Raw genomic sequence first — 57671 nt, forward strand, 5'->3', positions numbered from 1 at the left:
AAGCTGCAAGCTGCAAGCTGCAAGCTGCAAGCTGCAAGCTGCAAGCTGCAAGCTGCAAGCTGCAAGCTGCAAGCTGCAAGCTGCTTAGCATGGGGCGGGTTAACGGCGGGCAACAAGCCTGAAGCGCGTTACGCCTGCTCCAATTGCGCCCACAAAGGCGCCGCGCCCGAGGCTTTCTCCAACACGGCCAGCCGCGCGGCATGGGCAGCCAGTTCGGCTTCATTGGCCTTCAGCACCAAACCACGAGCCCGCTCGGCAGGCAGGCGCTGGATCGGGCTGGCCTGCGGCCGGTTGCCTGTGGAAGCGTCGCTGCCCTCTCCGGCCAGGGACAGATTGGTCTGCCCGCCCGTCATCGCCAGGAAAACGTCGGCGAGAATCTCGGCATCGAGCAAGGCGCCGTGCAATTCGCGGCCCGAGTTATCAACGCCGTAGCGTTTGCACAGTGCATCGAGGTTGTTGCGCTGGCCCGGATGACGCTCACGAGCCATCAACAAGGTGTCGAGCACCGAGCAGTGTTCGGCCAGATCAGCCCGCTCCGTCTGCGCCAGCAAGGCGAATTCGTTATTGAGGAAGCCAATATCGAACGCCGCGTTGTGGATGATCAGCCGCGAGCCTTTGACGAATTCGAAGAAATCATCGGCCACATCCTTGAAGCGGGGCTTGCCGATGAGGTCTTCATTACGGATGCCGTGCACGGCGATCGCGCCTTCGTCGATGTCGCGATCTGGCTGCAGGTACACATGAAAATGGTTGCCTGTGAGGCGCCGGCCAATCAGCTCCACACAACCGATTTCAATGATTCGATGCCCATCGGTAACCGGCATGCCGGTGGTTTCGGTATCAAGTACAACGCTGCGCATGCTTTTTCTGTCAACTCCGGTGTTGTTGTTTGGCCAGGATCACGCCACGGTTGGCCAGCTCATCGGCTCGCTCATTGCCTGGATGCCCGGTATGGCCACGCACCCATTGCCAGGTCACCTGGTGTCGGTTGACCTGCTCATCGAGTTGCTGCCACAAATCTGCATTCTTGACAGGCTGCTTGGCCGCAGTTTTCCAGCCCCGCTTTTTCCAGTTCGGCATCCAGTCCTGAATGCCCTGCATGACGTATTGCGAGTCAGTTACCAGGCGCACCGCACAGGAGCGCTTGAGTTCGGCCAGCGCACGAATCGCCGCGGTCAATTCCATGCGATTGTTGGTGGTATCCATCTCGCCGCCAAACAACTCACGTTCTACACCTTTGTAGATCAGCAACGCGCCCCAGCCACCGGGTCCAGGATTGCCTTTGCAGGCACCGTCGGTGTAGATCTCGACTTGTTCACTCATGTATTTTTCAAATGCTCGGAATTACGCCGACTGATCTTGATCACAGGCATTGGAATCAACTTGCCCATCGGCTCGCGGCGCGCTTGTCGCAAGGGCCGGACACCGACAGCCAGCTTGCGCGCCACCAATAAATAGAAACCGGCGCCAGGCGTTTGCCAACGACTGCCCCAGTGCTCCAGGCCCGCCAAGCGTGCTCGCCAGGCCTGCGAGACAAGCGGCGGACGATAACACCCAAAGCGGCGTTTCTCCAGCGAGAAACCCAGCAGGTTCAGCCAGTCATAAACCCGATTGGGTGCTATGCAACGCGCCTGCCGAAACCCATCACCTGCGAAATAATGCCGCATGCCCCAGCTGCTCCAGGGGTTAATGCCAATGATTAGCAAGTGACCGCCAGGCCGCACGCTTCGGGCCGCTTCACGCAACAACCCATGGGGTGAAAGACTGAAATCCAGCCCATGTTGCAAGACCACCAGGTCGGCGCCGTGCTCTCCCAAAGGCCAGGCCTGCTCTTCGCAGGCGACTTCCACACCCGAAAAAGGCGCACCAAGGCTGATACTGTGCCGAATCTGTCGTGCCTTGATGAGGTCCGGCACCGGACCGTATTGCACGAGATAACCACCGAAAAAGCGCGACAGTTCCGCCTCGATCAAGGGGCGCTCTTCAGCCAGCATCTGCTGCCCCAAAGGCCCGGCGAACCATGTCCGCGCCTCGCTAATCAATGCCAACCACCGAGGGTCGGCTTGTGCAAAGGGTTGTTCGGTCATATCCATCTCCCGCAAGATTGAGCAGATGTATTCCCCAGTCGCGCCGTTTCGCCGAGAACCGCACGCCACGGACGGCTGACGAAACGGCACAGACCCTAGGCATCCTAGGATGCCCTTACCGACCAGGACAGTTCACCATGCTCGAGATCGATGCTCTGCCCGCCTTCAATGACAACTATATCTGGCTGTTGCGCAACCCTGCCCGCAAAGAATGCGCTGTAGTGGACCCAGGTGATGCCGCCCCCGTACGGGCGTGGCTGGCGGCACACCCTGACTGGCGACTAACCGACATTCTTATCACCCATCATCATTTCGATCATGTGGGCGGCACCACGGCACTTCAGCAAGAAACAGCAGCACGCGTCTATGGCCCCGCGACGGAAAAAATCCCGGTGTGTGACCATGCACTGAACGATGCCGACACTATCAGCGTGCTCGATCATGCGTTCCAAATCCTGCATGTTCCGGGGCATACTTTGGGCCATATCGCCTATTACCACGAGGCCGCCACGCCGCTGCTGTTTTGTGGCGACACGCTGTTTGCCGCCGGCTGCGGTCGCCTATTTGAAGGCACCGCCGAGCAGATGCATGAGTCACTGACTCGGCTGGCCGCGCTACCCGATGCCACGCTGGTCTATTGCGCGCATGAATACACCCTAAGCAACCTGCGCTTCGCCCAGGCAGTGGAACCGCATAACCCTGCCATCGTTGCGCGAATTGCTGAAGTGGAAGGATGGCGGGCCACGGGCCGTATCAGCCTCCCGTCCAGTTTGCAGCTGGAACGAGCCACCAACCCCTTCCTGCGCTGCCAGGAAACATCTGTTAAACAAATGGTTGCAGCCGAAAGGAACGTCCAGGCCGAGGACACAAAGGCCGTTTTCGCTGCATTGCGCGCCTGGAAAGATCATTTCTGAATAATCAGAACAACCGAGCCGGTCACATTGGCTGCTTGACCCCCCTAGGTGGGGTTCCTAGAATCGCGACAATTTTTTAAGCGGAACGATTCCAGCCAATGTCGCTAATCGCATCGAAACTGTTTAACGCCAGCGCATTGGCTCCTTGTATCAAGACCACAGCCCTGCTCCTTTCCCTCTTTCTTGCCGGTTGCCAAAACCTGACTCAGACCGGCAGCGCTCCAGAATCAGGCGAGATCATCGCCTCGGGCTCCGCAGCGGATGCCGACTGGCTACCCCAGCCCAATGCCTTGATTACACCGCCCGAGGATATCTGGGAGCGCATGCGGGTCGGCTTCAAGATGCAGGAGTTCATCGAAGCCAACGCCCAAATCGATTATCACCGACAGCAGTTCATCGATTATCCACGCTCACTGGAAGTCGCCAGCGAACGCGCCAGCCTCTACATCCATTACATTGTCGAGCGTCTGGAGGAACGCGATCTGCCGCTGGAGCTGGCTCTGTTGCCCGTCATTGAAAGCGCCTATGATCCGCTCGCGTATTCCCGCGCCCACGCTGTGGGTCTCTGGCAGTTCATTCCCGCCACCGGCCGTCACTTCAACCTGCGCCAGACCAACTGGTATGACGGTCGCCGCGACATCACCGCCTCCACCGACGCGGCACTCAATTACCTGTCGCGCCTGAACACCATGTTCAATGGCGACTGGATGCTAGCCCTGGCGGCTTACAACGCCGGTGAAGGCACTGTAGGTCGCGCCATTGCACGCAACCGCAGCGCCGGCAAGCCCACCGACTTTTGGAGCCTGCCGCTGCCTCGCGAGACGCGCAATTACGTGCCCAAGTTTCTTGCCCTGTCGCAATTGGTCATGTCGCCTGAGGAGTTCGGCGTAGCGCTCAGCCCGATCGCCAACGAACCCTACTTCGAAGTCGTCGAAATCAAGCAGCGCATGGACCTGCGGCGTGCCGCCAAACTGGCCGAGATCGACGAACAGGAACTCTACATGCTCAATCCGGCGTTCAAGCGCCGGATCACCATGGACGGTCCCAAGCATTTGCTGGTACCGACCGGTAATGTGGAAATCCTCGCCGCCAACCTGGCCGAGATGCCGGAGCAAGAGTTGGTGGACTGGCATGAGTACAAAGTGCGCTCCGGTGACAGTCTCTACACCATCGCGCGCCGCAATAACCTCACGGTCGGCATGCTGCAAGAAATCAACCGACTGTCCGGCAGTCATTTGCGTATCGGTCAGGTGCTGAGCATTCCGTCCCACGCAGGCCAGCCCGCTCGGTCCACCGCTCCGACCAATCTGGCCAGCCACACCTCCGGTTCTTCATACAACTACCGGGTGAAGAACGGCGACTCCCTGTGGACAATTGCGCGCGCCCACCAGGTCAGCGTCAAGGACTTGCAGCGCTGGAACAAATTGTCCGGTAACAACCTGAGGATTGATCAGGTCCTGACGCTGCATGGCGGCACTGGCAAGTCCACCCAGACGCAAACTGCCACCCTCTACAAGGTACGTGAAGGCGACTCCCTGTATCGCATCGCCAAACGCTTCAACGTCAACCTGGCCAATCTGCAAAGCTGGAATCCGAGCAGCAGTTCCTCCTTGAAGCCTGGCCAGACACTGACGCTTTATCTGGCCAATTGAGCGGCGCAACGTCTTTCCACCGATTACCCGATGTGCCGTGGTGGCAGGCTTTTTCCCTTGGGAACAAGCTGATACTGTACCGCCAGCCTTTCCGCCACCATGGACCGGGTGTATTTCTTTGATGTGCCGTTTTTTACTTGTGTTGCTGTGCCTGACCACCAGCATGCCCGGCTACGCTGCGGTCACCCACAGTCACGGCTACGCACAGTTCGGCACGCTCAAATATCCCACCAGCTTTACCCATTTCGACTGGGTAAATCCGACCGCGCCCAAAGGCGGCACCCTGCGCATCATGGGCTCGGGGACCTTCGATACCCTCAACCCCTACTCCCTCAAGGGCACCAGCCCCTCGGCTACGGCCAACTTCTACCAGTACGGTGTCAGCGAGCTGAACGCGCCGCTGATGGTCGGCACAGGTGTCTACGACCCCTCCGGCGATGAACCGGCATCCAGTTATGGCTTGATCGCCGAATCCGTTGAGTACGGCGAAGATCGCAGCTGGGTCGTCTTCAACCTGCGCAAGACTGCTCGTTTTCACGATGGCAAGCCGATTACCGCCGCCGACGTGGCGTTCTCCTATCAACTCCTGCTGCGTGAAGGCCATCCGCAATATCGCACCAACCTGCAGGAAGTGGCGCGGGTGGACATCTTGAACAGCCAACGCATCCGCTTCGTGTTCAAGCGCGCCGGCAATCCGTTGCTGATTTTGCGTCTTGGCGAATTGCCGGTGCTGCCCCAGCACTATTGGAAAAAACGCGACCTAAAGGCCACCACCTTCGAACCTCCGTTGGGCAGCGGCCCCTACCGCATCACCCAGGTTGATCCCGGGCGGCGCCTGGTGTTCGAGCGCGTGAAGGGCTGGTGGGGTGAGGATCTGCCCGTTAACCGCGGCAAATACAATTTCGACCGTATCGAGGTGGAGTATTACCGCGACAACCATGTGGCCTTCGAAGCCTTCAAGGCCGGTGAGTTCGATATCTTCCTGGAGAACCAGGCAAAAAACTGGGCCAGCGGCTATAACTTTCCAGCGGTCAGCCGCGGCGAAGTGATCCGCGCAGAAATAGCCCACCAGATACCCACCCAGACCCAAGCCCTGTTCATGAACAGTCGGCGCGCACTGTTCGCCGACCGCCGTGTGCGTGAAGCCATGGGGTTGATGCTCGATTTCGAGTGGGCCAATCGCACCCTTTTCAACAATGCTTATCGGCGCAGCGAAAGCTACTTCCCGAACAGCGAGTTCGCCGCTACTGGCAAACCCGAAGGAGCTGAATGGCTTTTGCTCTCCCCCTGGCGTCAGCAACTGCCCAGCGGCCTGCTCGATCAGCCTTGGGAAATGCCCCGTACGGATGGACGCGGCATCCCCCGCAACACGGTTCGCCGTGCATTGGGCCTGCTTGCCGAGGCCGGCTGGAAATCCACCAGCCAGGGTTTGCGCAATTCCCGCAACCAGCCGCTACGCTTCGAGGTCCTGCTGGTCAATCCGCGCCTGGAGCGAATTCTTCAGCCCTACCGTGAAAACTTGGCACGCCTCGGCGTGCAGGTAAGTTTGCGTACCGTGGATCGCGCCCAATATAAGCAGCGCCTGGATCAATTCGACTTCGACATGGTACTGATGACTCTGCCGCAAACCCTCAGCCCCGGCTTGGAACAATGGCAATATTTTCATTCCTCGCAGGCTTCTATTCGCGGCAGTCGCAATTACGCCGGCGTCGCCGATCCGGTCGTCGATGCCATGCTCGACAAGCTGCTGGCTGCCACCACACGAGAAGAGCAGATCGCCGCCATCCGCGCCCTTGATCGCGTACTGCTGTGGCAGCATTACAGCATTCCCAACTGGTACCTCGACAAGCATCGCCTGGCCTACCGTAACCGGTTCGCCTTTGTCACCACGCCGCCCTACACACTGGGCCTTCGCGCCTGGTGGATGAAGCCCACGGAGAACACTGCCCGATGAGCACCCCGCTGCACGCTTTTTTCATGACTGGCTGCGCCGTACTGCTGATGGGCATGGCCTCGCTCGCCACTGCGGAGCCACGCCACGCGCTGACCTTGTATGACGAAGCGCCCAAATACTCGGCAGGTTTCCAGCATTTCGACTTCGTAAATCCTGACGCTCCCAAAGGCGGCACTTTACGCTTGGCAGGTCTGAACGGTTTTGACAGCTTCAACCCTTTCATTCCCAAGGGTAATGAAGCCAGCATGATCGGCCTGGTATACGACACGCTGACTTACCATTCCCCAGACGAACCCTTCACCGAGTACGGCTTGCTGGCCGAGAAGATCGAGAAAGCCCCGGACAACAGCTTCGTGCGTTTCTACTTGCGCCCCGAAGCCCGTTTCAATGACGGAACCCCGGTGACAGCCGAGGATGTCGTGTTTACCTTCAACACCCTGATCCAACAGGGTGATCCGATGTACCGCCACTATTACGCTGATGTTGCCGAGGTGGTCGTTGAAGACCCGCAGCGGGTGCGCTTCGACTTCACTCACACCGGCAACCGCGAGCTGCCCTTGATCCTCGGCCAGTTGCAGATTCTGCCCAAGCATTGGTGGCTGGAACGCGACACCGGCAAGCTCGCCACAGCGCCGCGTCTCGGCGACAAGGCGCACCTTGTGCCCAGCGAAGACGGTCGAACGCTGCACGTGAATATTGCCGAAGGCGGCGAGGCCGTCAGCCCCGAAGATATCCGGCAATCGTGGCGGCAATTGAAGCAATCGAGCAGTACCGATGACGCGCACCTGGCCGACATCCAGAACGTTCGCATCATCGACGGGCAGACACTTGAGTTCGACCTCGGCCAACCCGCCAGCCCCGAACTGCTACGCGAGCTAAGCGATCTGAAAGTCCTCCCGGCCAAGCGCGACTTCAGCCGCACCAGCCTCGAGCCGCCACTGGGCAGTGGCCCGTACCAGATTGCCAGCTTTGCCGCCGGGCGCTCGGTACGCTATGCACGGGTCAAGAACTGGTGGGCTGCGGACCTGCCAGTCAGCCGTGGCCAATATAATTTTGACGCGATCAATCTCGACTATTACCGCGACATGTCGGTAGCACTGGAGGCCTTCAAGGCCGGCCAGTTCGATTACAACCTTGAATACTCCGCCAAGGACTGGGCCACCGGGTACGACAGCCCAGCACTGCGGGAAGGCCGCATCGTCAAGGAGGCGATCCCCAACCACAATCCGGTGGGCATGCAGGGGTTCACCTTCAACCTGCGTCGCCCCATGTTTCAAGACCGCCGGGTGCGTGAAGCCATCTCGCTCTTGTTCGACTTTGAGTGGACCAATAAGCAACTGTTTTTTGGCGCCTACAAGCGCACCCACAGCTTCTTCGAAAACTCCGAACTTGCCTCCCGGGGCTTGCCCACACCCGGCGAATTAGCCCTTCTCGAGCCCCTGCGCGGGCAAATCCCCGCTGAAGTGTTCGACACCGCATTCCAGACACCCGTCAGCGACGGCAGCGGCATCATTCGCGACCAGCAACGACGCGCGTATCAATTGCTGCTGGACGCCGGTTACCGGGTGGAAAATGACCGTATGGTGAATGCCGAGGGTCAGCCACTGACTTTTGAGTTCCTAGTCGTACAGGCCAACCTGGAGCGGGTGATCCTACCGTTCAAGCGCAACCTCGCCGAACTGGGCATTGATCTGCAACTGCGCCGCGTCGATGTCTCGCAGTTCATCAACCGCCTGCGCTCGCGGGACTTCGACATGACCTCGAGCATTTGGCCGCAGTCCAACTCGCCGGGCAACGAACAAATGGAGTTCTGGCATTCCCGCAGTGCCGACAGCCCGGGCAGTCGCAACTTCATCGGCCTGCGCGACCCGGCCATCGACACCCTGGTGGAAGGGCTGATACGCGCCGACTCTCGGCAAAGCCTGATCGACCACGCCCGCGCCCTGGACCGTGTCCTGCTCTGGGGGCACTATGTGATTCCCAACTACTACACCGATACTTGGCGCGTCGCTCACTGGACGCACCTGGCCCGCCCGCCCCGCACGCCCGCCTATGACATCGGCCTGCTGACCTGGTGGGTCAAAGGTCAAGAAGGTGACGCAAGCCAAACCGCCGTAGCTGAGCAGGAAGCCCGCTGATGCTCGCGTATATCCTGCGGCGGCTGCTGCTCATCATTCCAACCCTGTTTGGTATTCTGCTGATCAATTTCATCATCATCCAGGCGGCGCCGGGCGGCCCGGTGGAGCAGATGATCGCCAAGCTGGAGGGCTTCGATGCCGCCGCCGGCGGCGCCACCGGGCGCATTTCGGGCGGCGGTGCTGAGGTTGCGTCGGCCGGTTCCAACTACCGCGGTGCCCAGGGCCTTGACCCTGAGCTGGTGGCCGAAATCGAGAAGATGTACGGCTTTGACAAGCCTGCCGTGGAACGCTTCTGGATCATGCTCAAGAACTACGCCCGCTTCGACTTCGGCGATAGCTTCTTCCGCGATGCCAAGGTGACCGACCTGATCATCGAAAAGATGCCGGTCTCCATTTCCTTGGGGCTGTGGAGCACTTTGCTGATGTACCTGGTGTCGATTCCCTTGGGCATTGCCAAGGCCACCCGCCACGGCAGCGCCTTCGATGTCTGGACAAGTTCGGCCATTATCGTCGGCTACGCGATTCCCGCGTTCCTGTTTGCCATCTTGCTGATCGTGGTGTTCGCCGGCGGCAGTTACCTCAATTGGTTCCCACTGCGCGGACTCACCTCCAGCAACTTCGACCAGTTGAGCCTGGGGGCACAGATCCTCGATTATTTCTGGCACCTGGCCCTGCCCGTGACTGCCTTGGTGATTGGCAACTTTGCCACCCTCACGCTGCTGACCAAAAACAGCTTCCTTGATGAGATCGGCAAGCAGTACGTAGTGACTGCGCGCGCCAAAGGCTTGAGCAATAACCGCGTGCTCTACGGCCATGTGTTTCGCAACGCCATGCTGATCATCATCGCCGGTTTCCCGGCGGCCTTTATCGGCATGTTCTTTACCGGGTCGTTGCTGATCGAGGTGATCTTCTCACTGGATGGCCTGGGGCTGCTCAGCTTCGAGTCGGCGCTCAACCGTGACTACCCGGTGGTGTTCGGCACATTGTTCTTGTTCACCTTGCTGGGGCTGATCGTGAAGCTAATCGGCGATCTCACCTACACCCTGGTCGATCCGCGCATCGACTTTGCCAGCCGGGAGGGTTGAGATGAAACTGTCCCCCCTCAATCAACGCCGTTTCGAACGCTTCAAAGCCAACAAGCGCGGCTGGTGGTCGCTGTGGCTGTTCCTCGCCCTGTTCGTTCTCAGCCTCGGTGCGGAGCTGATCGCCAACGACAAGCCGCTGCTGGTCAGTTATGAAGGCCAGTGGTACACGCCGGTTTTCAAGCGCTACCCGGAAACCGTATTCGGCGGTGAGTTTCCGCTGGAAGCGAATTACAAAAGCCCTTATGTGCAGGAACTGATCAGCGACAAACAGGGCTGGATGATCTGGCCGCTGATCCCCTTCGACTACGCCAGCATCAACTACGACCTGAATGTTCCCGCCCCTGCCCCGCCCTCGACGCAGAACTGGTTCGGCACGGATGACCAAGGGCGCGATGTGCTGGCGCGCATCATCTATGGCTTTCGCATTTCAGTGCTGTTTGCCCTGACGTTAACCATCCTCAGCTCGATCATCGGCGTAGTCGCCGGCGCCCTACAGGGTTTTTACGGCGGCTGGGTGGATCTGGTCGGCCAGCGCTTCCTGGAAATCTGGTCGGGCCTGCCGGTGCTCTATCTGCTGATCATCCTGGCCAGCTTCGTGCAGCCGAATTTCTGGTGGCTGCTGGGGCTGATGCTGTTGTTCTCGTGGATGAGCCTGGTGGATGTGGTGCGCGCCGAGTTTCTGCGCGGGCGCAATCTGGAGTACGTGCGCGCCGCACGGGCGCTGGGCATGGAGAACGGCGCGATCATGTTCCGCCATATCCTGCCCAACGCCATGGTTTCCACCATGACGTTCATGCCGTTCATTCTGACCGGCGCCATAGGCACCCTGACCGCACTCGACTTCCTCGGCTTTGGCTTGCCGGCCGGCTCCCCATCGCTGGGCGAGCTGGTCGCCCAGGCCAAGTCCAACCTGCAGGCGCCCTGGCTGGGCATCGCCGCCTTCGCCGTGTTGGCGATCATGCTGAGCCTGCTGGTATTCATCGGCGAAGCCGCCCGCGATGCCTTCGACCCGAGGAAATAAACATGGCCGAGAATCTGATTGAAGTACGTGATCTGGCCGTGGAGTTCCGTAGCGGCGAGCAGTTCCAGCGTGTGGTCGAAGGCGTCAGTTTTGACATCCGCAAGGGCGAAACCTTGGCGCTGGTGGGTGAAAGCGGCTCTGGGAAGTCGGTCACCGCCCATTCCATCCTGCGCCTGCTGCCCTACCCGCTGGCTCGCCATCCGGCCGGCACTATCCACTACGGCCAGCAGAACTTGCTTAAGCTCGGCGAGACACAGCTGCGCGGCATTCGTGGCAACCGCATCGCCATGGTGTTCCAGGAGCCCATGACCTCGCTAAACCCGCTGCATAGCGTTGAGAAACAGATCAACGAGGTGCTTAGCCTGCACAAAGGCCTGACCGGCAACGCGGCCACCGCCCGGACCCTGGAGCTACTGGAACTGGTCGGCATCCCCGAACCGCGCAAGCGCCTCAAGGCCTACCCCCATGAGTTGTCCGGTGGACAACGTCAACGGGTGATGATCGCCATGGCCCTGGCCAACGAGCCTGAGTTGTTGATTGCCGATGAGCCTACGACTGCGCTGGACGTCACCGTGCAGCTGAAAATCCTCGAATTGCTCAAGGATCTGCAGGTACGCCTGGGTATGTCGCTGCTGCTGATCAGCCACGATCTCAACCTGGTGCGCAGAATTGCCCATCGCGTATGTGTCATGCAGCACGGTCGGGTCGTCGAACAGGCATCGTGTGACGAATTGTTCCGTACTCCGCAGCATCCCTATACCCGGGAACTGCTGGGCGCCGAACCCAGCGGCGAGCCGGCGAGCAACCCCGCCGGTGCGCCGCTGCTGGAAGTGCAGGACCTGCGCGTGTGGTTCCCGATCAAGAAAGGATTCCTGCGCCGCACCGTGGATCATGTGAAGGCGGTGGACGGCATCGGTTTCAGCCTGCCCCAGGGCCAGACCCTGGGCATCGTGGGCGAAAGCGGTTCCGGTAAATCCACCCTGGGGCTGGCGATTCTGCGGCTGCTAGGTAGCCAGGGCGCCATTCGCTTCGAAGGCCAGGCACTGGACGGCATGAATCAGCAGCAGGTGCGGCCGCTGCGGCGGCAGATGCAGGTGGTCTTTCAGGACCCCTTCGGCAGTCTCAGCCCACGCATGTCGGTGGCCGAGATCGTTGGTGAAGGGTTGCGCATCCACAAGATGGGCACGGCTGCGGAGCAGGAACAAGCGATCATCGATGCGCTCGTGGAGGTAGGTTTGGATCCGGAAACCCGGCACCGCTATCCCCATGAGTTTTCTGGCGGGCAACGGCAGCGTATCGCCATTGCCCGCGCATTGGTGCTGAAACCGGCGCTGATTCTGTTGGACGAGCCCACCTCGGCGCTCGACCGTACGGTGCAGCGCCAGGTGGTGGAACTATTGCGGGCATTGCAGGCCAAGTACAACCTGACCTACCTGTTCATCAGCCATGACCTGGCGGTGGTCAGAGCGCTGAGCCACCATTTGCTGGTGATGAAGCAGGGCCAGGTGGTTGAGCAAGGCGATGCAGCAACGGTATTCGCCGCCCCGCAGCACCCTTATACCCGGCAGTTGCTGGAAGCGGCCTTTATGGCCCCAGCAACCGTCGACTAACCAAGCAAGAGGAATAGAACATGGGTTTTCTCGCCGGTAAGCGCATCCTGATCGTCGGTGTCGCCAGCAAGCTGTCGATCGCCTCGGGCATCGCCGCCGCCATGCACCGCGAAGGCGCCGAGCTCGCCTTCACTTACCAGAACGACAAGCTCAAGGGCCGCGTTGAAGAATTCGCCGCTGGCTGGGGCTCGGGTCCGGAGCTGTGCTTCCCGTGCGACGTGGCCAATGACGACGATATCGTCAACGTCTTCGCAGAGCTGGGCAAAAAGTGGGACGGCCTGGACGGTATCGTTCACTCGGTGGGCTTCGCACCTGGCGATCAACTGGATGGCGACTTCACTGAAGTCACCACCCGCGAAGGCTTCAAGATTGCCCACGATATCAGCGCCTACAGCCTGGTAGCCCTGGCCAAGGCCGGCCGCCCAATGATGAAGGGTCGCAACGGCTGCATCCTGACCCTGACCTATCTGGGTGCCGAGCGCACCATGCCCAACTACAACGTGATGGGCATGGCCAAGGCCAGCCTGGAAGCTGGCGTACGCTACCTGGCCGGCAGCCTTGGCCCGGAAGGTACTCGCGTCAACGCCGTCTCCGCAGGCCCGATCCGCACCCTCGCTGCCTCCGGCATCAAGAGCTTCCGCAAGATGCTCGCCGCCAACGAGAAGCAGACCCCGCTGCGCCGCAACGTGACCATCGAAGAAGTCGGCAACGCCGGTGCCTTCCTGTGTTCGGACATGGCCTCCGGCATCAGCGGTGAAATCCTCTACGTCGATGGTGGCTTCAATACTACCGCCATGGGCGCCATCGAAGACTGATTCGATACACGCGCACAAAAAAACCGCACCCAGTAAGGTGCGGTTTTTTTGTTCTTCGAAACGATTTCAACACTGCGACGCCGCCCTACGACAGCAGAGCTGTCGTAGGGAATATGTCTTAGAAGCGCTCGATCTTCGCGTCAGCTTCCTGTTGCGCGTGGAACGCGGCGAAGTCCTGCTGTCCCTTGCGTGAAGCGAGGAAGCGCTGATACATGGCTTTCTCTTCAGCTGACAGCGCCTCTTGCGGCTCGCTTACACCATTCAGGCGCACCAGAACATAATCGCCGCTGGGGAGTGTCACCCCGGCGTAGTTCGGCTTGTCAGCGGTTTCCGGCTTGGGCATGCGGAACAGCGTCTGCACTACCACGGGTTCGATACCGTCCTGACTGCGGGTCGCGGCCTCAGTGACCTGCCAGGTGCCGACATCTGCCATCTCGACAGGGGTCTTGCCTTCACGCAGATCGGCCAGTAGCTGCTCGCCCTTGTCCTGGACGGCCGCTGCCGCACGCTCCTGAAGCAGTTGCTCGCGGATTTCGGCGCTTACCTGCTCAAAAGGCAGACGCTCGGACTTGCGGTGCTCTTTGACACGCAGGACCACCACCGTTTCCGGGTCAAGTTCCAGAGCCGAGCTGTTAGCCCCGCCTTCAAGCACTTCATCACTGAATGCGGCCTGCACCACCTGACGGTTCGCACTCAGGCCTTCACCGCCTTCGCGGCCAAACGGCTCACTGGTCTGCACGGTCAAACCCAGTTCCTGGGCAGGTTGGCTCAGGTCGGAGGCTTCAAACGCCGCATCTTCCAACTGCTTGCTGACTTCAACGAAACGTTGCTCGACCTTCTGTGTTTTCAGGTCGCGCTCCAATTTGTCATGCAAGCTGGCAAAGCTCGGCACATCGGCTGCCTGTACATCGATCAACTTGATCAGGTGCCAACCAAACTCGCTGCGTACCGGCGCTGATACTTCGCCCTTGCCCAGCGCGTAGAGGGCCGTTTCGAAGTCGGGGTCATACACACCAGGACCGGCAAAACCCAGATCACCACCGTCGGCAGCCGAGCCGCTGTCCTCGGATAACTCTTTGGCCAGCGCAGCAAAATCCTCGCCCTGCTGCAGGCGGTGCTGAATCTCGTCAATCTTGGCCTTGGCCTCGGCATCGCTGCGCACACCGTCACTTTCGATCAGGATGTGAGCGGCCTGCCGCTGTTCAGCCAGGTTGGCGATTTCTTTCTCGTAAAGGTTCTTCAGGTCTTCTTCGCTGACCTCAACCTGAGCGAAGAATTGATCCTTCTTCAGCTCGATATAATCAATTACCACCTGCTCGGGGCTCATGAAGCGTGCGGCATTTTCATCGTAATACGCCTGCACCTCGTCCTCGGCGATGGTGATCGCCTGCGGGTCGGCCTGCAGCGTCAGCGTGGCGAAATCACGTGTCTGGCGTTCCAGACGCGCAAAAGACTCGATTTCCTGTTCAGTCACGAAGCCACTGCCCGCAATACCGGCACGCAGCTGGCCGATCAGCATTTCCTGCTCGAGCATCTGGCGGAATTGCAGACGGCTATAGCCCATCTGGCGGATGACCTGGTCGAAACGTTCGGCGCTGAATTGACCATTTTGCTGAAAGCTGGGGGTTTGCAGGATGACCTGATCCAGTGCCGCCTGGGAGAACGCGAAGTCGGCCTGTTGCGCACTTTGCAGCAGCAAGCGACGCTCGATCAGCCCGTTGAGTGCAGCGTCGCGTAACAGGCGCTCATCAATCAGCGAGGTGTCGAAATCACGACCAAACTGTTGCAGCAATTGCCGGCGTTGCAGTTCGACCGCCTGGTTCAGCTCGTTGAGGCTGATTTCTTCACCGTTTACCTCGGCAGCATTCTGCGAATTGCTGGCCGCGTTGAAGATCGCCTCGAAGCCGGTAAACGACAGCAGAACGACGATGAGGCCGATGATGGTTTTGGCAATCCAGCCCTGTGAGTTATCCCTGATGTTCTGCAGCATGCATCCCCCAGAAACGGCCGTTAAAACAGCCGCGCTACGCGGTAATGTCCAAAATGGAAAAGGCGCACCCGAACGGATGCGCCTTTTCGAATGGGCGGAATGAAGGAAAAACAACCTACATTCCCGGTCAGGAGGTCGACTATAACCGACTCACTCACCACTCGGCTGCCAGGCCAGTAGTCCGGCCAGCAGCCCAGGCCCGAAAGACGCTTAGTTGACGGCGTCTTTGAGAGCCTTGCCAGCCTTGAAACCTGGAATCTTGGCAGCTTCAATCTTGATCGGCTTGCCCGTTTGCGGGTTACGGCCAGTGCGCGCGGCACGGTCCTTTACCGCGAAGGTACCGAAGCCCACCAGGACCACGGAATCACCAGCTTTCAGAGCACCAGTGACGGATTCGATCACAGCGTCCAGCGCACGACCAGCAACAGCTTTCGGGATATCAGCAGATGCGGCGATAGCATCGATCAGTTCCGACTTGTTCACTCTAAGTCCCCTTATTTCTAACTATTTTGAATGTTCGTATGAAGTATTAAGCAGGTGCCCACCAGACTGCCGGCACCTAATTCGCCAGAGAATCAGCGACAAATAAAGTGTCCCGGAAGTCCTCGAACTAATGCGTGCTGATTCGTTCCTTGGAATCAGTCTCGCGCTTGTCATCCTTTGCAACCATCTCGGGAGCCGCGTCAGGCAAGGGCTCCGGGGCGTATTGCAACGCAATTTGCAGGACCTCGTCAATCCATTTGACCGCTTTAATCTGCAAGTCCTGTTGGATGTTTTCGGGAATCTCCTTTAAATCACGCAGGTTTTCTTCCGGGATGATCACAGTTTTGATTCCACCCCGATGCGCAGCGAGTAATTTTTCCTTCAAACCGCCAATCGCCAGCACCTGGCCACGCAGCGTAATCTCGCCAGTCATCGCCACATCGGCGCGCACCGGAATCTGAGTCAGCGCGGACACCAGCGCGGTGCACAAGCCGATACCGGCGCTCGGGCCGTCTTTAGGCGTGGCGCCTTCGGGCATGTGAATGTGCACGTCGCGCTTCTCATGAAAATCCTCGGCAATGCCCAGGCTTTTTGCGCGGCTGCGCACTACGGTCAGCGCGGCGGTCATCGACTCGGCCATGACATCGCCCAGCGAGCCGGTCTTGATCAGTTGCCCCTTGCCCGGCACCACGGCCGTCTCGATGGTCAGCAATTCACCGCCCACCTGAGTCCAGGCCAAGCCGGTCACCTGACCAACCTGATCCTGCTGCTCAGCCAGGCCATAACGGAACTTGCGCACACCCAGATAATGCTCGAGCGTCTCGGCCGTCACCTGCACCTGGAAGCGTTTTTCCTTGATGTGCTCCTTGACCACCTTGCGGCACACCTTGGCGATTTGTCGCTCCAGACTGCGCACACCGGCTTCTCGGGTGTAGAAGCGGATCAGGTCGCGAATCGCGGCCTCATCGAAGCTCAGCTCGCTTTCCTTCAGGCCATTGGCCTTGACCTGCTTGGGGATCAGGTACTTGGTCGCAATGTTGACCTTTTCGTCTTCGGTATAACCCGGCAGACGAATCACCTCCATGCGATCCAGCAGCGGCGCCGGAATATTCATGGAGTTGGCGGTGCACAGGAACATCACATCCGACAGGTCGTAATCGACCTCCAGATAGTGATCGTTGAAGTTGTGATTCTGCTCGGGGTCCAGCACTTCCAGCAATGCAGACGCCGGATCACCGCGCATGTCGCTGCCCAGCTTGTCGATTTCATCGAGCAGGAACAGCGGGTTGCGCACGCCGACCTTGGTCATTTTCTGGATCAGGCGACCCGGCATCGAACCGATGTAAGTACGCCGGTGCCCACGGATCTCAGCCTCGTCACGTACACCACCCAGGGCCATGCGCACGAACTTGCGGTTGGTCGAGCGGGCGATGGACTCGGCCAGAGACGTCTTACCCACGCCAGGCGGTCCTACCAGGCACAGCACCGGGCCCTTGAGTTTTTTAACGCGCTTCTGCACGGCGAGGTATTCAAGAATACGTTCCTTGACCTCTTCCAGGCCGTAGTGATCGGCATCGAGAATATCTTCGGCGCGGCTCAGGTCCAGGCGCACCTTGCTCTCGGCCTTCCACGGCACATTGAGCAGCCAGTCCAGGTAAGAACGCACCACGGTCGCCTCGGCGGACATCGGCGACATCTGCTTGAGCTTGTTCAGCTCGGCCTGCGCCTTGGTGTGAGCTTCCTGGGTCAGACCGGCATTATCGATGCGTTTCTTGAGTTCATCGAGCTCGTTGTGGCCTTCGTCGATGTCGCCCAGCTCTTTCTGGATGGCCTTCATCTGCTCATTCAGGTAGTACTCGCGCTGGCTACGCTCCATCTGCTTCTTGACCCGACCACGGATACGCTTTTCCACCTGCAACAGGTCGATTTCGCCATCCAGCACCGCCAGCACGTATTCCACGCGGGTGGCCAGATCGGTAATTTCCAGGATTTCCTGCTTCTGCTCGATATTCAGCGCCATATGCGCGGCCATGGTGTCTACCAGGCGGCTCGGCTCATCGATGCTATTTAGCGACGCCAGGACTTCAGAGGGCACTTTCTTGCCCAACTGCACATATTGCTCAAACTGGCTGAGCAGGCTGCGGCAGAACACTTCCGATTCACGCTCTTCAACCGCGGCATCTTCGATCAGCGATACTTCGGCGCGGCACTGGTCTTCCAGTTCGATGAAGCGCTCGATCAACCCGCGCTGCTCACCTTCGACCAGGACCTTGACCGTGCCGTCGGGCAGTTTGAGCAACTGCAGTACCGTGGCTACGGTGCCAACCCGATACAGAGCATCCTCGCCCGGATCGTCATCAGTCGGGTTTTTCTGGGCCAGCAACAGAATCTGCTTGTCGCCCTTCATGGCGGACTCGAGAGCCTCGATGGACTTTTCTCGACCCACGAACAACGGGATCACCATATGCGGATACACCACAACGTCACGCAATGGCAAAAGTGGCAATTCGATGATTGTCTTCATGATTTCGGCTCTACAGCGACCTTCTGGTCGTGATCGGTGGGATTACCCTCGCGGACAAGATGGGGCCGATGACTGCAAAAAACAAGCATCGAGCCCAGAATGACGAAGGGGCCCGCAGGCCCCTTGTCTATCACGCGTCAGGCGCAGCCTTGGCCGTTGGCTCGCTGCTTTCGTAAATGAGCAGGGGCTTGGAGGTGCCCTCAATGACGTTCTCGTCAATCACCACCTTGCTCACATCGTTTTGCGACGGGATCTCGTACATGGTGTCGAGCAAGATGCCTTCCAGAATGGAGCGCAGGCCACGCGCGCCAGTCTTACGCTCCAGCGCACGGTGCGCCACAGCCTTCAAGGCATCCGAACGGAACTCCAGATCCACGCCTTCCATTTCGAACAGCTTGGCGTACTGCTTGGTCAGGGCATTCTTCGGCTCGGTGAGAATCTGCACCAGCGCCGCCTCGTCCAGTTCATCCAACGTGGCAATGACCGGCAGACGACCGACGAACTCGGGAATCAGACCGAACTTCACCAGATCATCCGGCGCGACTTCGCGCAGCGACTGACCTACCGACTTGCCATCATCCTTGCTGCGCACTTCGGCATTGAAACCGATGCCGCCACGTGTGGAGCGGTTTTGGATCACCTTCTCCAGGCCGGCGAACGCGCCACCGCAGATGAACAGGATATTGCGCGTATCAACCTGCAGGAACTCCTGCTGAGGATGCTTGCGTCCACCCTGCGGCGGTACCGAAGCCACGGTGCCTTCGATCAGCTTGAGCAACGCCTGCTGCACGCCCTCGCCCGAAACGTCACGGGTAATCGAAGGATTGTCCGATTTGCGGGAAATCTTGTCGATTTCATCAATGTAGACGATACCCATCTGGGCTTTTTCCACATCGTAATCGCATTTCTGCAACAGTTTCTGAATGATGTTCTCGACATCTTCACCCACGTAGCCCGCTTCAGTCAGCGTGGTGGCATCAGCAATGGTGAAGGGCACGTTGAGCAGGCGCGCCAGCGTCTCGGCCAGTAATGTTTTGCCCGAACCGGTCGGACCGATCAGCAGAATGTTGCTCTTGCCCAGCTCGACTTCTTCTTTCTTGTCGCGCTGGTTGAGGCGCTTGTAGTGGTTGTAAACCGCTACAGCCAAAATCTTTTTCGCCCGTTCCTGACCAATGACGTACTGGTCCAGAATCGCGCTGATTTCCTTGGGCGATGGCAATTTATGAGCATTACTCTCGGCCTGGGCTTCTTGCACCTCCTCACGGATGATGTCGTTGCACAGGTCGACGCACTCGTCGCAGATGAAAACCGAGGGGCCGGCAATCAGTTTGCGCACTTCGTGCTGGCTTTTGCCGCAGAAGGAGCAATAAAGCAGCTTGCCGTTGTCCTCGCCGTTGCGGGTGTCAGTCATTCGATCAATCCAATACGGTAGGGCTTGAAACACAAGATGAAGGCAATTGCAGGCATTTTCAACCCCGCCACGACCGGCAATCCCAGCCATGGCGTGACAGCATGATCAGCTCGTCATTTGACGGCGGGTCAGCACCTGATCGATAAGGCCGTACTTGACCGCCTCTTCACCGCTCATGAAATTGTCACGGTCGGTGTCGCGGGCAATCACGTCCATCGGTTGATTGCAATGGTCAGCCAGAATTCGGTTCAGACGCTCACGAATGGTGAGAATCTCACGGGCGTGGATCTCGATATCCGAGGCCTGACCTTGGAAGCCGCCCAGCGGCTGATGGATCATCATCCGCGAGTGCGGCAGGCAGTAACGCTTGTTGGCGGCGCCACCGGCCAGCAACAGGGCACCCATGCTGCAGGCCTGACCGATGCAGATCGTCGACACGTCGGGCTTGATGAACTGCATGGTGTCGTAGATCGACATGCCCGCAGTGACCGAACCACCCGGCGAGTTGATGTACAGATGGATGTCCTTGTCGGGATTTTCCGCTTCAAGGAACAGCAGCTGCGCCACCACCAGGTTGGCCATGTAATCTTCAACCTGACCAACCAGGAAGATCACGCGCTCCTTCAACAGGCGCGAGTAGATATCGTAGGCACGTTCGCCACGAGCGGACTGCTCGATAACCATCGGCACCAGACCGCCGGCAGCCTGGATTTCTGGCATTTGCATAAAGGAATTGCGGGACATATCCAGCGATCGCTCCCAATGTGAACGGGTCTTCAAAGACACATAAGCCAGCACGAAGGCTGGCTTATGGTGTGCTCGAACGGGGGAAGAATCAGGCGACTTGCGGAGCTTCCGCGGGCTTGACAGCTTCTTCGTAGGAGACCGACTTGTCGGTTACGTTGGCCTTCTGCAAGACAGTATCTACAACTTGCTCTTCCAGCACAACAGAACGAACCTCATCCAGTTGTTGCTCGTTCTTGTAGTACCAGGCCACGACCTGCTCCGGCTCCTGGTAAGCGGAGGCCATTTCCTCGATCAGCTCACGGACGCGGGCATCGTCGGGCTTCAGCTCGTTCTGCTTGACCACTTCGGCGACGATCAGGCCCAGCACCACGCGGCGCTTGGCTTGCTCTTCGAACATTTCGGCCGGCAGTTGCTCAGGCTTGATATTGCCACCGAACTGCTGAACGGCTTGCACGCGCAGACGATTCACTTCGTTGGCAACGGTAGCTTTCGGCACTTCGACCGAATTGGCGGCCAGCAGGCCATCCATCACCTGGTTCTTGACCTTGGTCTTGATTGCCTGGCGCAGTTCACGCTGCATGTTCTTGCCAACTTCGTCGCGGAACGCTTCCAGACCACCTTCCTTCACACCGAACAGAGCAAAGAATTCGTCGTTCAGCTCCGGCAGCAGCGGTGCGGCAACGCTGTTCACGGTCACGGTGAACTCAGCGGCTTTACCAGCCAGGTCGAGGTTCTGGTAATCCTCGGGGAAAACCGGGTTGATCACGCGTTCTTCACCAGCCTTGACACCAACCAGCGCTTCTTCGAAGCCGGGGATCATGCGACCGGAACCCAGCACCAGCGGAGTGCCCTTGGCGGAGCCACCAGCAAAGGCTTCGCCGTCGATCTTGCCGACGAAATCGATGTTCAACTGATCGCCATTCTCGGCGGCACGCTCAACATTCTCGAAACGGGTGTTCTGCTTGCGCAGCACGTCGAGCATGGTGTCGATATCGGCATCGATCACTTCAGCCTGCAGACGCTCGACGGCAATGCTCTCAAAGCCGGCCAGCTGGATCTCCGGGAACACTTCGAAGGTCGCAACGTATTCCAGGTCTTTGCCCTTCTCGAACACTTTCGGCTCGACGGCAGGAGTGCCTGCGGGGTTCAGCTTCTGCTCAACCACGGCTTCGTAGAAGGTTTCCTGAATCAGGTCGCCCAGGGCTTCCTGACGAGCGGCTGCTTCGTAGCGCTGACGGATCACGCTCATCGGCACCTTGCCGGGACGAAAACCGGGGATCTTGGCACGACGGGCAGTCTGCTGCAGACGTTTGTTGACTTCGTTCTCGATGCGCTCGGCCGGTACGCCGATGGTCATGCGGCGCTCCAGAGCGGAGGTGCTTTCAACAGAAACTTGCATGTATTTTCCTCGTTGCACAGACATAAGCCGGCATTCCGGCCCCAGAATGGGCACGCATTCTAGTAGCTCAACTGCCATAAGAGAAGTGTTCGCGCGAGTAGTAGGCGCGTCGATCATAGTTACCCCCTCTAGAACGCCCTATAATCGCCCGTTTCCTTTCGCCCTGGGTGGCGCCCGTCAATCGCTTGAGCGGCTCCTGACAGGTCTCGTACTGCTCATTCTGGTGTTACTGCCCTCTGCCGTAGTGCAGAGCGCGATTGGGCGATCGACGAACTCGTTACCCTTGCTGGAATCCTGGTAGCCCTGTGGGCAATGGCCCGGCTACGCACCGGCGTGCCACTAATGCCACAGCGCAGCGTCAAGGCCACGGTGCTGCTGCTCGGCCTGTTGCTCGCTCAGCGCGGGCTGCCGCACAGTCGACCAAGGCTTGACCTTCAATGACATCGGTGTGAAGCCGCACTTATAGGAGCGACGGTAGAAGCGAGTAAGCAACCATTCCAAGCACGACACCTGCGGCCGGCGTCATACGCACAAGGTGATGGTGCAAGGGCGCAAAAAAAACCTTCTTATACATGTAGTAATAAGCCTGCACGAAGTTGATGTGGAACGCGGCCACCAATCCCCAGCAGAGAATTTCCATATTGCGAGCGATGATGCCAACGCTGATTGCCGAAACCATGACAACAGCCGACAGGCTACCGCTTAAAAATAGTAAATCCGCTCTGTTCATCGCCTGGAAAAAGCTGCCGCTGGTCGAAAGCACGACTTGTACGGGAATCGCGATGGCGAGAATGCGGATTATCGGCACCACGTCGAGCCATTGATCGCCAAGAGCAAACAAGATGATCCACTTGGCAAGCACGTACATGGCCAGCCCGGCGGCGGCGCCGAGGAGTGAAAGCTTGAAGGTGAAGTCACGATGGATCTCTTCGACCTTTCGAGGGTCGCCAGCATGCTCGCGGATGACTGGCTGGATGGCCGGTGTCATGGCAAAAGTCAGTAACATCAGCGGATACTTCATCAGCTGATAAGCCTTGTCGTAGTTGCCAAGCGCAGTTGCGCCCATGTATTTACCGACCAGGATGTTGTCGAGGTTGCGCGAGAAGTAGTTGATGAAGTTGAAGCCGAACTGATAGCCGGAGAAGCCCAGCAGCGGCTTGATGGCGGAAAACTTCCGCCCCGGCAGCGGCCTGCCGAATTCGGTATTGGCCGAGAAATACCAGATAACGAAGAACAGCGTGCCAGCACTAAAGGCGCCCTTGGCTGCCAGGGCATGCAACGGGTCAATGAGCTGGGCGAGGCTGATGGTGGCTATAGTGCCAAGCAACTCCCCAGCCAGCCCGCCATTGGCGATCCTGTAAAAAGCCTGCTCTCTAAGCAGCAGAGCATGGGGCACGATGCTGGCGGCAAAGAAAAGCAGGCTGACGGCGATATAGGGTACGACTTCATCGACGCGGGGCAGTTGGTAGAACGATAGGAATAGCGGTGCCAATGCCGTAAACAGAAAGGCCAGCAGCAAGCCAATGGTCAATGTCAGTCCAAAAAGGCCATCACGATCTTCTCTTGTCAGGTGGCCCAGATTGATGATGGCAGGCCCCAAGCCTACCTCGGCCATCAATTGAAAAAACACGTAGAAGACCATGATGGCTGCAACCGTGCCGAAGGTTTCCGGCGTGAATACCCGGGCCATTACCATCATCGAAAGAAGGTTGACCGCATAGACGGCATAACGGCCGAGCATGCTTTTGGCTATGGCGCGGTAGAGGCTGCTGGTTTTTTTCATGGATGCTTCACAAGGCCGCGTAGTTTTCTTTTGACAACTTTTATTTCCGGCAAAAGGCAGATCAAAGCTGCTCTAGGTTTTATGTGCCTGAGATTTGTCTTGAAAAAAAGCTTTAGGGATTTCTTTCTGACATGGAGAGGAATTTTGTTATTGAAGGCTGCCTGCGCTGTCGCTAACGCGTTGCCAATAATGCTTTGTATAAATTGGTTGAGTGCTATTGCTGTAGAGCAGTTTTGATTTTTTAATTCATTTTTCAAAAGCTCTTCAGCTACAGCGAGATAGCCATTCACATGCCTCATGCTTTTTTCTTGAGTCATGATTGAGCCAGGCCTTACTCTTCTATGAAAGAATCGGTCGGGCAAGCAGATAACTTCTGCAGTTTCGCTACTTATGAGGAGCTGAGTTGTAAAAAGGTTATCCTCATGGATAATTTCTGGCCGAAATCTGTTTTTATTGAATGTACTACGCTTATAAAGATACAGACAAGGCGACACCAAATAGGACTTATTTTTTACGAAAAATGAAAAGGCTTCTCTGCAAAGTAACTTTTTATTAGCGAGACATGAGGGTCTAGTGTAATCTAACTTCCCAATATCAAACTCAGAGACATCATCTGCGAAAGAGCACGCATTAAACATTACCATGTCCGCATTATGTTCTTTTAGCGCTAACAGGCAACGCTCTAATGTTTCTTTTTCAATCCAATCGTCACTGTCCAGAAATATCAGGTAGTCACCGGTCGATTTCTCTATCCCTGTATTACGCGCAGATGATTGGCCAAAATTTTCCGTGACAACTAAGACGATCTCACTATGTTTCTCTTGATACTCCGATATTATTGCTGCACTGCCATCCGTGGAACCATCGTTAACGATGATGATCTCCTTGTTCTGATGTATCTGACCCACCGCTGAGTCAAGACATTCAGCCAAATATTTCTCCACATTGTAGACGGGTATGATAATACTGACTTTCGAGTCTTTTATATCGTGCATATTTAAGCGCTACCAACAAATCTCGCGTAAAGATTCGGCCTTTCACATCTGCCAACTAACCCCGGCGTCGACTTAAACTCGTCCAGATCGGCGGCTACCCGCGAGTTGTAGAAACTCTGTTCATTAAGCGCCGGTCCATACACCGCCACCTCGAGTAGGGTTTTGCCTTCGCAGATGAATTCCGATAAGCAAAGACTGTTCTCGGCGCGGTACTTCTCGCGCACGGTCTTGATGTAGCCGAGCGCCACGGTGGATTTGATAACCATGACTGCGTTGGGATTGATTGCCAGTAAATCCTCAATCACTTCCTCGACGCTGCGGGTGTTGAAGAAGTTGGTTTGCGGGTCGTAGTCGGTGGGAGTGGCGATGGTTACGAAGTCGGCATCACGGTAGGCCTCACGCTTGTCGAGGGTGGCTCTGAGGTCGAGGTCTTTTGGGGCTAGGTAGCGCTGGATTTCGCTGTGTTCGATAGGGGAAAGGCGGTCGTTGGTTAAGTCCACCTTGGCCGGGGCGGTCTCCAGAGTGATCACCTTGTTGCGCTGCGCCAGCAGTACCGCATTGGAAAGTCCGACGTAACCGGTGCCGGCAATTGAGATGTTCATGGGCTTCCTTGCCTGAAGCTAACGTGTAATGGCAGTGCTCGGGTCGAACGTCTTCAGTAGATGATCAGAATTTTGAGATCCGGCCACAGCGCCAGTTATTGATATAGAGAGATCGTAGTCGAACGAACTTGTAGAGCTTGATCACTTGGTCGTTCCAGCCATGGCGTATCTGTTTTGAAGAGGACTGGGCCGGGCGAGGAGCGCTTGACCAGCAAGGCAACGATCAGCACAGCGGGCTGAGAGCGATCAGCGCCAGCTGCGCAAGGCTGCGTCCGAGAACGGCTTTGATCAGGGCCGCGTCGGATCGGTAACGGTAAGCAGCAAAACCTGCCGGATCACAGCCACTTCGCTCGTCACGGTGAGTGCCAGTTTAAGACGGCGCTGCTGTCGTAGATTGGCGTTGTTCGATGCTGGAAGGCAGTTATGTTGGTTGGCTTGGAATACTCAAGCCCTCACCCACCGCTGCCGGACCCAGCTACTGAGCGCATCGACCGCCAGCACCAGCAGCAGCATGGCAATGATGACCGTACTGGCTTGCGCCTCCTGGAACAGGCTGAGGCTGACATACAGCATCTGCCCCAGCCCACCCGCACCTACGAAGCCGAGCACGCTGGCCATGCGGATATTGTTCTCCCAGCGGTACAGGCTGTAAGCCAGTAACTGCGGCCATAGATTGGGCAAGGTGCCGTAGCAGAAGGCTGCAACCGCATTGCCGCCTTGTAGACGAATGGCTTCAGTCGGTCCCGCCGGGGTATTTTCCAGTGCCTCGCCAAATAGACGCCCTAATACCCCGGCGGTGTGCAACGCCAGCGCCAAGGTGCCAGCATTCGGGCCGAGCCCCGCTGCCAGCACCATCAATGCGGCCCACACCAGTTCGGGAATGGCGCGCAAGGCATTGAGCAGCAGGCGTGCGACGCCAGCCAGCGGCCAACCAAAACGTCCGGCGGCGGGCAGCGCCAGCAGCAAACCGAGAATAGCCGCCAACAGCGTACCGACGGCAGACATTGCCAGGGTCTCCAGCGCACCGCGGCCGATGGCCTGCAGATGCCCAGCGCTCAGATCCGGGTCAAAAAAGCGCTGGGCATACGAACCCATCTGCCCCAGGTTGTCGCGGCCAAATACCGCGCCAAGATCGAGTCCCAAATAGCTGAACGACAGCCCTACCGCCGCCAGCAGAGCCAGAATCAGTCCCGCGTTGATCAGGCGCCTCATACCAGCCTCGCCCGCAGCAGCCGACTGATCAGATCCGCGAGCATGACAAGCCCCAGAAAAGTAAGAAGCATGCTGGCCACTTCATCACCGGCGAACATGCGCATGGACAAGTCGATCTGCTGACCCAAACCGCCGGCACCGACAAAGCCCATCACCACCGAAGCACGGATTGCGCACTCCCAGCGGTACACGGTGTAAGACACCACCTCGTGCGCCGCATTGGGCAGGATGCCATAGAGAAAAGCGGTAAAACGGCCGCCGCCGGCCAGCAGCAAGGCGTGGGCCGGACGCTGGTCGACTGACTCGAAGATTTCTGCGTAGACCTTGCCGAGCATACCGCTGTAAGTAATCGCGATAGCCAACACGCCTGCGGTAGGTCCCAGGCCCACGGCGCGCACGAACAGCAGCGCCCAGACGATCTCCGGTACGCTGCGCAGGAAAATCAGCAGACCGCGCACCGGCCAGCGCAACAGTTGCGACCACCATCCAGGCCGCCCGCCACGCGCCGCTGCGGACAACGACAGCGCGCGACTGGCCAGCAGGCTCGCCGGAATCGCCAACAGCAGCGCTAAGGCCATGCCGGCGGTCGCGATCGCCAGAGTTTGCAGGGTTGCATCGAAGAGGAGCTGGAGAAACTCCTCGCCATGGGCAGGCGGCCAGAAGGCAGCCACGAACAGCCCCATATCACTGGCGCTGTCCTTGGCCAGAAACACGCCCAGGTCTAGCTCGCTGAGCTGCATTCCCGGCCATAACAGAGCAATGGCCAACAGGCTTAGCAGCAGCCGCGGCAGGGCTGCCGGGTCGCGGATATCGCGGCTCAGCATCGTGAAACCTGCACACTCGTCACCGGGACCGAGGCCGGACCGGGCGCGAAGGTCAATTGCTGGTTGGCATACAGCGCATCAAGCAACTCGCGAGTGACCTGCGACGCCGGGCAATCAAACAGCACCTGCCCGGCTCGCAAGCCGATGATGCGCGGAAAATGCGCCAGCGCCAGCTCCACCGCATGCAGACTGGATACCAGGGTGACGCCCTCCTGCGCCGCGTGCCGACATAGCACACCTAAAGCATGATCAGCGAGCACCGGGTCCATCGCCGACACCGGCTCGTCGGCCAGCAGCAGATCAGGCGCCTGATACAGCACGCGGGCAATGCCCACGCGCTGCAACTGGCCGCCGGAAAGCTGCTGGCACTGCGCAAACAGTTTGTCGGCCAGATCCAGTCGTTCAAGCACCGCCCGCGCACCAGGAATATCCAGCGGATACAGCAGATTGAGCAGACTCTTGCCCAGCCCCCACTGCCCCAGCTTGCCGGCCAGCACGGCGGTGATCACCCGTAAACGCGGCGGCAAGGGCGGTGCCTGATGGATCAAGCCAATGCGCGCGCGTAACTGTTGCCGCTGGCGGCTGGACAAGCGCCAGGGCTGCTGATCAAGAACTTGCACGCTACCGCTGCTGGGCTGCAACGCCGTTCCCAGCACGTTAAGCAGGCTCGACTTGCCGGCCCCGGACGGGCCAATGATGGCAACCTGTTCGCCCTGGGCAATGTGCAGATCCACATTGCGCAGGGCATGAATGCCGTTGCCGTGCGTGAGGCTGGCCTGAGCCAGCTGCACGGTCATTTCAGCAGGTCTGCCGCGCGCGCGGCGTCCTCGATACCTTGATAGTTCTCCGGCTTGGTCTCGATAAAGCGGCTCGCGGCCTGCAAATCGAGAATCGCCTTGTGCTCGGGATTGGCGGGATCAAGTGCCAGGAACGCAGTTTTGATCTTCTCAGCCAGAGCCGGGTCAAGCGTGCCGCGCACCGTCCAGTTGTAATCGTAATAAGGCGGCGTAGTGGCGAACACTCGCACCTTATTAGTATCCACCTTGCCATTGGCTACCAGCTTGTCCCACACACTGGCATTGAGCACGCCGCCCGCCACCTTGCCCGCCTGCACCCAGGCGGCAGTGGCATCGTGGGCTCCGGAATATGCCACGCGACTGAAGAACTCTTCCGGCTTGATGTCGTCGCCCAGCATGAAGTAGCGCGGCATCAGGCTGCCTGAGGTCGAAGACACCGAGCCGAAGGCAAAGGTCTTGCCCTTGAGGTCGGCCAGCGACTGCACGCTCGGATCGGAAGTAATGAATTTGCTGGTGAATTGCGCATCCTGCTCGCGCTGCACCAGCGGTATGGCATTACCGGTCTTCTGGTGTACTTGGACGAAGGTGAAACCGCCCAGCCAGGCCAGATCAAGACGGTCAGTCGCCAACGCCTCGACCACTGCCGGATAGTCGGCAACGGGTGTGAATTGCACCTGCATGCCCAGCTGCTGTTCCAGATAATTACCCAGCGGCTTGAATTTACGCAGCAGTTCGGTGGGCGCTTCGTCCGGGATGGCGCTGACTCTAAGCACTTCGGCGGCTTGGGCAAACAGGGCGGACAGGGACAGCGTAATACCGGCGGCGAGCGCCAGGGTGGGCTTAAGCATGGAGTTCTCCGGTTCAATAGCGGAAAAAACGTGGGGATGGCCACCACCTAGGCTAGCAGGCATAAGCATGGTGAGCCGCATGGGCGGTAAAAACGAGGCGATTATATAGTGCGGCGAGCGCCACCGCAGCTTTGCTAGAATTCGCGCCCTCAGATGCGAGGTATGTGAAATGAGTGATCCGATTCGCCTGACCCAATACAGCCATGGTGCCGGCTGCGGCTGCAAGATCTCACCCAAGGTGCTGGAGACGATTCTTGCCGGCAGCGGTGCACAGAACCTTGATCCGAAGCTGTGGGTCGGCAACGCTTCGCGTGATGATGCGGCGGTCTATGCCCTGGACGACGAGCGCGGCGTGGTGTCCACCACTGACTTTTTCATGCCCATCGTTGACGATCCCTACGATTTCGGCCGTATCGCTGCGACTAACGCGATCAGCGATATCTACGCCATGGGTGCCGACCCACTGATGGCCATTGCCATCCTCGGCTGGCCGATCAATCTCCTGCCACCGGAAGTGGCCCGCGACGTGATGCGTGGCGGCCGCGCCGTGTGCGATGCCGCCGGCATTCCGCTGGCCGGCGGCCATTCCATTGATGCTCCCGAGCCGATTTTCGGCCTGGCGGTGACCGGTGTGGTGGAAAAGCGCTACATGAAGCGTAACGACACCGGCCGCGTCGGCTGCAACCTGTACCTGACCAAGCCGCTGGGCATCGGTATTTTCACCACGGCGGAAAAGAAAGCCAAACTGCGCGCCGAAGACGTCGGCCTGGCCCGCGACTGGATGTGCACCTTGAACAAACCCGGCAGCCGCTTTAGCAAGCTCGAGGCGGTCAAGGCCATGACCGACGTCACCGGCTTCGGCCTGCTGGGCCACCTGGTGGAAATGGCCGAAGGCTGCGGCCTCACGGCTCGCGTGGAATTCTCTCGCGTGCCACGCCTGTCCGGTGTCGAGCATTACCTGGCGGAAGGTTGCGTACCTGGCGGCACCCTGCGCAACTTCGACAGCTACGGCGAGAAGATCGCGCCCATGCCCGAACTGACCAAACTGCTGCTGTGCGATCCGCAAACCAGCGGCGGCTTGCTGGTTGCCGTGGCGCCGGAAGGCGAACAGGAATTCCTCGCCGTGGCAGCGGAACTGGGCCTGGCGCTTGAGCCCATCGGCCAACTGGTGGAGCGACAGAGCCACGCGGTTGAGGTGCTGTAATGCGACAAGACTGCACCGACTACCGCGACATCTTCCTCAACGATCTGCCCATGATGGATGCCCGCGCCCCGGTCGAATTCGGAAAGGGCGCCTTCCCCACCGCCCTCAACCTGCCGCTGATGAACAACATCGAGCGGCAGAAAGTCGGCACTTGCTATAAACAGCACGGCCAGAAGGCCGCTATCGAACTCGGCCATCAGTTGGTGTCGGGCCATACCAAGGCCGACCGCATCGCCGCCTGGGCCGCGTTTGCCCAGGCCAATCCCGATGGTTATCTGTACTGCTTTCGCGGCGGCCTGCGCTCGCAGATCGTCCAGCAGTGGCTGAAAAGCGAAGTAGGCATCGATTACCCCCGGGTGGTCGGCGGCTACAAGGCGATGCGCACGTTCCTGCTGGAAACCACCCAGCAGGCCGTAACCCAATGCGACTTCGTGCTGGTCGGCGGCCTCACCGGCACCGGCAAGACCGAAGTGATCGACCGGTTGGATAACAGCCTGGACCTGGAAGGCCATGCCAATCACCGTGGATCGAGCTTCGGCAAGCACGCCACCGAGCAGCCAACCCAGATCGACTTCGAGAACCGCCTGGCCATCGATATTCTGAAAAAACGTGCAGCTGGCGTTCAGCATTTTGTGCTGGAGGACGAAAGTCGTCTGGTCGGCCGCTGCGCGGTGCCGCTGGAATTGCACGAAGGCATGCAGCGCTTTCCGCTGGTCTGGCTGGAAGACAGTTTCGACAGTCGCGTGGAGCGTATCCTTGGCGACTACGTGATTGACCTATGCGCCGAGTTCCACAGTGTGCATGGCGAGGAAGACGGTTTTCGTCTGTTCGCCGAACGCCTGCTGCAAAGCCTGGGCAACATCCACAAGCGCCTGGGTGGCGACCGTTACCAGAGTCTGCAGGCTCTTATGCAGGCCGCGCTCGACGAACAACAGCGCAGAGGCACAGTGGACCTGCATCGCGGCTGGATCGAGGCGTTGCTGCGCGACTACTACGACCCCCTGTACGCCTACCCGCGCGCCAGCAAGATTGACCGGATCGAGTTCCGGGGCGAGCAGGAAGCGGTGGTCGCTTACCTGCGTGAGCGGGCGCTGCGCCACAATGGTTGAATAACCACTCCTTTATAGCCAGTCGTAGGGTGGATCGCGCCTCATCGATCCACCGGGTGGCGATCCACCGGTTGGCGATCCATTGAGCGTGTTCGTGGTGGATGTAAAAAGCGACATCCACCCTACAAGACTGCGCGTCGATCCGCTGTACGCCTACCCGCGCGCCAGCCAGATCGACCGTGTCGAGTTCAGGGGCGATCAGGAAACGGTGGTCGCTTACCTGCGTGAGCGGGCGCAGCGCCACAATGGTTGAATAACCACTCCTTTATAGCCAGCCGTAGGGTGGATCGCGCCTCATCGATCCCGGGTGGCGATCCACCGGGTGGCGATCCACCGAGCGGGGCTTTGGTGGATGTAAAAGGCGATATCCACCTACGGACTGATGCCCAGCGTCAGGGCCGCGAGCAGCAGATAACGACTTGCCTTGGCCAACAGCACAATGAGCAGAAAGCTCCATAAGGGCTCACGCATCACACCGGCGATCAGGGTCAGCGGGTCGCCGATGATGGGCATCCAGCTCAGCAGCAGCGACCAGCGGCCGTAACGGTGATAGCCGCGCTGGGCCCGCTGCAGCTGGGCATCGTTGATGGGAAACCAGCGCTTGTGGCGCCAGCGCTCGATGGAGCGGCCCAGCAGCCAGTTCACCACCGACCCCAGCACATTGCCGACGATGGCAACCGCCAACAGGCCAACCGTTGAATGCTTGCCCGCCAGCAGCAGGCCAACCAGCACCGCTTCCGACTGCAAGGGCAACAGCGTGGCAGCGCCAAATGCGGCCACAAACAGGCCGAGGTAACCGGATACTTCCCACATGCTCTACAAATCCAGGGTCATCAGTGGCAAAGGCATGCCTTCACGTATTCAGATGTCCACTGAGAAACTGCGCCAGGCGTCGTTGCATCAGACGTCCTGCGCTGCCCAGACGAGCGATGGGCGTGCCTGCCAGGCGGTCGTGCGCCAGTTCCGAGCCTTCGCCGCACAACGCCAGCGGGCAGTCCACCGCCAGCACCAGCTTGCGCAACTGCGCCAGCAATGAATCAGTTGGCGGCGCCGTGACATACAGCACCAGCGCCCGTGGCTGCACGGCCTGGCAAATGACACTGAGTTCTTCCAGCGGCTGACCGAGGGCCAGCACGCGCACCGCGCCGTTGTCGCCGTTGAGCAGCAGGCCGGCCACCAACAGTTCCAATTCACGGCACTGGTCTGGAACCGCCGCCAGCAGCACGGTGTTATCGTCCGGGCGGCGCGCCAGTTGCAGGCGCTGCAACACCCGAGCGCGCAGGAAAGCATCAAAAAACAGCCATTGGCTGGCCTGCCCGAACCCCTTGCGGTGCAGCAGTTCGTGCCACAGCGGCAAGACAATGTCCTCGAATACCACCGTCAACGGATACGTCGAATACACCTGGCCATACAGCTGCTCCAGTCGTACGTCGTCGAAATCGCCCACCGCCTGGCGAATTCGCGCCTGCCATTCGCTCCACTCCCCCGCCACCGGCTCGGCTTCGACCGGCAGGGATTCAGCCTTGTTCGCCGCGCTGCGTTCGAGCAGGCTGCCAACCTTGCTGACCGCCACACCGCGCTCGGTCCAGGTCACGATGCTGCGAATCGCCTCGATATCCGCCTGGGAATACAGCCGATGCCCGCCTTCGGTGCGCACCGGCTGGATCAGCCCGTAGCGTCGTTCCCAGGCCCGCAGCGTGACCGGATTCACGCCAGTCAGTCGCACCACCTCGCGGATCGGAAATAGCTCATCCTGGCCCGATGGGTCAGATGCGCGCGGCGCAGCGGCAGTGAATTCGATCATTGGCAGGAGCAGCCCAGGTCATGCAAGTGGCGGCATTCTAACTCAGGGGCAACGGATTGCGCGGCTCACCCCGTAGCAAAGCCGAGCCGACTGAACGTTGTGTCTTGCCGTGCCGCATCGCCTACTTCCCACAGCCTGTTAGAATGCCCCGAACCTGCACGCGGACCTTAGAACATGATCAACGCCAAGCTGCTCCAACTGGTCGTCGAAGCCTCCAATGACGGCATCGTGGTGGCCGAACAGGAAGGCGATGACAATATTCTCATCTACGCCAATCCGGCGTTCGAACGCCTAACCGGCTACCCGGTCGACGATATCCTCTATCAGGACTGCCGCTTCCTGCAGTCAGACGATCGCGACCAACCAGGCCTCAAGGTGATTCGCGAGGCGCTTGCCAACAAGCAGCCGTGCCGGCAGATCATCCGCAACTACCGCAAAGACGGCAGCGCGTTCTGGAACGAACTGTCGATCACGCCGGTCTTCAACGAGGCCGACCAGCTCACCTATTTCATCGGCATCCAGAAGGATGTCAGCGCCCAAGTTCAGGCCACTGAACGTGTGCGCGAACTGGAGGCCGAAGTCGCTCAGCTGAAACGCCAGCTGGCCGACCGGCCCGCCTGAACCGACCGATTCACCGGGTGAGCGACCTGCCGCAGAGCAGACGCAACGTGCATGCACGCTGAATCACCGGTAGCCACCCGACAACCGCCTTGCCTGACGAATTGAACCTATGCCCGTAGCCACGAACAAACTCGAACTCCTCAGCCCTGCACGGGATACCACCATCGCCAAGGAAGCCATCCTGCATGGCGCCGATGCCGTGTACATCGGCGGCCCCAGCTTTGGCGCACGCCACAACGCCAGCAATAGCGTGGCAGAGATTGCCGAGCTGGTGGAATTCGCCCGCCTGTTCCACGCCAAGGTGTTCGTCACCCTCAACACCATCCTGCATGACGATGAACTCGAGCCCGCCCGGCTGCTGATCTGGCAGCTGTACGAGGTCGGCGTCGACGTGCTGATCGTGCAGGACATGGGCATCCTCGAGATGGACCTGCCGCCCATCGAGCTGCACGCCAGCACGCAAACCGACATCCGCACCCTGGACAAGGCCAAGTTCCTCGCCGACGCCGGTTTCTCCCAGCTGGTGCTGGCCCGTGAGCTCAACCTGCAGGAGATCCGCGAGATCAGTCACCAGGTCGACGCCACCATCGAGTTCTTCATCCATGGCGCGCTGTGCGTGGCGTTCTCCGGTCAGTGCAACATTTCCCACGCGCAGACCGGGCGCAGCGCCAACCGCGGCGACTGCTCGCAGGCCTGTCGCCTGCCCTACACCCTGAAAGACGATCAGGGCCGCGTGGTCGCCTACGACAAACACCTGCTGTCGATGAAGGACAACAACCAGACCGACAACCTGCTGGATCTGGTGGAGGCCGGCGTGCGCTCCTTCAAGATCGAAGGCCGCTACAAAGATGTGAGCTACGTGAAAAACATCACCGCTCACTATCGCCAGGAGCTGGACAAGATCCTCACCCAGCGCCCCGACCTGGCCCGCGCCTCCAGCGGCTTCAGCGAACACTTTTTCGTGCCCAACGTGGAAAAGACCTTCCACCGCGGCAGCACCGATTATTTCGTGCAGGATCGCAAGATCGACATCGGCGCCTTCGACTCGCCGAAATTCGTCGGCCTGCCGGTGGGCGACATCATCAAGGTCGGCAAGCACGACTTCATCGCCGAAACCAGCGAATCGCTGAGCAATGGCGATGGCCTGAACGTGCTGTACAAGCGTGAAGTGGTGGGTTTTCGCGCCAACACGGCGGAACTGCTCGAGGAGTTCGAACAGGACGGTCAGACCCGCCGGCAGTACCGCATCGTGCCCAATGAAATGCCGGCGGAATTGAAACAGCTGCGCATGCCCCATGCGCTCAACCGCAACCTGGACCACAACTGGCAACAAGCGCTACTCAAGACCTCGGCCGAGCGCCGCGTGCCCGTGCGCTTCCAGGCTACGTTCGACAACGAAGCATTGACCCTGAACGTGACCAGCGTCGAAGGCATCAGCGCCTCGGCCAGTCTGGCCGGGCCGTTCGGTCTGGCGAAGAATCCGGAGCAGGCCTTTGAGCAACTGCGCGATACCCTGAGCAAGCTCGGCACCACGATCTATCACGCCGAACAGGTGGACATAGACGCACCCCAGGCGTTCTTCGTGCCGAATTCGCAACTCAAGACCCTGCGCCGCGACGCCATCGACGCACTGACGGCTGCCCGCTTGGCCGCCTACCCGCGTGGCAGCCGCAAGCCGGTCAGCGTGCCGCCGCCGGTCTACCCCGAGTCGCACCTGACCTTCCTGGCCAACGTGTACAACGAAAAGGCCCGTGCGTTTTATCACCGCTACGGCGTGCAGCTGATCGACGCCGCCTACGAGGCCCATGAAGAGCCGGGCGAAGTGCCGGTGATGATCACCAAGCACTGCCTGCGCTTCTCCTTCAACCTGTGCCCGAAACAGGCCAAAGGCGTTACCGGCGTGCGCACCAAGGTCGCGCCGATGCAGCTGATCCATCAGGACGAAGTGCTGACCCTGAAGTTCGACTGCAAACCCTGCGAAATGCACATCATCGGCAAGATGAAAGGCCACATTCTCAACCAGCCCCAGCCCGGCAGCGCCAGCAGCGCGAGCAGCATGGTCGGCTTCATCAGTCCCGAAGACCTGGTGAAAACCATCAAGCGCAAACCCGCGCGGCCTTAAGCCCGGCTCAACGCGCCCTGACCAACAGGTTTCAGGGCGCGGGCCAGGCCACCTCCGGCAGCGCCTCGAACGCCGGGCGGGCAAACAGGTAGCCCTGGAACAGGTAAATGCCCAGGGCCTGCAACTCGCGTAGCTCGCCGGGGGTTTCGCCACGGGGGCCAGATCAAGCAGCAACAGCAGCCAACGCGGCTGACCGTCAACGGCGCCGTTAGCCAGCACGTCAATGCGTAGCCGGCGCCGTCCACTGGCCGCTCCACGTCCACCCTCACATTCCTGACCGGCTGCGCCTGCTGCGAGCCCAATCGGGCAATCAAACGCCGGGCCAGCCGTTGGTATTCCTCGCCAAGCAGCCAGACCAGGTTGTACACGTTTGCGCCGGTCAGCGTTGCGTCGCCTAACACGCGCTCCGCCAGTGGGTTGGCGTATTCGATGCGCCCATCACCCAGGGCGACGATTACGCCGATATCGGCCGCCATCCATTGCACGGCAGCGCCCCAGGATTAATGTGTCTGCACCGTAATGGATTGCACCTGAGCACTCCCGCACCCGAAAAACCTCAATCGATACCCACCTCGTGCCTGTAGCCTCAGGCGTCATCCCTGTTGTGCTCGACCCAGATCAGCTGCGACACATCGATGCCCAGCTCGGCAGCCTGATTGACCAGCTGTTGGCGCACCTCATCCGGCAATTGTTTGTCACGGGCGAGGATCCACAGGTAGTCGCGGTCCGGCCCCATCACCATGGCCCAACGGTAATTCTGCCGATCCAATGCAACCACGTTGTAGCCACCGTAAAACGGACCGAAGAACGACACCTTCAGCGACCCGACGTCCGTCGCACCGGTGAACTTGGCCTTGCCAACGGCCTCCTGCCAGGCGCCGCGCTTATCGTTGTAACCCCGGTTGATCACCTCGATGCTGCCATCGGCGCGCTTTCTGTACGTGGCATTCACATTGCTCAGGCCGCGCTCGAACGAATGGTCGAGCCGCGCGATTTCGTACCAGTGGCCCAGGTACCGCTCCAGCTCGAACGGCGTCACCACCTCCACGCCTTTGGGGGGTGCGTACGAACAGCCGCCCAGCACCAGCAGGGCCAGTACCAACAGCGCCGCCGGAGTTCGGCGAGACCCGTTTCGGATGCTCCACATATTCATAACGCTGATCTCCGCGAGTTGAGATTTTCGGTTTGCGAGTAGATGCCGGACGTAGGGTGGATCGCGCTTTATCGATCCACCGGGTGGCGATCCACCGAGTGGCGCCCCACCGAGCGGGGCCATGGTGGACGACGACATCCACCCTACGAAGAGCCGCGATTCGTAGCCTGGCTTCACACGGCAAATTTATACAAACACATTGACTTGTACAAGAAAAACCCTACATTTAAGAAAATTTGTACAGCTTAACCCCGTGTCCCTGAATGAGAGACCGCACATGAGCACATTCATCGCCCCCCTCAAGATCGGTATCAGCGCCTGCTTGCTGGGCAAACCGGTGCGTTTCAACGGCGGACACAAGGAGTCAAGGTTGTGCAGCGAGATCCTCGCCCGGCATTTCGAGTTCGTGCCGGTTTGCCCGGAAGTCGGCATTGGTCTAGGCACGCCCCGCGAGGCGATCCGCCTGGTGGGCGATCCGGCCAGCCCGCGCGCCGTGGGCAGCGTTCATCGCGAGCGTGATGTCAGCGAGGCGCTGACCGGGTTCGGGCAACGCACCGCCGAACAGCTGGACGACATCTGCGGCTACATCCTTATGCAGAAATCACCGTCCTGCGGCATGGAACGGGTCAAGGTCTATCAAGACAACGGCAACCCGGTGCCTGGCGGTGGTCGCGGCCTGTTCGCCGCCGCGCTGATACAGGCCCGCCCGGACCTGCCGGTGGAAGAGGACGGTCGCCTCAACGACCCGGTCCTGCGTGAAAACTTCATCACCCGTGTATTCGCCTACGCCGAATGGCAGCGCCTGCAGCACGCAGGGCTGAGTCGCCGGGCGCTGTATGCCTACCATGCCCGCTACAAATACCAGTTGATGGCCACCTGTCGTCCGCAGTACCAGGCCCTCGGCCGCCTACTGGCCGAAAGCAGCCGGCAGCCGCTGGAAGAGTTCGCGCCGCGTTATTTCAGCCAGTTGATGGACGCCCTGAAACACACCGCGTCGCGCGGTAGCCACAGCAATGTGCTGCAGCACCTCAGCGGCTACTTGAAACGCGCCCTCAGCGCCGACGAGAAGCAGGAACTGCAGCACCTGATCGGCCAGTACCGCGTTGGCATCGTGCCGCTGGTGGTACCGCTGACCCTGCTCAAGCACCACTTCCGCCGCCATCCGGACGACTACATCGCGGGCCAGGCCTACCTGCAGCCGCACCCCGAAGACCTCAGTCTGCGTAACGCCCTGTAGCCATGAACGAATCCTGCAATACAGTGGCCGACCACAACGACGCGGCCCAAAGCATGCTGCCGATCCGCGACGTCGCGCGTCTGACCGGCGTCAACCCGGTGACCCTGCGTGCCTGGGAGCGCCGTTACGGATTGATCCAGCCACAGCGCACCCCCAAGGGGCATCGCCTGTATACCTGCGAACAGGTTGAACAGGTGCGCCAGGTGCTGGCCTGGCTGGAGCGCGGCGTGGCGGTCAGCCAGGTAAAAGAGCTGTTGCACGAACCCGCGCCCCAGGAGAGCAGCCACGACTCCACCTGGCAGGCGGCACAACAGCACTTGCTGGATGCCATCGAGGCGCTGGCTGAGCGCAGCCTGGATGATGCGTTCAACCGCAGCATGGCCCTCTACCCGCCTGTCACCCTGTGTCGGCACCTGCTATTGCCGCTGCTGCAGACCCTCAGATTGCGCTGGCGGCTACACCCCGGCGCGCGCCTGGAGCAGGTGTTTTTTTTGTCCTGGCTGCGCAGCAAGCTGGGCGCGCGCCTGTACCACAACAACCGTTTGCACCCCAGCGCACCGCTGCTGCTGCTCAACCTCTCGCCCGAGACGATGGAACCCGGCCTGTGGCTGTGCGCCTGGCTGGCCAGCGATGCCGAATGCCCGGTACTGGTGCTCGACTGGGCCATCCCCGCCCCGGAGCTGCAGGTCGCCGTGCGGCGCATCCAGCCACGCGGCCTACTCCTGTATGGCAGCCAGAGCCTGAAACCCGCCCTCTTGCAACGCCTGCTGCCGGGCATCGCCTGCCCGGCCCTGCTCTGCGGCCAGGCCAGCGGCATCCACCGTCAGCAATTGCAAAGCACCGATCTGTACCTCACCGACGACCCGCTCGACGCCCTGCATTGCCTGCAATCGCTCAACCTGCTGGGCAGCTACCGCGAAGGAGCTTCAGCACCAGGAGCCTCGCCATGCGCCAGCTGATCTGGCTGCGCAGCGACCTGCGCGTGCACGACAACACCGCCCTCTGCGCAGCCATGGCCGAGGGGCCGACTATCGCCCTGTACCTGCTCAGCCCCGGCCAGTGGCAGCAACACGACGATGCGCCGTGCAAGGTCGATTTCTGGCTGCGCAACCTGGCCGCGCTGCAAGTGGAACTGCAGCGCCTCAACGTGCCGCTGTTGATTCGCCACGCCGAGCACTGGCGGGACGCGCCCGAGGTGCTGACCGAGGTCTGCCACCCCCATGCCATAAGCTGCGTACACGTCAACGACGAATACGGCCTCAACGAAACCCGCCGCGACCGCGACGTGGCGTTGCGTCTCGATGACCTGGGCGTGGGTTTTCGCGCTCATCTCGACCAACTGTTGCTCAAGCCGGGCAGTGTGCTCACCCGCTCCGGCGGCTACTTTCAGGTCTTCAGCCAGTTCCGCAAGGTCTGCTACCAGCGCCTGCACACCGCCTTGCCCGCGTTGCATGCCGTGCCCGCCGCACAGGCGCCGCTGGAAATTGCCAGCGATGCCGTGCCGGCCAGCGTGCCGGGGTTTGCGCCACCGGCGGACTCCTTGCGCCAGCTGTGGCCGGCCGGCGAGGCTGCTGCGCATGAGCGCCTGATGCAATTTGTCGACGAGCAGCTGGGGGATTACCCGCTGCAGCGCGATCTTCCCGCCCTGCCCGGCACCAGCCAGCTGTCGCCGTACCTGGCCGCTGGCGTGCTGTCGCCGCGCCAGTGCCTGCATGCCGCCCTGCGCGCCAATCGCGGCGAGTTCGACAGTGGCCAGCCAGGCGCCGTTACCTGGATCAACGAACTGCTCTGGCGCGAGTTCTACAAACACATCCTGGTCGGCTATCCGCGGGTGTCGCGTCACCGTGCCTTTCGCCTGGAAACCGAAGCGCTGCCCTGGCGTCACGCCCCCGACGATCTAGCCGCCTGGCAAGAAGGCCGCACCGGCTTTCCGCTGATCGACGCTGCCATGCGCCAATTGTTGACCACCGGCTGGATGCACAACCGGCTGCGCATGGTGGTCGCTATGTTCCTCACCAAGAACCTGCTGATCGACTGGCGCGAAGGCGAACGTTTCTTCATGCGCCACCTGATCGACGGCGACCTGGCTGCCAACAACGGCGGCTGGCAGTGGAGCGCCTCCACCGGCACCGACGCAGCGCCCTACTTCCGCATTTTCAACCCCATCAGCCAGTCGCAGAAATTCGACCCCGAGGGACGCTTCATCCGCCACTGGCTGCCGGAGCTGGCGCACCTGAACCCGCGCGACATCCATGATCCGTCCGCACTGGGAGGGTTGTTCGGCGCCGTCGACTATCCGCGTCCGATTGTCGACCTGCGCCGCAGTCGCGAACGCGCCCTGGCGGCGTTCCAGAACCTGCCGTCACGGGTACCCAGTCATGCCTGATGTCTGCCCTACCAATTTGGCTTGGACGGCACAGTTGGGGCCGCAGTGCGGGTGGAATGCGTCTAGCAAGCCACTCTTGATAGATGTCAAAAAAACATCGAATTAATATCAAAAGATATACCGCGCTGAAATATTGGCGTGTTTTAGTACACACCCGCGTGCGTAGCGATTAAGCCTGACCAAAACGAAGGCGAAGGAAAACATGCGTCACGCTCAAGCCCCTTCCACACACAACGCCGCAAGGCAATAAACCCAGAGAACCAGCAGTGCGAAAAAATCTTCCGGTCACGGGGCGAAATGTTGATTTACCCGAGCACGCCAACATTTTCTCCACAACCAGCCCCAAGGGGCTGATCAGCCACGTCAACGCCCAATTCGTCCAGATCAGTGGGTTCAGCGAGGCCGAACTGCGCGGCCAGCCCCATAACATCGTTCGTCACCCGGACATGCCGTCCGCAGCCTTCGAACAGATGTGGGCCACGTTGAAGCGTGGCCGCTCGTGGATGGGGTTGATCAAGAACCGCTGCAAGAACGGTGACCATTACTGGGTCAGCGCCTTCGTCACACCCATCAGCAAAGATGGCGATACCGTCGAGTACCAGTCGGTGCGCACCAAGCCCGACCCTGCCCACGTACGCGCGGCCGAACAGCTGTACGAGCAACTGCGCGCCGGTCAATCGCCACGCATTCTGCGCACGCCACTGGGGCTACGCCTCAAGCTGATGCTACTGGTCAGCGCCTGCCTCGGGCTGAGCACCTTCGCCGTGGCCAGCCTGTTTGCCCTGCCGCTGGTCTCTGCCCTGCTGATTGTCGGGCTTGGCGCTGCATCCAGCTCCATCGCCATCGCCCTGCTGCTGGCTCCGTTGAGCCAGTTGACTGCCCGCGCACGCGACGTCGCCGACAACGCGCTGAGCCAGGCGCTGTACACCGGCCGCGCCGATGAGTTCGGTCAGATCGAATTTGCCTTGCGCATGGCCCAGGCGGAAACCGGCGCCGTGCTGGGCCGCCTCGGCGATGCCTCGACCCAGCTCGGCTCGCAAGCCGACAACCTGCTGCATGAGATTGATGGCAGCAGCCAGTTGACTGTCGACCAGAAGTGCGCCACCGAACAGATCGCCACGGCCGTGCACCAAATGGCCGCGAACATTCAGGAGGCTGCTCTCTACGCTCAGAACGCCGCTCAGGCAGCGGAGCAGGCGGATAACGAAACCCGCACCGGGCAAAGCCTGGTGGCCAAGAGCAGCGAGTCCATCCATCTGCTGGAAGGTGAGATTCACCAGGCCGCCCAGGTCATTCACCACCTGGAAGCCAACAGCCAGGAAATCTCCAGCGTGCTGGAAGTCATCCAGAACATTGCGGCGCAGACCAACCTGCTCGCCCTGAACGCCGCCATCGAGGCCGCCCGCGCCGGTGAACAAGGCCGTGGTTTTGCCGTGGTGGCTGACGAAGTGCGCAGCCTGGCCGGTCGTACTCAGCAGTCCACCGCCGATATCCAGCAAATGATCGGCACGCTACAAGACGGTGCCCGCTCGGCTGTCGCTGTCATGGAAAAGAGCCGCGAGCAGGCCCAGGCCAGCGTCGCCCATGCCCAGCAAGCCGCCCTGGCGCTGGCGGGCATCAGCCGGCGCGTCAATGAAATCACCGCGATGAACACCCACATCGCCGCGGCGGCGCAGCAGCAAGGTAGCGTCAGCCAGGACATCAACCGCAGCATCGCCAGCATTCGCCACGCCGCTGATGAGAGCGTCGAAGCCGGGCAGCGCAACCGCGACTACGCCGAGCAGGTCGCGCAACTCACCGGCAGGCTGCATGAACTGGCCCGGCAGTTCTGGACCAAACGGGCCGGTAAACGCAGAGACTGACCTTCCCCTGTCGTCCACTTTCCGCTTCCCCTGGAAGCGCGCCCTCAGCCGCGATGCTCCCCCCTGCATTGCGGCTGAAACGTCCCCATCGCTAAAAAATTGCCTGTACCGCTAATCCCCACCGAATCACTCAACCCTTGAAGTCGAAAGATTCAGCCCAATATCGTCTCGACACGATATTAAGTTCGCCCCATCGCGATACACCGTTACGAGCACCGATTCCATGAGCGACGAACTGGACGACATCATCAAGGCCCTGGCGCACCCCCTACGCCGGGACATCCTGCGCTGGCTCAAGGAGCCCGAGCGCTACTTCCCCGACCAGGAGCACCACCCGCTGGAAAACGGCGTATGCGCCGGCCAGATCGACCGCCTTGCCGGGCTTTCTCAATCCACAGTGTCGGCCCACCTTGCCACCCTGCAACGCGCCGGCCTGATCACCAGCCGCAAGATCGGCCAGTGGCACTTCTTTACCCGCAACGATGCGCAGATCGAAAGTTTTCTGAAGCGCATCGAACAGAGTCTTTAACGCCCGGCTCATCCGCCTCGCGTTTTGTCATCACCCCAGGAGTTACTCCATGTCCACCTTGTTTGACCCTATCCAAATCGGCGACCTGCAACTGTCCAACCGCGTCATCATGGCGCCGCTGACCCGCTGCCGCGCCGAGGCCGGCCGCGTACCCGGCGAATTGATGGTCGAGTACTACCGTCAACGCGCCAGCGCCGGCCTGATCCTCACTGAAGCCACCTCCGTCATGCCCATGGGCGTCGGCTACCCGGACACCCCCGGCATCTGGTCCGCCGAGCAGATTCAGGGCTGGCGCAACGTCACCGACGCGGTGCATGCCGCCGGCGGCAAGATCGTCCTGCAGCTCTGGCACGTCGGCCGTATCTCCGACCCGGTCTACCTGGACGGCCAATTGCCCGTCGCGCCCAGCGCCCTCAAGCCGGCCGGCCACGTCAGCCTGGTTCGCCCCAAGAAGGACTACGAAACCCCGCGCGCACTGGAAACCGCTGAAATCCCCGCCATCGTCGAGGCCTACCGCAAAGGCGCCGAGAACGCCAAGGAAGCCGGCTTTGACGGCGTGGAAATCCACGGCGCCAACGGCTACCTGCTCGACCAGTTCCTGCAGGACGGCACCAACCAACGCACCGACGCCTACGGCGGCTCCCTGGAAAACCGCGCCCGCCTGCTGCTGGAAGTCACCGACGCCGCTGTGTCCGTGTGGGGTGCCGGCCGCGTCGGCGTGCACCTCGCCCCGCGTGCCGACTCCCACGACATGGGCGATAGCAACCTGGCGGAAACCTTCGGCTACGTCGCCCGCGAACTGGGCAAACGCGGCATCGCCTTCATCTTCACCCGCGAGAAGGAAGGCGCCGACAGCCTCGGCCCGCAACTGAAGCAGATCTTCGGCGGCGTCTACATCGCCAACGAAGGCTTCACCAAAGACCAGGCCAACGCCTGGCTGGCCGAAGGCAAAGCCGACGCCGTGGCCTTCGGTGTACCCTTCATCGCCAACCCGGATCTGGTGAAGCGACTGGAACAGAACGCCCCGCTCAATGAGCCGCGCTTTGACACCTTCTACGCCTCGGGGCCGGTGGGGTATATCGACTACCCGACGCTGTAAGTAGCGCCTGCGACAAAAAGCCCGGCCTGGAGGGATTCAGGTCGGGCTTTTTTGTGGATGGACAACAGCGGGGAACAAATAGTAGCGTCCTGCCATCGCAGGGTTGGCCCTACGGGGATTAGATAGCGTGCGGTCTAATCCGCATCAAGTCTTGTAACCCATTGATTTTTAATGGATCGGAGTAGAACTGTGGCGGTTAATTTTCGTAGTTATGTAGACCTCGGTCTAACTCCATTACAAAAGACCTCCATCTAATCACTGTTATACGCAGGAGATAAAATGAGAACGCTAGTACTATTATTTTTTCTATCTGTGCTGAGTGCTTGCTCAGTGCATTACGGGCCAAGAGTTGCAGGGTTTGTCCCCGGCTATGTAGATAATCGGCTTGGAGAAAATACTTATCAAATTAAAATTGGTGAAGCATGGCCTAAAGATTGGCCAGACCTTGAAAAGTTTGCAATGTATAGGGCGTCTGAAATAACACAGGAAAGAGGCTTGCGTTATTTTGTCGCAACCAGCGCTTCGACACAGATATCAAATTACACAATAAATACCCCCACCACTACTCATACATCTGGTACGGCCAATGTTATCGGTAATACTGCATATATAAATACAACAAGCAGAACTACCGGTAGTAGCACAAGCAATATCATCGGCGGCTGGTATATATTAGATTTCAAAGTTCTCACAGAATCAGACCTGCAAAACTATGAAATGGTCATTGATTCAGAATCGGTTATGGCTGATCTCAAGTATTTTATCGATGCTCGGCGGTAAAACGTATAACAAGTCAATTAACTTCGCGCCTATGGCGCCGGACGCAGCAAAGCTGCGCCGGTTATTGAGGCGTTAGCGCTCAGAGCAGTAATGCAGCCATTCAATAGAAGGAAGCAATAATCTATGGATCTTCTAATCAGTATCGCAACGGTTCTAAGTGGTTTCTCTACTGTAGCAATCGCAATTCTTACAGTACTGCTTTGGCGTGAAAATCGGTTATTGCGGATGGCTGGCTCTGAGCCACAGTTAGTTGCGTACTTTGAGCCTCACCCAGATGGTACGGGAGGTTTAAATATTGCTATCGCGAATGTAGGAACTGGGCCAGCACGAGATGTGTATTTTCAGTTCAAAGGAGAGTCAACCAGCTTTTCCAAATACGATTTGATCCTTGATTGCACCGTAAAAAGAGGGCCAATCACCCTTATACCTCAAGGCGAGAAAATATCTATATTATTCGCTGCCGGCTACCAACTGTTTAAACAAAAAGGTACCGACATCAATGAACCGCTACCGCCCTTTAGCGCTCAACTTGAATGGACAAATTTAGAAAGGTCCAAGGTTAATTGTGAGAACTTTCTCTTAGATGTTAAGCCTTATGCTAACTTGCCGGGCTTTGTAAACAAGCCTTATTTACTTAAAATCGTTGATTCAGTAGATAGTGTAAGCAAGAGTATCTATAAAGCCAATCAAGATATAATAAATTTAAAAAATGTGATTGAGGCTAACACGTTGGAATGCTCGATGGTTCAGAAAGCCAAAGGAAATACTGAACAAATTTAGTTCCAAATGAGGGAATTCTTTGTAGGCGGGCAGTGTAAACCTGCGCGCTAACAACTGGTTCAAACCGCTCGCTACGCTCGCTGGGACGGGCTAAAGCCCGCCCCTTAACCAATCGTTATACAAGAGGGAGACATCGATGAGCGCCAAGGAATTCGCGGGCCAGTTAAAGCAGACCATCGAAGGTCTAAAGAATAATGGAACTGCAGCTATTTATTGCGACAACCTTATTGCGTATCTGGAAGAAGTAATAAATTCACCTTCTCCAGTCGTAACAGAAGCAGAGCTTGAGCACTACAAAGCACAACTACAAGTGTGGGTCGAAGCAGAAAAACGAAATCATGCTTCCGACCTTGAAATGTTTCGCTCTGTTATACAAGCCGGCCAAAATGCCGTTAAGTCTTCATTCCTACTAAATGGCGGGGCTTCAGTTGCATTGCTGGCATTTATTGGAAAACTAACTGAAGAGCAACAGTCAAGAATTCCTGCATTCGCTGACTCTCTTACAATTTTTGTCACCGGCGTCTTCAAACCGGAAGGGAGCTTCTAGATCTTCATGGGATATGGTAGCCAAATTTTTAGTTAACTTAGATGAAGCGGAATATTATGGCATTGATGCGGATGAGGTGTCCGAAGGATATTGGAATCTCGCACATCGCCAATTGACTACAGCACTAGCTATTACTCAGCAAGGAATAGAATTTCTTATAAAAGGCCGTATTTGCGAAATCTCACCATACCTACTCATATCTGATTCTCCAGCTAAACGGCCATCTCCGTACGATGGAGATGCGATTGACTTCAGCAAGTTCAGAACAATTGACGCCCAAGACTTGATTCGTGTTCATGACACGTTTTCACCTGTCGCTTTTGATGCTGAATTCGTCAGTAAATTTAATGAGCTTAGGGAGTCAAGAAACGTAATAATGCACTCTATAAGTGAATCGCTAGATGTCCAAGTTGCTGAGGTAATCGAATCTCTGTTGTATATGCATGGTTCTCTATTTCCAAATGAGTCATGGGCAAACATTAGGAAAAAGGCTCTTGAGTCATCGCCTAATACTGAATTAGGGGGCGTGGATTATATAAGTAATGAAGTGTGTCGCGAGCTATCAATTATCATGAGCCTACTATCGCCTGCAAAGGTTAAGCAGCACTTTAAAATAGATAAAAAAATGCGTCCTTATCTTTGCCCAGATTGTTATTACGAAGCAAACCACGATGCTGGTGATTTTGATTACAAACTTGCCAGGCTGACATCCAAAGAAGAAGGGTGTTGCGAGGTTTATTGCCCAGTATGCGACCGAGAATATGATGTAGTAAGAGAGAGTTGTAGTGATGAGGGTGAATGTCCGGGTAACGTCATAAGTGAAACCTATGGAATGTGCCTTACTTGCGGCCAGCACTAACAATCAGCTGCAGCGGACCAATTTACGCTGCGCTTCAATTGCCCACTGAGCTGGGCGTTAGATTCTATAAGAAGGTGTGCGCGCTTTGACAATCGACAGCAAGCATTCTGAATGGCCTCAAGATCGGGGGCACTATAAATTTAAACGTCTTTCTGGAGCTGAGCGACTAACAATTTCTTTGGTCTATTTCAGAAAATGGCGGAAAATAGTAAATGTTGGCATCCTCCAAAAAAATGAGAGAGCTTACTTTAAGAATTATTTAAAGGAAATTCATGCAAGATATTATTTAAGAGTCGTGAGGGGTCCTAATTATGTAAAAACTTCAAGACTTATTCTTAATTTCTTGATATCGAAAACTAATGAAAATGCCCGAACAACTCTTGTAAGCCTTGAGCCATACAACCTAACTATATTTGTGCAAGCGATTAGGTCTCAGATCGAATTGAACGCATTAATAAGTAAGTATATTAGCGATTCTGACTACCACCAAAAGCACATCACGCTAAATGAAGACAGATCTAAGGTGAAGGAAGTCGAAACAGTAATTAATATAAATACACTTGTTTCAAAAATGGGCAATACTCCTCTACCTTACAAATCAAGTTATGATGAGTTGAGTCTGCTTCTGCACCCGAATCCATCTGCAATTAGGTTTTACGCTCAGGCCGAAGGGGAACACAAGCCTGATGGGACAGGGGTATTCCAACCAAAAATCAAGTACGCTTTTGACGAAACAATAACTCGAACAAAGCAATACGACGACTGGTTCAGAGATTATATTTGGCTTTTTCTTACACTTATCGAACACAATTTGATTTTATTAGATTCTCTCGAGAATGATTTTTTTGCACCCTCGCTGATTTCGACAAGGCCGCGCAGGCATACCGCCTCGCCACGCCGCTGGGCATCAACTCGACCACGGGCGTGGCCGGTCTGACCCTGGGCGGTGGTTTCGGCTGGCTGAGCCGCAAGTACGGGATGACCGTGGACAACCTGCTCGGCGCCGATGTCGTCACGGCGGATGGCCGTCAGGTGCACGCCAGCGCAACGGAAAACGCCGACCTGTTCTGGGGCCTGCGCGGGGGCGGCGGCAATTTCGGTGTCGTCACCCGTTTTCAGTTCCAGCTGCATCCGGTCGGGCCGGACGTGCTCAGCGGGCTGATCGTTTTCCCGTTCGACCAGGCGAAGGCCGTGCTCACGCAGTTCGCCCACTTCACCCGGACCATGCCGGACGAGCTCAACGTCTGGATGGTGACACGCAAGGCGCCCCCGCTGCCCTTCTTGCCCGAAGACGTCCATGGCAAGGAAATGGTCGCGCTGGCGCTGTGCTATGCGGGGGATCCCGCTGAGGGCCAGAAGCTGATCGAACCCTTGCGCGGGTTCGGCACGCCGCTCGGCGAGCATATTGGCGTACAGCCCTATTGCGCCTGGCAGCAGGCGTTCGATCCACTCCTGGCCTTTGGGGCGCGCAATTACTGGAAGTCGCACAACTTTTCCCAGCTCAACGATGAGGCCATCGCCATCATCCTCGAGTACGCCGCCAAGCTGCCCTCGGCACAGTGCGAGATCTTCATCGGTACGATCGGCGGCCAGACAGGGCGTGTGGCACCCGGCGCGATGGCGTATTCGAGTCGGGACGCCAATTACGTGATGAATGTGCATGGTCGCTGGGAGTCTGCCGACGAGGACGCGCGCGGCATCGCCTGGGCGCGCGAGTTCTTCGCCAAGGCACAGCCGTTTGCCAGCGGTGGCGCGTACATCAACTTCCTGACCCAGGACGAAACCGACCGTATCGCCTTCGCCTACGGCGATACGTACAACCGACTCGTGGAGCTCAAACAGAAGTACGACCCGACCAACTTCTTCCGGATGAACCAGAACATCAGGCCGGCTTGAGCGGTTTGCTGTGCATCGGTGGCTAACAGAGGTGGCCGGGCGGCACTGAGCATGCAAGCGATTCGGGTAACGGCTCGATCAGATGAACTTGTCGTGCGGGGCTCGGCGCAGATGCGTGAGTCCAGGGACCCCGTGATTGAGAGGTTGCCCCGTGAATCTCCAAAAAACTGAAGAAGAGGCGCTCCACCTTTCTAAAGAAGAGCGAGCACAGCTGATTCAGCGATTGGTATTGAGTCTGGATTCGCCATCAGATCAAGAACTCAGTTCCGATTGGCTGCTTGAGGCCCGACGTAGAGCTGAAGAGCTTGATGATGAAAGTGTCCACGCCGTGCCCAGCGAAGATGTGATGAGCAGGGCTAGAGCCCTGCTCAAATGAGTCATCAATTCCACCCGGCAGCTACCAAAAGGAGCAAATTTATTCCTGTCTTAGTTAGCGAATGAAATAGCGCTGTCCCTTGCTGGGTCATGCCTGCTGAAATGTTAATTCTATTTTGACATCATGGCGGTCCGACTCCCTTATCGGCCTGACCATGACTCATAAAAGCCTGCTTATTTTAGCCATTGGCGCAACCTTGCTCGCTGGCTGTGCAACCGCTCAACAGACACCTCCAGCGGCTCCTACCTGGGTAGACCGGGGCCATGGTGTTGTCACTACCCCGTCGCGCAAGAACGCATGTTACGGGGACGCCAAGCTCGTAAGCGGAAAACGCATCACTGCGGACATCTGCTACCTCTCTGGCGATGGCTTCCGACTTCTAAGCGGTTTCAAGCCGCAGGTGGAAGTCTGGATTAACGACCGAAGACATATGCTCGGCGACCTAGAGAACGCGACCAAGACCGGTCTTACCCGGCACTACCCGTCTAACAACATTACTCTCGCTCTCAAATGCGAGCCCATTCCTGTATTAGAAGAGCACTACGTGCGGCCTGGCGACCTGTGTGAGCTGACCGTTAACGACAGGGCGTTTGTCAGCGTTTCGTTCTATTACACAAAATAATGTGCTGCGGGGCTTGGTTACTCAACAAAAAGGAGGTTCGAACCTCCCCCGCCCTACCCCACTCTTAACCTGCAGAACCCTCTTGCCCAGGTATCTGCATGGACCTGATCGTTGCCCGCCCGGAAGGCCTTTATTGCCCGGCCGGTGATTTTTATATCGACCCGTGGCGTGGTGTGGATCGGGCGGTGATCACCCATGGTCATGGTGACCATGCGCGCTGGGGCAATGGGCATTACCTGGCGGCCGCGCCCGGCGAGGGCATTCTGCGGGCGCGGCTGGGGCAGGACATCAACCTGCAGACGCTGGCCTACGGCGAGCGCATCGAGCACCACGGCGTGACCCTGAGTTTTCACCCTGCCGGCCATGTGCTGGGCTCGGCGCAGGTGCGCCTGGAGTATCAGGGCGAGGTCTGGGTCGCGTCGGGGGACTATAAGGTGGAGCCGGATGGCACTTGCGCGGCCTTCGAGCCGGTGCGCTGTGACTGCTTTATCACGGAATCGACCTTCGGCCTGCCGATCTACCGCTGGGCGCCCCAGGCGCAGGTCTTCGCGGACATCAATGGCTGGTGGCGAAACAATGCCGAGGCCGGGCGGGCCAGCGTGCTGTTCGCCTATGCCTTCGGCAAGGCGCAGCGGATTCTGCATGGCATCGATGCGAGCATCGGCCCGCTGCTGGTGCATGGCGCGGTCGAGCCGCTCAATGCGGTGTATCGCGCCGCTGGCGTGTCGCTGCCTGTCACCCAGTACGCCGGCGATTTTCGCAAGAATGATCCGGCGCTGCGCCAGGCGCTGGTGATCGCGCCGCCCTCGGCCGGCGGCAGTACCTGGATGCGCCGTTTCGGCGATTGCAGCGATGCCTTTGCCAGCGGCTGGATGCTGTTGCGCGGCACGCGTCGGCGGCGGGGCGTGGATCGCGGCTTCGCGTTGTCCGATCACGCCGACTGGCCCGGCCTGCTGTGGGCCATCGAACAGACCGGCGCCGAGCGGGTGATGGTCACCCACGGCCAGGTCGAACCCCTGGTGCGCTACCTCTGCGAGCAAGGCCTGGATGCCCGGGCCTTTGCCACCGAGTACGGCGAAGAGGACGACACGCAGGCCAGCGAGGAGTCGTCATGAAGGCCTTCGCCGCGCTCTACGCGCAGCTGGATGCCACCACCTCCAGCAACGCCAAGTTGCAGGCGCTGCAGGGCTATTTCAGCCAGGCCGAACCGGCGGATGCGGCCTGGGCGGTGTACTTTTTGGCCGGCGGCAAGCCCCGCCAACTGGTGCCCACCCGCCTGCTGCGCGACATGGCCACACGCCAGGCCAATCTGCCCGACTGGCTGTTCGAGGAGAGTTACCAGGCGGTGGGTGATCTGGCCGAGACCATCGCGTTGCTGTTGCCTGAGGCCGGCACCGGTAATGACCAGGGGTTGGCCTGGTGGATGGAGCATCAATTGCTGCCCTTGCGCGGGTTGCCGCCGGAGCAGTTGGCCGAGCGCCTCGCCCCGTTGTGGGCGCAACTGGATCGGCCGAGTCTGCTGGTGTGCCTGAAGCTGATCACCGGAGCGTTCCGGGTGGGTGTCTCCAAACTGCTGGTCACCCGCGCGCTCGCGGCACTGGCCGGGGTGGATGCCAAGCGTGTCGCCCAACGCATGGTCGGCTACACCGACCTGTCGCACCACCCGACTGCGGACAGTTATCGGGGGCTGATTGCCGAGGAGTCCCATGACGAACATGCGCAGCGTGGTGGCCAGCCCTACCCGTTTTTTTTGGCGCATCCGCTGCAGGAGCCGCTGGAGCGCTTCGAAGCCGTGCTCGGGCCGCCGGAGAACTGGCTGGTGGAGTGGAAGTGGGACGGCATTCGCGCGCAACTGATCCGTCGCGACGGCCAGTCCTGGCTGTGGTCGCGTGGCGAGGAACTGATCACCGAGCGCTTTCCGGAGCTGCAGGCGCTGGCCGAGGGGCTGCCGGATGGCTGCGTGCTGGATGGCGAGATCGTCGCCTGGCGCGATCCACCGGGCGGCAGCGCGGCAGTGTTTGGCATTCTGCCCTTCGCCTTGTTGCAACAGCGCATCGGCCGCAAGACCCTGACGCGCAAGGTGCTGGAGGACGCGCCAGCGGTGCTGCTGGCCTACGACCTGCTCGAATACCAAGGCGAGGACTGGCGCAGCCGCGCACAAAGCGAACGCCGCGCGGTGCTGGAACAGCTGGTTGGCGAGATCGCCGCGCCAGCCCTGCGCCTGTCGCCCCAGCTGAGCGGCGAGAGCTGGCAAGCGCTGGCCGAGCAGCGCGAAGCCTCGCGCACCCTCGGCGTGGAAGGGATGATGCTCAAGCGCCAGGACTCGCTCTACGGCGTGGGACGTACCCGCGACCTGGGCCTGTGGTGGAAGTGGAAGATCGATCCATTCTTCGTCGACGCGGTGCTGATCTACGCCCAGCGCGGCCACGGCCGCCGCGCCAGCCTCTACACCGATTACACCTTCGCGGTCTGGGATGATTCGGCGCCCGGCGAGCGAACGCTAGTGCCCTTCGCCAAGGCCTATTCGGGACTGACCGATGAGGAAATCCGTCAGGTGGACGCGATCATCCGCAAGACCACGGTCGAAACCTTCGGCCCCGTGCGCAGCGTGACGCCCTCAATGGTCTTCGAGCTGGGCTTCGAGGGCATCGCGCTGTCCAAGCGTCACAAGAGCGGCGTCGCGGTGCGTTTTCCGCGCATCCTGCGCTGGCGGACCGATAAACGCGTCGAGGAGGCCGACACCCTGGCGACCCTTCAGGGGTTGCTCTGAGGGCCAACATCCCTTTCAACTGGCCCCTAGACCAGACAACCACCGGAATTATGCTGAGGTCGGAAGTTATCCCTGCTGAAGCGGCCAAGCTTCACTTGTCTGCAAAACGTTACGGCCACGTAGGGTGGACAACGCTTTACCTGTCCACCATAACGAACCTTCCCCTGCGCCGCTGTCAGGGAGCAAATGCTTAAATGCTCCCACCTACACCCCCAGCGGAAACACCAACACAAAACAGGTGCCCTGCTCGCCACTTTCCACCCGCACGCTGCCGCCATGCAGTTGCATGATCGAGCGCACGATGGCCAAGCCCAGCCCGCCGGAGCCGCCCGGCTGGGCGCGGGAGGGGTCGCAGCGGTAAAAGCGTTTGAACAGCCGGGGCAAGTGTTCCTCGGCAATCGGCGGGCCCTGGTTGTGTACGCTGATTTCCAGCCCTTCGTCGCTGCGCTGATTGCGAATGTGGATCGGCGTACCGGGCGCGCCATAACGCAGGGCGTTGACCAGCAGATTGGCCAAAGCGCGGCGCAGCATGTCCGGGTCGGCTTGCAGGCTGCCCTCGGTTTCGTTGACCAGGCGCATGTCGTTCTCTTCGGCCATGCCCTCGAAGTACTCGCACAGCTGCTCCAGCAGCGGGTGCAGCTCGACCTGCTGCAGGTTCACCGAGGTGTTCGGCTGCTCGGTGCGGGCGATGAAGAGCATGCTGTCGATCATCCGCGCCAGGCGTTCATACTCTTCCTGATTGGACGCCAGCAGGTTCTGGTAGTCCTCGATGGAGCGGGTTTTACGCAGGGTCTGCTGGGTGTGGCCCATGAGGTTGCTCAGTGGCGTGCGCATTTCGTGGGCGAGGTCCTCGGAGAAACGCGACAGCTGGGCGAAGCCGTCTTCCAGCCGTGCCAGCATCTGGTTGAGCACCCGGCTCAGGGTGCGTAGCTCGCTGACCTCCTGAGTCTCATCGAGACGCAGATGCAGGTGCTGCACATCGATGTCGGCGGCGCGGGCGGCGAGCTGGCGCACCGGGCGCAGGCCGCGCTGGCTGACCAACCAGCCCAGCATAAAAGCCAGCAGCGCCCCCATCAGCAGGGCGAGGGCGAGCTTGATGCGATAAGCGGCGAGCATCTGGTTGCGTTCGTCGAGCAATTTGCCGGCGACCAGGGTGACGCTTTTTTCGCCGCGATACACCGAAACCCAGGCCAGCCGCGCCGGTGTTTTACCCAGACTGTCGGTCAACTTGACCATGTCACCCTCGGGCAACTGGGGAACCGGCAAGCCCGCCTGGTTGATCTCGATCAGCACCTGGCCTTGCTCGTCGATGATCCACAGCAGGCTTTCGCGGTTGCCCAGCATGTTGCCATACAGCTGTGGCCAGCTACGCAGCGCGTCGATGCTCTTGCTGTCGTCGAGGAGCGCACGCATGCGCTCCAGACGCCCGAGCAGGATCAGGTCGTCGCGCCAGGCCACCTCTTTGTTGAGCGCCTGAAACAGGTAAAGGCCGATGGCGCCGAGCAACAGCGTGCTGGCCAGAGCAAACATCAATGCCAGGCGCAGGCTGAGCGAGCGGGGCCAGAGGATCACGGTTGCTCGCCCAGCAGATAGCCCATGCCGCGCACCGTGTGGATGAGCTTTTGCGGGTACGGATCATCGACCTTGGCGCGCAGACGGCGGATCGCCACGTCCACCACGTTGGTATCGCTGTCGAAGTTCATCTGCCACACCTGCGCGGCAATGAAGGCACGCGACAGGACCTCACCTTCGCGGCTCATCAGCAGGTGCAGCAAGGCGAATTCCTTGTTGGTCAGGTTGATGCGCTCGCCCTGGCGAGTGACCTGGCGGCGCAGCAGGTCCAGTTGCAGGTCAGCCACTTGGAATTCCGCCGACTCACGCGGCGGCCCGCGACGCAGCAAGGTGCGCACCCGCGCCAGCAGCTCGGCATAGGAAAAAGGCTTGACCAAATAATCATCGGCGCCCAGCTCCAGGCCTTTTACGCGGTCCTCCACCGCATCACGGGCGGTAAGAAACAGCACCGGCGTTTGCGAGGTCTGGCGGATATTCTGCAGCAGTTGCCAGCCGTCCAGGCCAGGCAACATCACATCGAGAATAATCAGGTCGAACGCTTGCTTTTGGATCAGCTGTTGACCATCAAGGCCATTGAGTGCGACCTCAACCCGATAGCCAGACTCACTCAGGCCCTTGCGCAGGTAGTCCGCAGTTTTGACTTCATCTTCGACCACCAGAATGCGCATCTCGGACTCCAAAAAAAGGCCATAGGCTAAATCGAGATTAGGTGTCCGACTATTACAAACTGGTAATTTGTGACCATCTCACCTGACCGAAATATCGATTTTTCCAACCCCGCACTACTCTGCCCTGCCCTCCAACTGCTCCGCCACGCTCTGCGCCAGGCCCGCGCCTGCCTCGGTCATGGTCAAGTAGGTGTGGTCCGCCCCCGCTGCCTCGATCTGCCGGGCGACGTCTTCGTAGAGGGCGTGGGACACCACCAGGCCTTTGAAGCCTTTTTCACGCAGCTTGTGACAGGCGATGATCTTCGCCTCGGCGTCGTTCATGGTCAGGATCACCGCCTCGGTCTGATTCATTTCCAGGCTCTGCCAGAAGGTCTGATCTTCGGCGTCGGCGTAGAGAATGTTACGCCCGTCGCGGGTGGCGCGTTCGACCTTCTCCGGATCGGAGTCCAGGCTGACCACTCGGTAGCCTTTTTCATGCAGATAGTCATAGGCCGCGCGGCCGGAGCGGCCCATGCCCATGACCAGAATCTGCGCATCGCCGAGCGACACCGGCTGTTCATCGGGGTGACGGATATTGCGCTCCAGCGGAATCAGGCGACTCGCCAGACGGTCATAAAGCTGCGCGGAAACGCGGTTGAACTGGGCGGACAGAATGAACGAGAAAGCCAAGGTGATCGCCAGGGGAACCAGCCATTGCGGCATCAACACGCTGATGACGATCAGGCCAAACTCGCTGTAGTGGGTCAGGCTGGCGGCGCTGAGGAAGGCGCTGCGCGAGCGCAGGCGAAAAGCCAGGAACAGGAAAAAAAACAGCAGCGCCTTGAGCGGCAACAGCAACGATACCACTGCGGCGAAAACCAACGCATGGACATCCGGCAGACCGCCGATGCCGATCTGCAGAAAAAAGCCGACCAGGAAAACTTCCTTGACCGACCACAGCGAGTCGGACAGCTCATTGGCACGCGGGTGCTTGGCCAACAAGACGCCAAAGGCCAGCGCGCCCAGTTCTGAACTGAGCCCGACCGCCTCGAAGCCTTCGCCACCGACCACCAGCGCCAGCATCAAGCCAAGCAGCACCAATAATTCCTCATGACCGCTGCGATCGAGCAGGCGATACAGCAATGGGCGTAACAGTGGTAGCAGGAACACCAGCAACGCCCAGGGCGACGGGGCACGGCCGCTGGCCAGACTCATCACCACCAGCGCGATCAGGTCCTGCACGATCAGCACGCCGATTGCCACCCGACCGTGAAAAGCACGGAGTTCTCGCCGGCTCTCGAGTATCTTGGCCGCCAGTACGGTGCTGGAGAAGGTCAGCGCCACCGACAGCATCAGGCCGTCTTGCCAGCTGACGTCCAGAAACAGCAGGATCGGAGGCAGCATCAACCCGAACGACAATATAAAGTGCAACAGACAGACGCCCACCACCTCGGGGCGCGCCAGATTACCCAGTTTGAGTTTCAAGCCGACCGTGAACAGCAACAGCAGCACACCCAGATGTGCCAAATGACCCAGGATTTCGCTGTCCTGGCGAGTAATCCCAAGTTGGTTATCGAAGGCGGCCAGGGCAAAACCAGCGCCCAGGTAGCCAATCAGCGGCGGCAACCCCAGACGGCGAGCCACCAGCCCCAAGCCAAAGGCAAATGCAATCCACGTGGCTTCAATCATCGTGTGGGCTCGGCAATCGGCGAGGCCGCGTTGTTATCGAGACATTCCAGACGGCGAAGAAGTCTTGATTCTCGCCCTGCGATCAGACGCCCTATCGCTGAATGGAGCTGGTGCCTACAGGGGGCGGCGCAGCTACGCCGTCCCTGCGCCTGCTGGGGGAAGGGCGCCTTCGTATAGGATCGCGCGAATAGCGCAGGCAAAGGCCCCCTTTCTTTAGAGCTGGCGAGCTAGGGCTTGATCGCCAAAATGCTGCACGGCGCCTTGTGCAACAGGTGCTCCGTCGTGCTGCCCAACAGCCGGTTGTCGCCTTGCCGATGGACAGTGCCCATCACCAGCACGTCGGCCTCCAGGCGATGGGCGCATTCGGAAATGGCCGTTCGCGCAGCCCCCGTCACGAACTGCTGACGCTCGGGCGGTACACCATGCTCTTCGGCCAGCGAGGCGAAGAGTTTTTCCAGTGAATGGCGCATATCTTTGGCCAGATCCGCCCAGGCCAGGCCACTGCCGCCTGCATCCGTGACATACGCCTGGGCCGGGTCGTATGCATACAGCAGGTGGAGTTCGGCATTGCATTGCAGCGCCAGACCGATCGCCTCATGGATGATGCGCTCGTTCAGACCGCTGATCTGCGTTTCGGGACGTGAAGGATCGACCGCCGCAATGACCCGGCGCGGCAAGGCCTGCAGATTGTCGGCGCTGACCAGGTGCACCGGCACAGGACTTTCGCGCAGCAGGTGCCAGTCCAGCGGTGTGGTGAACACCCGCTTGAGCAGCGGTTCGTGGCGCACATCCTTGATCAACAGGTCCGGCTGCAGCTCCGCCGCGTACTGGCCAATTTCCTCCAGCACATCATCGGTGAACACGGCCTGACAGGTGACCGACAGGCCATTCGCACGCAGCGGCTTGGCCGCCTCATTGAGCTTGTAACGTTGTTCCTGCAGGTAATTCTTGCGCGCCGTGTCGCGCAAGTCTTTGTCCAGCAACAGGGGCACGACAGGTTCGATGAACACCGCGATGTGCAGTTCGGCGCCACTGGCACTGGCCAGCGCGGCGGCGCGCTGCATGGCTGCGGATTGCAGGTTGACGGGATCGGCGATCAGAAACAGGCGTTTGTAT

Annotated in this window: 51 protein-coding genes and 1 pseudogene (1 of these 52 running past the window's edge); 29 read left to right on the forward strand and 23 right to left on the reverse strand. The window is 59.3% G+C overall.

Annotated elements, in window-relative coordinates; translation table 11 throughout:
* Positions 1-128: 128 nt before the first annotated feature.
* The 3 genes from dnaQ to ACTV8E_RS11470 are packed head-to-tail and all read right to left on the reverse strand — an operon-like array spanning position 129 to position 2087.
* Complete coding sequence (dnaQ, locus tag ACTV8E_RS11460) at positions 129-860, reverse strand: DNA polymerase III subunit epsilon (RefSeq protein WP_251837716.1); 732 nt, start codon at positions 858-860, stop codon at positions 129-131.
* Positions 861-870: 10 nt separating this feature from the next.
* Entirely contained in the window at positions 871-1323 is a 453-nt protein-coding gene (gene rnhA / locus ACTV8E_RS11465) for a ribonuclease HI (RefSeq protein WP_251837715.1), read from the reverse strand.
* Complete coding sequence (locus tag ACTV8E_RS11470; RefSeq protein WP_443199585.1) at positions 1320-2087, reverse strand: class I SAM-dependent methyltransferase; 768 nt, start codon at positions 2085-2087, stop codon at positions 1320-1322. Before ACTV8E_RS11470 ends, rnhA begins: the two co-directional genes overlap by 4 nt.
* Before the next feature lie 137 nt (positions 2088-2224).
* On the opposite strand from ACTV8E_RS11470, the gene gloB reads away from it, so the two are divergent.
* The 8 genes from gloB (at position 2225) to fabI (ending at position 13276) form a co-directional block, all read left to right on the forward strand.
* The gene (gloB, locus tag ACTV8E_RS11475) at positions 2225-3001 is read left to right on the forward strand and encodes a hydroxyacylglutathione hydrolase (protein WP_443199586.1); all 777 of its coding nucleotides are present in this window, start codon (positions 2225-2227) and stop codon (positions 2999-3001) included.
* Between the two features lie 98 nt (positions 3002-3099).
* A complete protein-coding gene (locus tag ACTV8E_RS11480) occupies positions 3100-4653 on the forward strand; it encodes a LysM peptidoglycan-binding domain-containing protein (protein ID WP_443199587.1) in 1554 nt (517 codons plus the stop codon).
* 121 nt (positions 4654-4774) lie between these two features.
* The gene (locus tag ACTV8E_RS11485; RefSeq protein WP_443199588.1) at positions 4775-6607 is read left to right on the forward strand and encodes an extracellular solute-binding protein; all 1833 of its coding nucleotides are present in this window, start codon (positions 4775-4777) and stop codon (positions 6605-6607) included.
* Positions 6604-8745 (forward strand): extracellular solute-binding protein, encoded by a 2142-nt coding sequence (locus tag ACTV8E_RS11490; RefSeq protein ID WP_443199589.1) that lies wholly within the window; start codon positions 6604-6606, stop codon positions 8743-8745. Before ACTV8E_RS11485 ends, ACTV8E_RS11490 begins: the two co-directional genes overlap by 4 nt.
* Positions 8745-9830 carry a microcin C ABC transporter permease YejB gene (locus tag ACTV8E_RS11495; protein WP_443199590.1) on the forward strand — a complete coding sequence of 362 codons (1086 nt, stop codon included), beginning with the start codon at positions 8745-8747 and terminating at the stop codon, positions 9828-9830. Before ACTV8E_RS11490 ends, ACTV8E_RS11495 begins: the two co-directional genes overlap by 1 nt.
* 1 nt (position 9831) lies before the next feature.
* Entirely contained in the window at positions 9832-10851 is a 1020-nt protein-coding gene (locus tag ACTV8E_RS11500; protein ID WP_251837709.1) for an ABC transporter permease, read from the forward strand.
* A 2-nt stretch (positions 10852-10853) separates the two neighbouring features.
* A complete protein-coding gene (locus tag ACTV8E_RS11505) occupies positions 10854-12461 on the forward strand; it encodes an ABC transporter ATP-binding protein (RefSeq protein WP_443199591.1) in 1608 nt (535 codons plus the stop codon).
* Between the two features lie 20 nt (positions 12462-12481).
* Positions 12482-13276, forward strand: coding sequence for an enoyl-ACP reductase FabI (gene fabI, locus ACTV8E_RS11510; protein ID WP_251837707.1), 795 nt, complete (start codon positions 12482-12484; stop codon positions 13274-13276).
* A 118-nt stretch (positions 13277-13394) separates the two neighbouring features.
* On the opposite strand, the gene ACTV8E_RS11515 is transcribed toward fabI, so the two are convergent.
* From ACTV8E_RS11515 to ACTV8E_RS11575, 13 genes are all read right to left on the reverse strand, one after another.
* The gene (locus ACTV8E_RS11515; protein ID WP_443199592.1) at positions 13395-15266 is read right to left on the reverse strand and encodes a SurA N-terminal domain-containing protein; all 1872 of its coding nucleotides are present in this window, start codon (positions 15264-15266) and stop codon (positions 13395-13397) included.
* A gap of 210 nt (positions 15267-15476) precedes the next feature.
* The gene (locus ACTV8E_RS11520; protein WP_251837705.1) at positions 15477-15749 is read right to left on the reverse strand and encodes an HU family DNA-binding protein; all 273 of its coding nucleotides are present in this window, start codon (positions 15747-15749) and stop codon (positions 15477-15479) included.
* Between the two features lie 127 nt (positions 15750-15876).
* Positions 15877-18273: an endopeptidase La gene (gene lon, locus ACTV8E_RS11525; RefSeq protein WP_251837704.1), complete on the reverse strand. Its 2397-nt coding sequence runs from the start codon at positions 18271-18273 to the stop codon at positions 15877-15879.
* 130 nt (positions 18274-18403) lie between these two features.
* Positions 18404-19684 carry an ATP-dependent Clp protease ATP-binding subunit ClpX gene (clpX, locus tag ACTV8E_RS11530; RefSeq protein WP_251837703.1) on the reverse strand — a complete coding sequence of 427 codons (1281 nt, stop codon included), beginning with the start codon at positions 19682-19684 and terminating at the stop codon, positions 18404-18406.
* Between the two features lie 105 nt (positions 19685-19789).
* On the reverse strand, positions 19790-20428 hold the full coding sequence (clpP, locus tag ACTV8E_RS11535) for an ATP-dependent Clp endopeptidase proteolytic subunit ClpP (RefSeq protein WP_251837702.1): 639 nt from the start codon (positions 20426-20428) through the stop codon (positions 19790-19792).
* 91 nt (positions 20429-20519) lie between these two features.
* Positions 20520-21830, reverse strand: coding sequence for a trigger factor (gene tig / locus ACTV8E_RS11540; RefSeq protein ID WP_273538890.1), 1311 nt, complete (start codon positions 21828-21830; stop codon positions 20520-20522).
* A gap of 460 nt (positions 21831-22290) precedes the next feature.
* On the reverse strand, positions 22291-23613 hold the full coding sequence (locus ACTV8E_RS11545) for a lipopolysaccharide biosynthesis protein (RefSeq protein WP_273538888.1): 1323 nt from the start codon (positions 23611-23613) through the stop codon (positions 22291-22293).
* Positions 23610-24608: a glycosyltransferase family 2 protein gene (locus tag ACTV8E_RS11550; RefSeq protein ID WP_443199593.1), complete on the reverse strand. Its 999-nt coding sequence runs from the start codon at positions 24606-24608 to the stop codon at positions 23610-23612. The genes ACTV8E_RS11545 and ACTV8E_RS11550 overlap by 4 nt, the downstream gene beginning before the upstream one ends.
* A gap of 2 nt (positions 24609-24610) precedes the next feature.
* Positions 24611-25210: a hypothetical protein gene (locus ACTV8E_RS11555; RefSeq protein ID WP_251837698.1), complete on the reverse strand. Its 600-nt coding sequence runs from the start codon at positions 25208-25210 to the stop codon at positions 24611-24613.
* 444 nt (positions 25211-25654) lie between these two features.
* Complete coding sequence (gene phnE / locus ACTV8E_RS11560; RefSeq protein ID WP_443199594.1) at positions 25655-26422, reverse strand: phosphonate ABC transporter, permease protein PhnE; 768 nt, start codon at positions 26420-26422, stop codon at positions 25655-25657.
* Entirely contained in the window at positions 26419-27246 is an 828-nt protein-coding gene (locus ACTV8E_RS11565) for a PhnE/PtxC family ABC transporter permease (RefSeq protein ID WP_251837695.1), read from the reverse strand. The genes phnE and ACTV8E_RS11565 overlap by 4 nt, the downstream gene beginning before the upstream one ends.
* A complete protein-coding gene (locus tag ACTV8E_RS11570; RefSeq protein WP_443199595.1) occupies positions 27240-28043 on the reverse strand; it encodes a phosphonate ABC transporter ATP-binding protein in 804 nt (267 codons plus the stop codon). Before ACTV8E_RS11570 ends, ACTV8E_RS11565 begins: the two co-directional genes overlap by 7 nt.
* Complete coding sequence (locus ACTV8E_RS11575) at positions 28040-28891, reverse strand: putative selenate ABC transporter substrate-binding protein (protein ID WP_273538879.1); 852 nt, start codon at positions 28889-28891, stop codon at positions 28040-28042. The genes ACTV8E_RS11570 and ACTV8E_RS11575 overlap by 4 nt, the downstream gene beginning before the upstream one ends.
* A gap of 169 nt (positions 28892-29060) precedes the next feature.
* Between ACTV8E_RS11575 and selD the strand changes: the two genes are divergently transcribed.
* The 3 genes from selD to ACTV8E_RS11590 all read left to right on the forward strand — a co-directional run bounded on the left by selD (position 29061) and on the right by ACTV8E_RS11590 (position 31457).
* Positions 29061-30095, forward strand: a complete 1035-nt coding sequence (gene selD / locus ACTV8E_RS11580) for a selenide, water dikinase SelD (RefSeq protein WP_443199596.1) — start codon at positions 29061-29063, stop codon at positions 30093-30095.
* Positions 30095-31204: a tRNA 2-selenouridine(34) synthase MnmH gene (mnmH, locus tag ACTV8E_RS11585; protein WP_443199597.1), complete on the forward strand. Its 1110-nt coding sequence runs from the start codon at positions 30095-30097 to the stop codon at positions 31202-31204. Before selD ends, mnmH begins: the two co-directional genes overlap by 1 nt.
* A gap of 82 nt (positions 31205-31286) precedes the next feature.
* On the forward strand, positions 31287-31457 hold the full coding sequence (locus ACTV8E_RS11590; protein WP_443199598.1) for a hypothetical protein: 171 nt from the start codon (positions 31287-31289) through the stop codon (positions 31455-31457).
* 119 nt (positions 31458-31576) lie between these two features.
* Here the strand turns inward: ACTV8E_RS11590 and ACTV8E_RS11595 are convergent, their stop codons facing one another.
* Both ACTV8E_RS11595 and ACTV8E_RS11600 read right to left on the reverse strand, forming a co-directional pair.
* Complete coding sequence (locus ACTV8E_RS11595) at positions 31577-32017, reverse strand: YqaA family protein (RefSeq protein WP_251837690.1); 441 nt, start codon at positions 32015-32017, stop codon at positions 31577-31579.
* Positions 32018-32057: 40 nt separating this feature from the next.
* Positions 32058-33008, reverse strand: a complete 951-nt coding sequence (locus ACTV8E_RS11600) for a MerR family transcriptional regulator (protein WP_251837689.1) — start codon at positions 33006-33008, stop codon at positions 32058-32060.
* A 174-nt stretch (positions 33009-33182) separates the two neighbouring features.
* Here ACTV8E_RS11600 and ACTV8E_RS11605 point away from each other — a divergent pair, with 174 nt between their 5' ends.
* Positions 33183-33629: a PAS domain-containing protein gene (locus ACTV8E_RS11605; protein ID WP_251837688.1), complete on the forward strand. Its 447-nt coding sequence runs from the start codon at positions 33183-33185 to the stop codon at positions 33627-33629.
* 109 nt (positions 33630-33738) lie between these two features.
* Complete coding sequence (locus ACTV8E_RS11610) at positions 33739-35751, forward strand: peptidase U32 family protein (RefSeq protein WP_443199599.1); 2013 nt, start codon at positions 33739-33741, stop codon at positions 35749-35751.
* Positions 35752-36337: 586 nt separating this feature from the next.
* Here the strand turns inward: ACTV8E_RS11610 and ACTV8E_RS11615 are convergent.
* Positions 36338-36904, reverse strand: a complete 567-nt coding sequence (locus tag ACTV8E_RS11615; protein WP_443199600.1) for a lipocalin family protein — start codon at positions 36902-36904, stop codon at positions 36338-36340.
* Positions 36905-37181: 277 nt separating this feature from the next.
* Between ACTV8E_RS11615 and ACTV8E_RS11620 the strand changes: the two genes are divergently transcribed.
* The 16 genes and pseudogenes from ACTV8E_RS11620 (at position 37182) to ACTV8E_RS11695 (ending at position 52647) form a co-directional block, all read left to right on the forward strand.
* Positions 37182-38141 (forward strand): YbgA family protein, encoded by a 960-nt coding sequence (locus ACTV8E_RS11620; RefSeq protein WP_443199601.1) that lies wholly within the window; start codon positions 37182-37184, stop codon positions 38139-38141.
* A 2-nt stretch (positions 38142-38143) separates the two neighbouring features.
* Positions 38144-39100 carry a MerR family transcriptional regulator gene (locus ACTV8E_RS11625; RefSeq protein WP_443199602.1) on the forward strand — a complete coding sequence of 319 codons (957 nt, stop codon included), beginning with the start codon at positions 38144-38146 and terminating at the stop codon, positions 39098-39100.
* Positions 39088-40527, forward strand: a complete 1440-nt coding sequence (gene phrB, locus ACTV8E_RS11630) for a deoxyribodipyrimidine photo-lyase (RefSeq protein WP_443199603.1) — start codon at positions 39088-39090, stop codon at positions 40525-40527. The genes ACTV8E_RS11625 and phrB overlap by 13 nt, the downstream gene beginning before the upstream one ends.
* A gap of 266 nt (positions 40528-40793) precedes the next feature.
* Positions 40794-41123: pseudogene (locus tag ACTV8E_RS11635) on the forward strand (PAS domain-containing protein); the annotation flags it as partial.
* Between the two features lie 126 nt (positions 41124-41249).
* A complete protein-coding gene (locus tag ACTV8E_RS11640) occupies positions 41250-42389 on the forward strand; it encodes a methyl-accepting chemotaxis protein (RefSeq protein ID WP_443199692.1) in 1140 nt (379 codons plus the stop codon).
* 223 nt (positions 42390-42612) lie between these two features.
* Positions 42613-42918, forward strand: coding sequence for an ArsR/SmtB family transcription factor (locus ACTV8E_RS11645; RefSeq protein WP_443199604.1), 306 nt, complete (start codon positions 42613-42615; stop codon positions 42916-42918).
* 49 nt (positions 42919-42967) lie between these two features.
* The gene (locus ACTV8E_RS11650; RefSeq protein WP_443199605.1) at positions 42968-44017 is read left to right on the forward strand and encodes an alkene reductase; all 1050 of its coding nucleotides are present in this window, start codon (positions 42968-42970) and stop codon (positions 44015-44017) included.
* A 279-nt stretch (positions 44018-44296) separates the two neighbouring features.
* Positions 44297-44797: a CC0125/CC1285 family lipoprotein gene (locus tag ACTV8E_RS11655; RefSeq protein WP_443199606.1), complete on the forward strand. Its 501-nt coding sequence runs from the start codon at positions 44297-44299 to the stop codon at positions 44795-44797.
* Positions 44798-44920: 123 nt separating this feature from the next.
* Complete coding sequence (locus ACTV8E_RS11660) at positions 44921-45577, forward strand: hypothetical protein (RefSeq protein WP_443199607.1); 657 nt, start codon at positions 44921-44923, stop codon at positions 45575-45577.
* Positions 45578-45713: 136 nt separating this feature from the next.
* Entirely contained in the window at positions 45714-46124 is a 411-nt protein-coding gene (locus ACTV8E_RS11665) for a hypothetical protein (protein ID WP_443199608.1), read from the forward strand.
* Between the two features lie 13 nt (positions 46125-46137).
* On the forward strand, positions 46138-46983 hold the full coding sequence (locus ACTV8E_RS11670; RefSeq protein WP_443199609.1) for a hypothetical protein: 846 nt from the start codon (positions 46138-46140) through the stop codon (positions 46981-46983).
* Positions 46984-47068: 85 nt separating this feature from the next.
* Entirely contained in the window at positions 47069-47920 is an 852-nt protein-coding gene (locus ACTV8E_RS11675) for a hypothetical protein (protein WP_443199610.1), read from the forward strand.
* On the forward strand, positions 47890-48879 hold the full coding sequence (locus tag ACTV8E_RS11680; protein ID WP_443199693.1) for an FAD-binding oxidoreductase: 990 nt from the start codon (positions 47890-47892) through the stop codon (positions 48877-48879). The genes ACTV8E_RS11675 and ACTV8E_RS11680 overlap by 31 nt, the downstream gene beginning before the upstream one ends.
* 151 nt (positions 48880-49030) lie before the next feature.
* Positions 49031-49255, forward strand: coding sequence for an addiction module protein (locus ACTV8E_RS11685; RefSeq protein WP_443199611.1), 225 nt, complete (start codon positions 49031-49033; stop codon positions 49253-49255).
* Between the two features lie 720 nt (positions 49256-49975).
* Positions 49976-50992, forward strand: a complete 1017-nt coding sequence (locus ACTV8E_RS11690) for a ligase-associated DNA damage response exonuclease (RefSeq protein WP_443199612.1) — start codon at positions 49976-49978, stop codon at positions 50990-50992.
* Positions 50989-52647, forward strand: a complete 1659-nt coding sequence (locus ACTV8E_RS11695) for an ATP-dependent DNA ligase (protein ID WP_443199613.1) — start codon at positions 50989-50991, stop codon at positions 52645-52647. Before ACTV8E_RS11690 ends, ACTV8E_RS11695 begins: the two co-directional genes overlap by 4 nt.
* Positions 52648-52851: 204 nt before the next feature.
* On the opposite strand, the gene ACTV8E_RS11700 is transcribed toward ACTV8E_RS11695, so the two are convergent.
* The 4 genes from ACTV8E_RS11700 to ACTV8E_RS11715 all read right to left on the reverse strand — a co-directional run.
* Positions 52852-54219, reverse strand: a complete 1368-nt coding sequence (locus ACTV8E_RS11700) for a heavy metal sensor histidine kinase (protein WP_251836173.1) — start codon at positions 54217-54219, stop codon at positions 52852-52854.
* Positions 54216-54887, reverse strand: a complete 672-nt coding sequence (locus ACTV8E_RS11705) for a heavy metal response regulator transcription factor (RefSeq protein WP_443199614.1) — start codon at positions 54885-54887, stop codon at positions 54216-54218. Before ACTV8E_RS11705 ends, ACTV8E_RS11700 begins: the two co-directional genes overlap by 4 nt.
* A gap of 114 nt (positions 54888-55001) precedes the next feature.
* Positions 55002-56555 carry a cation:proton antiporter domain-containing protein gene (locus ACTV8E_RS11710; RefSeq protein WP_443199615.1) on the reverse strand — a complete coding sequence of 518 codons (1554 nt, stop codon included), beginning with the start codon at positions 56553-56555 and terminating at the stop codon, positions 55002-55004.
* A 227-nt stretch (positions 56556-56782) separates the two neighbouring features.
* Positions 56783-57671 carry the 3' portion of a universal stress protein gene (locus ACTV8E_RS11715; protein WP_251836176.1) on the reverse strand. Its footprint extends 8 nt past the window's final position, so only the last 889 of its 897 coding nucleotides appear in the window; its start codon lies beyond the right edge, outside the window — the gene reads right to left on this strand; it ends in the stop codon at positions 56783-56785.

The organism is Pseudomonas sp. B392_1p (assembly GCF_052245235.1).
In the GTDB taxonomy this organism is placed as follows: domain Bacteria; phylum Pseudomonadota; class Gammaproteobacteria; order Pseudomonadales; family Pseudomonadaceae; genus Serpens; species Serpens gallinarum.

Excerpts from the sequence above, each read along its gene's own strand:
- ACTV8E_RS11625 (WP_443199602.1), top strand. The coding sequence starts at position 38,144 with ATGAACGAATCCTGCAATACAGTGGCCGACCACAACGACGCGGCCCAA.
- ACTV8E_RS11690 (WP_443199612.1), top strand. The coding sequence starts at position 49,976 with ATGGACCTGATCGTTGCCCGCCCGGAAGGCCTTTATTGCCCGGCCGGT.
- ACTV8E_RS11705 (WP_443199614.1), bottom strand. The coding sequence starts at position 54,887 with ATGCGCATTCTGGTGGTCGAAGATGAAGTCAAAACTGCGGACTACCTG.
- selD (WP_443199596.1), top strand. The coding sequence starts at position 29,061 with ATGAGTGATCCGATTCGCCTGACCCAATACAGCCATGGTGCCGGCTGC.
- ACTV8E_RS11550 (WP_443199593.1), bottom strand. The coding sequence starts at position 24,608 with ATGCACGATATAAAAGACTCGAAAGTCAGTATTATCATACCCGTCTAC.
- rnhA (WP_251837715.1), bottom strand. The coding sequence starts at position 1,323 with ATGAGTGAACAAGTCGAGATCTACACCGACGGTGCCTGCAAAGGCAAT.
- ACTV8E_RS11545 (WP_273538888.1), bottom strand. The coding sequence starts at position 23,613 with ATGAAAAAAACCAGCAGCCTCTACCGCGCCATAGCCAAAAGCATGCTC.
- ACTV8E_RS11620 (WP_443199601.1), top strand. The coding sequence starts at position 37,182 with ATGAGCACATTCATCGCCCCCCTCAAGATCGGTATCAGCGCCTGCTTG.
- ACTV8E_RS11500 (WP_251837709.1), top strand. The coding sequence starts at position 9,832 with ATGAAACTGTCCCCCCTCAATCAACGCCGTTTCGAACGCTTCAAAGCC.
- clpP (WP_251837702.1), bottom strand. The coding sequence starts at position 20,428 with ATGTCCCGCAATTCCTTTATGCAAATGCCAGAAATCCAGGCTGCCGGC.
- ACTV8E_RS11570 (WP_443199595.1), bottom strand. The coding sequence starts at position 28,043 with ATGACCGTGCAGCTGGCTCAGGCCAGCCTCACGCACGGCAACGGCATT.
- gloB (WP_443199586.1), top strand. The coding sequence starts at position 2,225 with ATGCTCGAGATCGATGCTCTGCCCGCCTTCAATGACAACTATATCTGG.
- ACTV8E_RS11470 (WP_443199585.1), bottom strand. The coding sequence starts at position 2,087 with ATGACCGAACAACCCTTTGCACAAGCCGACCCTCGGTGGTTGGCATTG.
- ACTV8E_RS11645 (WP_443199604.1), top strand. The coding sequence starts at position 42,613 with ATGAGCGACGAACTGGACGACATCATCAAGGCCCTGGCGCACCCCCTA.
- ACTV8E_RS11490 (WP_443199589.1), top strand. The coding sequence starts at position 6,604 with ATGAGCACCCCGCTGCACGCTTTTTTCATGACTGGCTGCGCCGTACTG.
- ACTV8E_RS11485 (WP_443199588.1), top strand. The coding sequence starts at position 4,775 with ATGTGCCGTTTTTTACTTGTGTTGCTGTGCCTGACCACCAGCATGCCC.
- ACTV8E_RS11710 (WP_443199615.1), bottom strand. The coding sequence starts at position 56,555 with ATGATTGAAGCCACGTGGATTGCATTTGCCTTTGGCTTGGGGCTGGTG.
- clpX (WP_251837703.1), bottom strand. The coding sequence starts at position 19,684 with ATGACTGACACCCGCAACGGCGAGGACAACGGCAAGCTGCTTTATTGC.
- ACTV8E_RS11555 (WP_251837698.1), bottom strand. The coding sequence starts at position 25,210 with ATGAACATCTCAATTGCCGGCACCGGTTACGTCGGACTTTCCAATGCG.
- ACTV8E_RS11610 (WP_443199599.1), top strand. The coding sequence starts at position 33,739 with ATGCCCGTAGCCACGAACAAACTCGAACTCCTCAGCCCTGCACGGGAT.
- ACTV8E_RS11650 (WP_443199605.1), top strand. The coding sequence starts at position 42,968 with ATGTCCACCTTGTTTGACCCTATCCAAATCGGCGACCTGCAACTGTCC.
- ACTV8E_RS11505 (WP_443199591.1), top strand. The coding sequence starts at position 10,854 with ATGGCCGAGAATCTGATTGAAGTACGTGATCTGGCCGTGGAGTTCCGT.
- ACTV8E_RS11640 (WP_443199692.1), top strand. The coding sequence starts at position 41,250 with ATGCTACTGGTCAGCGCCTGCCTCGGGCTGAGCACCTTCGCCGTGGCC.
- ACTV8E_RS11665 (WP_443199608.1), top strand. The coding sequence starts at position 45,714 with ATGAGCGCCAAGGAATTCGCGGGCCAGTTAAAGCAGACCATCGAAGGT.
- ACTV8E_RS11660 (WP_443199607.1), top strand. The coding sequence starts at position 44,921 with ATGGATCTTCTAATCAGTATCGCAACGGTTCTAAGTGGTTTCTCTACT.
- ACTV8E_RS11695 (WP_443199613.1), top strand. The coding sequence starts at position 50,989 with ATGAAGGCCTTCGCCGCGCTCTACGCGCAGCTGGATGCCACCACCTCC.
- ACTV8E_RS11600 (WP_251837689.1), bottom strand. The coding sequence starts at position 33,008 with ATGATCGAATTCACTGCCGCTGCGCCGCGCGCATCTGACCCATCGGGC.
- ACTV8E_RS11615 (WP_443199600.1), bottom strand. The coding sequence starts at position 36,904 with ATGAATATGTGGAGCATCCGAAACGGGTCTCGCCGAACTCCGGCGGCG.
- lon (WP_251837704.1), bottom strand. The coding sequence starts at position 18,273 with ATGAAGACAATCATCGAATTGCCACTTTTGCCATTGCGTGACGTTGTG.
- ACTV8E_RS11605 (WP_251837688.1), top strand. The coding sequence starts at position 33,183 with ATGATCAACGCCAAGCTGCTCCAACTGGTCGTCGAAGCCTCCAATGAC.
- ACTV8E_RS11515 (WP_443199592.1), bottom strand. The coding sequence starts at position 15,266 with ATGCTGCAGAACATCAGGGATAACTCACAGGGCTGGATTGCCAAAACC.
- ACTV8E_RS11575 (WP_273538879.1), bottom strand. The coding sequence starts at position 28,891 with ATGCTTAAGCCCACCCTGGCGCTCGCCGCCGGTATTACGCTGTCCCTG.
- ACTV8E_RS11670 (WP_443199609.1), top strand. The coding sequence starts at position 46,138 with ATGGTAGCCAAATTTTTAGTTAACTTAGATGAAGCGGAATATTATGGC.
- phrB (WP_443199603.1), top strand. The coding sequence starts at position 39,088 with ATGCGCCAGCTGATCTGGCTGCGCAGCGACCTGCGCGTGCACGACAAC.
- fabI (WP_251837707.1), top strand. The coding sequence starts at position 12,482 with ATGGGTTTTCTCGCCGGTAAGCGCATCCTGATCGTCGGTGTCGCCAGC.
- ACTV8E_RS11495 (WP_443199590.1), top strand. The coding sequence starts at position 8,745 with ATGCTCGCGTATATCCTGCGGCGGCTGCTGCTCATCATTCCAACCCTG.
- ACTV8E_RS11655 (WP_443199606.1), top strand. The coding sequence starts at position 44,297 with ATGAGAACGCTAGTACTATTATTTTTTCTATCTGTGCTGAGTGCTTGC.
- mnmH (WP_443199597.1), top strand. The coding sequence starts at position 30,095 with ATGCGACAAGACTGCACCGACTACCGCGACATCTTCCTCAACGATCTG.
- dnaQ (WP_251837716.1), bottom strand. The coding sequence starts at position 860 with ATGCGCAGCGTTGTACTTGATACCGAAACCACCGGCATGCCGGTTACC.
- ACTV8E_RS11595 (WP_251837690.1), bottom strand. The coding sequence starts at position 32,017 with ATGTGGGAAGTATCCGGTTACCTCGGCCTGTTTGTGGCCGCATTTGGC.
- tig (WP_273538890.1), bottom strand. The coding sequence starts at position 21,830 with ATGCAAGTTTCTGTTGAAAGCACCTCCGCTCTGGAGCGCCGCATGACC.
- phnE (WP_443199594.1), bottom strand. The coding sequence starts at position 26,422 with ATGAGGCGCCTGATCAACGCGGGACTGATTCTGGCTCTGCTGGCGGCG.
- ACTV8E_RS11565 (WP_251837695.1), bottom strand. The coding sequence starts at position 27,246 with ATGCTGAGCCGCGATATCCGCGACCCGGCAGCCCTGCCGCGGCTGCTG.
- ACTV8E_RS11480 (WP_443199587.1), top strand. The coding sequence starts at position 3,100 with ATGTCGCTAATCGCATCGAAACTGTTTAACGCCAGCGCATTGGCTCCT.